The organism is Cupriavidus sp. 05L310 (assembly GCF_056398185.1).
Map to the genome: position 1 here is coordinate 56,864 of NZ_JBFTOX010000032.1, position 46,373 is coordinate 103,236.

Annotated in this window: 57 protein-coding genes; 49 read left to right on the forward strand and 8 right to left on the reverse strand. The window is 61.2% G+C overall.

The annotated features are described in order from the left end of the window. Nucleotides 1-77 precede the first annotated feature (77 nt). Nucleotides 78-698, forward strand: coding sequence for a hypothetical protein (locus AC1DS6_RS22935; protein ID WP_441634891.1), 621 nt, complete (start codon nt 78-80; stop codon nt 696-698). 422 nt (nt 699-1,120) lie between these two features. Then, on the forward strand, nt 1,121-2,284 hold the full coding sequence (dinB, locus tag AC1DS6_RS22940; protein ID WP_441634906.1) for a DNA polymerase IV: 1,164 nt from the start codon (nt 1,121-1,123) through the stop codon (nt 2,282-2,284). A 296-nt stretch (nt 2,285-2,580) separates the two neighbouring features. Here dinB and AC1DS6_RS22945 read toward each other — a convergent pair whose 3' ends face one another. After that, nucleotides 2,581-3,102, reverse strand: a complete 522-nt coding sequence (locus AC1DS6_RS22945) for a hypothetical protein (RefSeq protein ID WP_441634893.1) — start codon at nt 3,100-3,102, stop codon at nt 2,581-2,583. Between the two features lie 402 nt (nt 3,103-3,504). On the opposite strand from AC1DS6_RS22945, the gene AC1DS6_RS22950 reads away from it, so the two are divergent. From AC1DS6_RS22950 to AC1DS6_RS22990, 9 genes are all read left to right on the forward strand, one after another. Continuing rightward, on the forward strand, nt 3,505-4,161 hold the full coding sequence (locus AC1DS6_RS22950) for a hypothetical protein (protein WP_477103196.1): 657 nt from the start codon (nt 3,505-3,507) through the stop codon (nt 4,159-4,161). A 289-nt stretch (nt 4,162-4,450) separates the two neighbouring features. Continuing rightward, nucleotides 4,451-4,831: a helix-turn-helix domain-containing protein gene (locus AC1DS6_RS22955; RefSeq protein ID WP_441634896.1), complete on the forward strand. Its 381-nt coding sequence runs from the start codon at nt 4,451-4,453 to the stop codon at nt 4,829-4,831. A 162-nt stretch (nt 4,832-4,993) separates the two neighbouring features. Beyond that, entirely contained in the window at nt 4,994-5,437 is a 444-nt protein-coding gene (locus AC1DS6_RS22960; RefSeq protein ID WP_035870991.1) for a cupin domain-containing protein, read from the forward strand. Nucleotides 5,438-5,719: 282 nt separating this feature from the next. Continuing rightward, entirely contained in the window at nt 5,720-5,953 is a 234-nt protein-coding gene (locus AC1DS6_RS22965; RefSeq protein WP_441634898.1) for a hypothetical protein, read from the forward strand. A gap of 575 nt (nt 5,954-6,528) precedes the next feature. Continuing rightward, the gene (locus tag AC1DS6_RS22970; protein ID WP_441634900.1) at nt 6,529-6,741 is read left to right on the forward strand and encodes a GDCCVxC domain-containing (seleno)protein; all 213 of its coding nucleotides are present in this window, start codon (nt 6,529-6,531) and stop codon (nt 6,739-6,741) included. Nucleotides 6,742-7,370: 629 nt separating this feature from the next. Continuing rightward, the gene (locus AC1DS6_RS22975) at nt 7,371-7,496 is read left to right on the forward strand and encodes a hypothetical protein (protein WP_441634902.1); all 126 of its coding nucleotides are present in this window, start codon (nt 7,371-7,373) and stop codon (nt 7,494-7,496) included. A 437-nt stretch (nt 7,497-7,933) separates the two neighbouring features. Further along, nucleotides 7,934-8,713, forward strand: a complete 780-nt coding sequence (locus tag AC1DS6_RS22980) for a BRO-N domain-containing protein (protein ID WP_441634904.1) — start codon at nt 7,934-7,936, stop codon at nt 8,711-8,713. 459 nt (nt 8,714-9,172) lie between these two features. Beyond that, complete coding sequence (locus AC1DS6_RS22985) at nt 9,173-10,372, forward strand: GmrSD restriction endonuclease domain-containing protein (protein WP_477103197.1); 1,200 nt, start codon at nt 9,173-9,175, stop codon at nt 10,370-10,372. Beyond that, a complete protein-coding gene (locus AC1DS6_RS22990; RefSeq protein ID WP_477103198.1) occupies nt 10,369-11,385 on the forward strand; it encodes an MAE_28990/MAE_18760 family HEPN-like nuclease in 1,017 nt (338 codons plus the stop codon). The genes AC1DS6_RS22985 and AC1DS6_RS22990 overlap by 4 nt, the downstream gene beginning before the upstream one ends. 201 nt (nt 11,386-11,586) lie before the next feature. Here AC1DS6_RS22990 and AC1DS6_RS22995 read toward each other — a convergent pair whose 3' ends face one another. Continuing rightward, nucleotides 11,587-12,621, reverse strand: a complete 1,035-nt coding sequence (locus AC1DS6_RS22995; RefSeq protein WP_441633699.1) for a phage portal protein — start codon at nt 12,619-12,621, stop codon at nt 11,587-11,589. Then, nucleotides 12,618-14,396, reverse strand: a complete 1,779-nt coding sequence (locus AC1DS6_RS23000) for a terminase ATPase subunit family protein (RefSeq protein ID WP_441633697.1) — start codon at nt 14,394-14,396, stop codon at nt 12,618-12,620. The genes AC1DS6_RS22995 and AC1DS6_RS23000 overlap by 4 nt, the downstream gene beginning before the upstream one ends. A gap of 141 nt (nt 14,397-14,537) precedes the next feature. Here AC1DS6_RS23000 and AC1DS6_RS23005 point away from each other — a divergent pair, with 141 nt between their 5' ends. The 24 genes from AC1DS6_RS23005 (at nt 14,538) to AC1DS6_RS23120 (ending at nt 32,810) form a co-directional block, all read left to right on the forward strand. Then, nucleotides 14,538-15,368 carry a GPO family capsid scaffolding protein gene (locus AC1DS6_RS23005; RefSeq protein ID WP_441633695.1) on the forward strand — a complete coding sequence of 277 codons (831 nt, stop codon included), beginning with the start codon at nt 14,538-14,540 and terminating at the stop codon, nt 15,366-15,368. A 53-nt stretch (nt 15,369-15,421) separates the two neighbouring features. After that, the gene (locus AC1DS6_RS23010) at nt 15,422-16,444 is read left to right on the forward strand and encodes a phage major capsid protein, P2 family (RefSeq protein WP_441633693.1); all 1,023 of its coding nucleotides are present in this window, start codon (nt 15,422-15,424) and stop codon (nt 16,442-16,444) included. Further along, the gene (locus AC1DS6_RS23015; protein WP_441633691.1) at nt 16,441-17,163 is read left to right on the forward strand and encodes a phage terminase small subunit; all 723 of its coding nucleotides are present in this window, start codon (nt 16,441-16,443) and stop codon (nt 17,161-17,163) included. Before AC1DS6_RS23010 ends, AC1DS6_RS23015 begins: the two co-directional genes overlap by 4 nt. A 178-nt stretch (nt 17,164-17,341) precedes the next feature. Beyond that, nucleotides 17,342-17,809, forward strand: coding sequence for a head completion/stabilization protein (locus AC1DS6_RS23020; RefSeq protein ID WP_477103199.1), 468 nt, complete (start codon nt 17,342-17,344; stop codon nt 17,807-17,809). After that, nucleotides 17,809-18,012 (forward strand): tail protein X, encoded by a 204-nt coding sequence (locus AC1DS6_RS23025; RefSeq protein WP_441633688.1) that lies wholly within the window; start codon nt 17,809-17,811, stop codon nt 18,010-18,012. The genes AC1DS6_RS23020 and AC1DS6_RS23025 overlap by 1 nt, the downstream gene beginning before the upstream one ends. Nucleotides 18,013-18,028: 16 nt before the next feature. Beyond that, a complete protein-coding gene (locus tag AC1DS6_RS23030) occupies nt 18,029-18,418 on the forward strand; it encodes a putative holin (RefSeq protein WP_441633686.1) in 390 nt (129 codons plus the stop codon). 2 nt (nt 18,419-18,420) lie between these two features. Further along, entirely contained in the window at nt 18,421-18,747 is a 327-nt protein-coding gene (locus AC1DS6_RS23035) for a phage holin family protein (RefSeq protein WP_441633708.1), read from the forward strand. Beyond that, nucleotides 18,725-19,531: an N-acetylmuramidase domain-containing protein gene (locus tag AC1DS6_RS23040; protein WP_441633684.1), complete on the forward strand. Its 807-nt coding sequence runs from the start codon at nt 18,725-18,727 to the stop codon at nt 19,529-19,531. Before AC1DS6_RS23035 ends, AC1DS6_RS23040 begins: the two co-directional genes overlap by 23 nt. Before the next feature lie 58 nt (nt 19,532-19,589). Further along, entirely contained in the window at nt 19,590-20,027 is a 438-nt protein-coding gene (locus AC1DS6_RS23045) for a phage tail protein (RefSeq protein WP_441633682.1), read from the forward strand. Continuing rightward, entirely contained in the window at nt 20,024-20,470 is a 447-nt protein-coding gene (locus tag AC1DS6_RS23050) for a phage virion morphogenesis protein (RefSeq protein ID WP_441633680.1), read from the forward strand. The genes AC1DS6_RS23045 and AC1DS6_RS23050 overlap by 4 nt, the downstream gene beginning before the upstream one ends. Nucleotides 20,471-20,548: 78 nt before the next feature. Next, nucleotides 20,549-21,166: a phage baseplate assembly protein V gene (locus tag AC1DS6_RS23055; RefSeq protein ID WP_441633678.1), complete on the forward strand. Its 618-nt coding sequence runs from the start codon at nt 20,549-20,551 to the stop codon at nt 21,164-21,166. Beyond that, nucleotides 21,163-21,525 (forward strand): GPW/gp25 family protein, encoded by a 363-nt coding sequence (locus AC1DS6_RS23060; RefSeq protein ID WP_441633676.1) that lies wholly within the window; start codon nt 21,163-21,165, stop codon nt 21,523-21,525. Before AC1DS6_RS23055 ends, AC1DS6_RS23060 begins: the two co-directional genes overlap by 4 nt. Then, on the forward strand, nt 21,522-22,433 hold the full coding sequence (locus AC1DS6_RS23065) for a baseplate assembly protein (protein ID WP_441633674.1): 912 nt from the start codon (nt 21,522-21,524) through the stop codon (nt 22,431-22,433). Before AC1DS6_RS23060 ends, AC1DS6_RS23065 begins: the two co-directional genes overlap by 4 nt. Further along, nucleotides 22,426-23,043, forward strand: coding sequence for a phage tail protein I (locus AC1DS6_RS23070; protein ID WP_441633672.1), 618 nt, complete (start codon nt 22,426-22,428; stop codon nt 23,041-23,043). The genes AC1DS6_RS23065 and AC1DS6_RS23070 overlap by 8 nt, the downstream gene beginning before the upstream one ends. A 7-nt stretch (nt 23,044-23,050) precedes the next feature. Then, nucleotides 23,051-24,841: a phage tail-collar fiber domain-containing protein gene (locus AC1DS6_RS23075; protein ID WP_441633670.1), complete on the forward strand. Its 1,791-nt coding sequence runs from the start codon at nt 23,051-23,053 to the stop codon at nt 24,839-24,841. Between the two features lie 12 nt (nt 24,842-24,853). After that, nucleotides 24,854-25,510, forward strand: a complete 657-nt coding sequence (locus AC1DS6_RS23080) for a tail fiber assembly protein (RefSeq protein ID WP_441633668.1) — start codon at nt 24,854-24,856, stop codon at nt 25,508-25,510. Between the two features lie 128 nt (nt 25,511-25,638). Further along, a complete protein-coding gene (locus AC1DS6_RS23085) occupies nt 25,639-26,811 on the forward strand; it encodes a phage tail sheath protein (RefSeq protein ID WP_441633666.1) in 1,173 nt (390 codons plus the stop codon). A gap of 39 nt (nt 26,812-26,850) precedes the next feature. Beyond that, nucleotides 26,851-27,360, forward strand: coding sequence for a phage major tail tube protein (locus tag AC1DS6_RS23090; protein WP_441633665.1), 510 nt, complete (start codon nt 26,851-26,853; stop codon nt 27,358-27,360). Between the two features lie 55 nt (nt 27,361-27,415). Further along, entirely contained in the window at nt 27,416-27,745 is a 330-nt protein-coding gene (locus AC1DS6_RS23095; RefSeq protein WP_441633663.1) for a phage tail assembly protein, read from the forward strand. 32 nt (nt 27,746-27,777) lie between these two features. Further along, nucleotides 27,778-27,843 carry a GpE family phage tail protein gene (locus tag AC1DS6_RS23100; protein WP_441633706.1) on the forward strand — a complete coding sequence of 22 codons (66 nt, stop codon included), beginning with the start codon at nt 27,778-27,780 and terminating at the stop codon, nt 27,841-27,843. Next, nucleotides 27,840-30,596 carry a phage tail tape measure protein gene (locus tag AC1DS6_RS23105; RefSeq protein WP_441633661.1) on the forward strand — a complete coding sequence of 919 codons (2,757 nt, stop codon included), beginning with the start codon at nt 27,840-27,842 and terminating at the stop codon, nt 30,594-30,596. The genes AC1DS6_RS23100 and AC1DS6_RS23105 overlap by 4 nt, the downstream gene beginning before the upstream one ends. A 2-nt stretch (nt 30,597-30,598) precedes the next feature. Beyond that, the gene (locus AC1DS6_RS23110) at nt 30,599-31,024 is read left to right on the forward strand and encodes a phage tail protein (protein ID WP_441633659.1); all 426 of its coding nucleotides are present in this window, start codon (nt 30,599-30,601) and stop codon (nt 31,022-31,024) included. Beyond that, a complete protein-coding gene (locus AC1DS6_RS23115) occupies nt 31,021-32,166 on the forward strand; it encodes a phage late control D family protein (RefSeq protein ID WP_441633657.1) in 1,146 nt (381 codons plus the stop codon). Before AC1DS6_RS23110 ends, AC1DS6_RS23115 begins: the two co-directional genes overlap by 4 nt. Before the next feature lie 101 nt (nt 32,167-32,267). Further along, entirely contained in the window at nt 32,268-32,810 is a 543-nt protein-coding gene (locus AC1DS6_RS23120; protein WP_441633655.1) for a hypothetical protein, read from the forward strand. 275 nt (nt 32,811-33,085) lie between these two features. Here AC1DS6_RS23120 and AC1DS6_RS23125 read toward each other — a convergent pair whose 3' ends face one another. The 4 genes from AC1DS6_RS23125 to AC1DS6_RS23140 all read right to left on the reverse strand — a co-directional run bounded on the left by AC1DS6_RS23125 (nt 33,086) and on the right by AC1DS6_RS23140 (nt 38,055). Further along, nucleotides 33,086-33,982 (reverse strand): DUF4435 domain-containing protein, encoded by an 897-nt coding sequence (locus AC1DS6_RS23125; RefSeq protein WP_441633653.1) that lies wholly within the window; start codon nt 33,980-33,982, stop codon nt 33,086-33,088. After that, entirely contained in the window at nt 33,979-35,304 is a 1,326-nt protein-coding gene (locus AC1DS6_RS23130) for an AAA family ATPase (protein WP_441633651.1), read from the reverse strand. The genes AC1DS6_RS23125 and AC1DS6_RS23130 overlap by 4 nt, the downstream gene beginning before the upstream one ends. A 132-nt stretch (nt 35,305-35,436) precedes the next feature. Continuing rightward, nucleotides 35,437-37,428 carry a DUF262 domain-containing protein gene (locus AC1DS6_RS23135; protein ID WP_441633649.1) on the reverse strand — a complete coding sequence of 664 codons (1,992 nt, stop codon included), beginning with the start codon at nt 37,426-37,428 and terminating at the stop codon, nt 35,437-35,439. Between the two features lie 105 nt (nt 37,429-37,533). Next, nucleotides 37,534-38,055, reverse strand: a complete 522-nt coding sequence (locus AC1DS6_RS23140) for a helix-turn-helix domain-containing protein (RefSeq protein ID WP_441633647.1) — start codon at nt 38,053-38,055, stop codon at nt 37,534-37,536. 106 nt (nt 38,056-38,161) lie between these two features. Here AC1DS6_RS23140 and AC1DS6_RS23145 point away from each other — a divergent pair, with 106 nt between their 5' ends. From AC1DS6_RS23145 to AC1DS6_RS23195, 11 genes are all read left to right on the forward strand, one after another. Next, entirely contained in the window at nt 38,162-38,401 is a 240-nt protein-coding gene (locus AC1DS6_RS23145; protein WP_441633645.1) for a hypothetical protein, read from the forward strand. A 3-nt stretch (nt 38,402-38,404) separates the two neighbouring features. After that, on the forward strand, nt 38,405-38,686 hold the full coding sequence (locus AC1DS6_RS23150; protein WP_441633643.1) for a DNA-binding protein: 282 nt from the start codon (nt 38,405-38,407) through the stop codon (nt 38,684-38,686). Continuing rightward, nucleotides 38,686-38,937 (forward strand): Ogr/Delta-like zinc finger protein, encoded by a 252-nt coding sequence (locus AC1DS6_RS23155; RefSeq protein ID WP_441633642.1) that lies wholly within the window; start codon nt 38,686-38,688, stop codon nt 38,935-38,937. Before AC1DS6_RS23150 ends, AC1DS6_RS23155 begins: the two co-directional genes overlap by 1 nt. A 107-nt stretch (nt 38,938-39,044) precedes the next feature. After that, the gene (locus tag AC1DS6_RS23160; protein WP_441633640.1) at nt 39,045-39,593 is read left to right on the forward strand and encodes a BRO-N domain-containing protein; all 549 of its coding nucleotides are present in this window, start codon (nt 39,045-39,047) and stop codon (nt 39,591-39,593) included. Nucleotides 39,594-39,614: 21 nt separating this feature from the next. After that, entirely contained in the window at nt 39,615-42,332 is a 2,718-nt protein-coding gene (locus tag AC1DS6_RS23165; RefSeq protein ID WP_441633638.1) for a toprim domain-containing protein, read from the forward strand. A gap of 2 nt (nt 42,333-42,334) precedes the next feature. Then, nucleotides 42,335-42,583, forward strand: a complete 249-nt coding sequence (locus AC1DS6_RS23170; protein WP_441633636.1) for a hypothetical protein — start codon at nt 42,335-42,337, stop codon at nt 42,581-42,583. Further along, entirely contained in the window at nt 42,580-42,738 is a 159-nt protein-coding gene (locus tag AC1DS6_RS23175; RefSeq protein ID WP_441633634.1) for a hypothetical protein, read from the forward strand. Before AC1DS6_RS23170 ends, AC1DS6_RS23175 begins: the two co-directional genes overlap by 4 nt. Then, complete coding sequence (locus AC1DS6_RS23180; RefSeq protein ID WP_441633632.1) at nt 42,738-42,980, forward strand: hypothetical protein; 243 nt, start codon at nt 42,738-42,740, stop codon at nt 42,978-42,980. Before AC1DS6_RS23175 ends, AC1DS6_RS23180 begins: the two co-directional genes overlap by 1 nt. Then, nucleotides 42,973-43,176 carry a hypothetical protein gene (locus AC1DS6_RS23185; RefSeq protein ID WP_441633631.1) on the forward strand — a complete coding sequence of 68 codons (204 nt, stop codon included), beginning with the start codon at nt 42,973-42,975 and terminating at the stop codon, nt 43,174-43,176. Before AC1DS6_RS23180 ends, AC1DS6_RS23185 begins: the two co-directional genes overlap by 8 nt. Nucleotides 43,177-43,196: 20 nt before the next feature. Beyond that, nucleotides 43,197-43,619 carry a hypothetical protein gene (locus AC1DS6_RS23190; RefSeq protein ID WP_441633629.1) on the forward strand — a complete coding sequence of 141 codons (423 nt, stop codon included), beginning with the start codon at nt 43,197-43,199 and terminating at the stop codon, nt 43,617-43,619. Continuing rightward, complete coding sequence (locus tag AC1DS6_RS23195) at nt 43,616-43,915, forward strand: hypothetical protein (protein ID WP_043345680.1); 300 nt, start codon at nt 43,616-43,618, stop codon at nt 43,913-43,915. Before AC1DS6_RS23190 ends, AC1DS6_RS23195 begins: the two co-directional genes overlap by 4 nt. 61 nt (nt 43,916-43,976) lie before the next feature. Here AC1DS6_RS23195 and AC1DS6_RS23200 read toward each other — a convergent pair whose 3' ends face one another. Further along, nucleotides 43,977-44,981: a tyrosine-type recombinase/integrase gene (locus AC1DS6_RS23200; RefSeq protein WP_441633627.1), complete on the reverse strand. Its 1,005-nt coding sequence runs from the start codon at nt 44,979-44,981 to the stop codon at nt 43,977-43,979. Between the two features lie 496 nt (nt 44,982-45,477). Between AC1DS6_RS23200 and AC1DS6_RS23205 the strand changes: the two genes are divergently transcribed. The 3 genes from AC1DS6_RS23205 to AC1DS6_RS23215 form a co-directional block, all read left to right on the forward strand. After that, nucleotides 45,478-45,840: a hypothetical protein gene (locus tag AC1DS6_RS23205; RefSeq protein ID WP_477103200.1), complete on the forward strand. Its 363-nt coding sequence runs from the start codon at nt 45,478-45,480 to the stop codon at nt 45,838-45,840. Beyond that, nucleotides 45,828-46,094, forward strand: a complete 267-nt coding sequence (locus AC1DS6_RS23210) for a hypothetical protein (RefSeq protein ID WP_477103201.1) — start codon at nt 45,828-45,830, stop codon at nt 46,092-46,094. The genes AC1DS6_RS23205 and AC1DS6_RS23210 overlap by 13 nt, the downstream gene beginning before the upstream one ends. Before the next feature lie 21 nt (nt 46,095-46,115). Continuing rightward, a partial coding sequence (locus tag AC1DS6_RS23215) for a hypothetical protein (protein WP_477103202.1) occupies nt 46,116-46,373 on the forward strand: 258 nt, incomplete at its 3' end.

Consider the following 46,373-nt stretch of genomic DNA (forward strand, 5'->3'; position numbering starts at 1 on the left):
CTACTTGGCCCGCGAACGGCGAGACCGTAGCATTCCCAGGTCATCGGCTCATCGGCGCGAGGCATGCCAGCCAGCGCATGCGCCAGTACAACGATGTCGATTCGACACGGCAGGCGCGCCAACGCGGCCCGGCCGCCGTGCACCCGGACAGGACCGGCTACCAAAAAGCCGGCCGCCGGAAATCTGTACAAGGGTCAAGGGGTCATATGAAGATATTTAGCGGAATCAGCAACGGGTGGGCAGCGGAAACCGAGGCGACGGACGGAGGGATCTGGAAAAACACGATTGCCGCCGCCAGCCATGCGCTTGAGACCGTGGCGCTGGTCGAGCATGGCGTAGGCATGACGCTGAAGCTGCAGCGCAAGGTCCGCGCCCTACGCGAACGGCTGCGCACAACGCAAGCCGAACTCGATCGTTACCGCGACATGCACGCCCACGCCATGGAGGCGTTGCGTCAGACCGAAAGCATCGTGCCGCAGGACACGAGCCAGCTACGGGCGGAGGGCGAAGCCCTGCAGATGCGGCATCGTGCCTACAAGCTGCTGGTCGAGCACTATGCTCGCGCCGGCATCCCCATCGACCTGGCTGTCTTTGCCAGGCAACGCCGCCGGGTTCTCCAGCACATCCTGTTCCAGCAACGCCGGGGCGTGGCCGTCGCGCAAATCAGCGTGGACGATATCGCGTTCCTGCTGCGTTGAGCGACCGGCACCGATGAGCGGCGGGCTTTCGCCCGCGCTCCGCGCTGGCATTTTCAGCTTGCCGGCAAGGCGGCGGGAAAACCCGTTGTCATGCGACGTGAACCGTCTTCTCTTCCGGCCGGTTCATGTCGGCATCGACGAACATTACCCACTTAAATGATAATGCGTTGCATTTTCAATCATGCGCCTGCTTGCGCATCGATCGCCAGTTGCTGCGCAATAGCAATAACACTTCGCACTTGCCCGCCGCGGGCATCGTGCTGACGACGACCTACGTGCATCGCTGGCAGGCCCACCGGGGCGCCGCGGGGATTCTTCTTGTAGAATTCGATATACTGTATATGCATACAGTAACCGAGGCGGCCCGCCCCCGAGTCCTTTCTCGCGGCCGGGGCGCGTCGTCAACCCCGTTCGCTGACGCCATGTCATTTGCCCCCCGCCGCATCGCCCACCTGGATATGGACGCTTTCTATGCGTCCGTCGAGCTGTTGCGGTATCCGGAACTGCGTGGCATGCCCGTGGTGATCGGCGGCGGACGGAATGCGGTGCCCGAGACGCTTGAAGACGGAAGCCGGCGCTTTGCGCGCCTGCGCGACTATGCGGGACGGGGCGTCGTCACCACCTCGACTTACGAAGCGCGCGCGCTCGGCGTTTTTTCCGCCATGGGCATGATGAAGGCAGCCCAGCTCGCGCCTGATGCCATTCTGCTGCCCACCGATTTCGATTCGTACCGGCACTACTCCCGGCTCTTCAAGGCGGCCGTCGCCACGTTCACGAGCCAGGTCGAAGACCGGGGCATCGACGAAATCTACATCGACCTGAGCGATGTGCCAGGCGAGCCCGCCGATATCGGCAGCCGCATCAAGCAAGCGGTTCGCGAGGCCACGGGGCTAAGCTGCTCCATCTGCATCGCGCCCAACAAGCTCCTCGCCAAGATCGGATCCGAGCTGGACAAGCCCGATGGGCTTACCCTCCTGACGCCGGAAGACATCCCGCTGCGCATCTGGCCGCTGCCGGTGCGCAAGGTCAACGGCATCGGCCCGAAAGCCACGGAGAAACTCGCCGTGCTCGGCATCGCCACCGTTGGCGACCTCGCCAGCGCGGACCTCGGACTACTGCAGACCCATTTTGGCCGCAGCTATTCCGCGTGGCTCGCCGAGATCGCGCAAGGTCATGACGAACGCCCCGTGGTCATCAGCTCGGAGCCAAAGTCGATGAGCCGCGAAACCACGTTCGAGCGCGACCTGCATCCGCGCCACGATCGCCAGGCTCTCGGCGAAGTTTTTACCGGTCTGTGCCAGCGCCTTGCCGAAGACCTGCGCGGCAAGGGCTACGTCGGCCGCACCATCGGCGTCAAGCTGCGCTATGACGACTTCCACACCGTCACCCGCGACCTCAGCATGCCGGTCCCGACCGCCGACGCCACCTTGTTGCGGCGCGCCGCCACCGAATGCGTCAGACGCGTTCCGCTGAACCGGAAGATACGGCTACTGGGCGTACGGGTGAGCGCGCTGACGCCAGCCGGCGAGTTGGAGTATGCGTCGGCGCCGGTCCAGGGAGAGTTGCCTTTCGGCGAAGACGAATAACGGTCGCAGCCGATAATCAGGCCGTCTGATAGTGCGGGCACGGGTCGCACCGGAAGGCGATGCAGGCCCTCGGCGCCTGTAGGACGGCAGCACGCCATGGCACGGATTTGTCACCAACGTGACTGAGTGCAAGCGCACAGAGGCGGAACTGCGGGAATTCGCGACAATTGAATTGCTGACACTGCCACCCAATCGACGGCATTTTCAACTCTGACCCGGCCGGACACTAACGTGCAGGCACGGCGGCAGCCGGTCCTGCCCAGGCTGCCGATGCCGCGTCGCCGACCCCGGCTGCGTCAGTCTGCCGGCTTCTTCCTGCCTCGCTGCTTCCCGGCGACACGCGTGCCGGACTCGTGTACCGCCCCGCTCGCGGAGCCAGTTGCCGTGCGCTTTCCGGTCGTCAGTACCTGCGCCTGTTTTGTGCCCTTGCCATATTTGCGCACCGAGCGCACGCCCTCGACCTGCATCAGCAACTCAATGGCCGTCAGCAGGCGGTCGATATCCTCGTTGCGCAAGTCCTTGACCAAGCGAGCCACCCGAATGGCCACGCCAGGCGGGAGGATCTCGTCATTCGAGGGAGCGACAGCATCCTCCATGCTGCCGTCCAGCCACAGCCGAGGCAAGCCGAGCTTGGCCTCGATGTCGCGGGCAAGCCGTTCGCCGATGCGCTTCTTTCCGGCCTTGCCTTCCGACGAAAAAACTCGGGAGAAATATGAGGGTTCGCGGTCGACGCGGTCCGCGAGGCGTGCGATCGAGCCTCCGAACTGTTTCTCCAGCACTTGGGCCAGGCGTTGTTCGCGCGTATCTTGGATGTCCATCACTCATTAAACCCGCGCATTACCTCAAGGTAAATTTTCTTCTGGTACTGTAAATTTAGTGACTAAAAGGTAATTTACGGAGCAAGAGGACCTTTCGCTCCCTTCTCGGCGCGATGGTTCGGCGGGGTCGCGCGACACTGACGCGGCAAGCCACGGGCGCGTCGGCACCTTGGCGGCTTCCGTGGATCGAGGACCTGGACTCGCGGCCGGCAAGTCATGATGGTTACCAAGAAGACTTGTCTTTATATTTACCTTTGGGTAAATTATCGGCGTTAACTTGAAGCGGTATCAGAACCCCGGCATTTCCATACCCAACGCCGGGCTGCATCGCGAGCGCCAGGGCTTGTGTCCGCGCCGGTCCGGCCTGGTTGCGCCCATCGGGGCGACCCCGTATGCCCGGCCATGGAAGTCACGGCCTGGCACCGCGCCCGCCCGGTCACGCCGCATTGCGCCACGGCGCCAAATCCGCGCACCGACCTCGTTGACCTCAAGCACCCACAGGCGAACGACCACGACAAAGGAAACCTCATGCTTATCGGACTTTGCGGCCGTCCCGGCTCCGGTCGAGACCTCGTCACCAGCTACCTGACTTCCGCGAACCACGCCTTCCTGACCGTCACGTTCGACGCCCCGCTGCGCCATATGATCCAGGCCTGCGCCGGCATCAACGACGCGCAGTTCGACGCGGCAAGGCGCAATGATGTCGTTCCCACGCTAGGGAAATCGCCGGTACAGTTGCTAAACGCCCTTCGCGAGTCCTGGATCCGTGCCCGCATGGATCCGGAAGTGCTGGTCAATCACTGTGCCGACGCGCTGGACCAGCTCGCCGGCTGCGATGTGGTGGTACCCGACGTCGCCATCCATGCCGAGGCCGAGTTCATTCATGCGCGCGGCGGCCGGCTGATCCGGCTCGTTTCGGAGCACGGGTACGGCGTTGAACCATTGATCCGGCCACAACTGTTCGACTTCCAACTGCGTGTCAGCGACAAACCCTCCGGCTTGTATGAGGAGCTGGATGCGATCGTGGGCAAAGAGGTGTTCGCGGAGGCTGGCGCGTGAAAGCCCAGCCCTGTCCCGCGTTGGCGCCGGAACCGCCAGCCAACTTTATTCGCAATTCGGTTAGCGCCTAGCTAACATGAAAGCGCAAGCAATCGCATTCAACAGGTAAGCGGCGCAGGCTCCCAACCCCGCCCGGGCATGTTGCGATCAGCAATCCACGCCGGGCTCCGGCGCACCGGCAGTCGACACGGCTGCCGCCTCCGTCCTGAGACTGGCGAGTGCGGTATCAGATCCAGCACGGCCCGATCGTGCTCGACGCGCCGGCCGTGCTCCTCTGGAGGTGCCAATCATGGTCAAGATTCAATTCATCGAACGCGACGGCCACCCCGAGTTCGCGGTGGTGCCCATTGAGGTGTGGGAGCGCATCAAGCACCGGACCGGAGAGTGGGACGATGGCACGCTGCCCGGCCACGCCGAGGCGCGGGAAGACGGCTTTCGGATTCCCGCCGCCATACTGGACGCCGAACTCGCCGGCGACAACCCGATCAAGGCCTGGCGCGAATACCGCCGGATGACCCAGGACGCGCTGGCAACCGCCGCGGGACTCAGCAAGCCCTATCTCAGCCAGATTGAGAACCGCAAGCGCGATGGAAGCGTGGAAGTGTTCCAGAGCCTGGCAGAGGCACTGCACGTGCCGCTGGATGTGTTGGTTGGGCGGGAGGGAAAATGAAACGCGCCCTCCAGCCGGCTCCACATTGCCGTTAGCCCGCATAGGAGATTGAGGCAATCGCGCTGGCCGTCACCGACGCCACCGATGGCAACTTCTGGACTCCGTCCAGTCCACTGACTATAACCGGTTCGGGGCTGAATCCGGTCCAAAGGAGGCGCAACCATGAAGCCGCAACCGTTTGTCGTAACACCGAGCGCCTATCCTCGTGCGCTCGATGTGGTGGGCGAGAAGATTACGATACTGGCATCAAATGCCGCCACGCAAGGCTATGAGATTTTCTTGCAGCAAGGCGATGAAGGCACCGGACCGCCACCGCACAGCCATGACTGGGACGAATCCTTCTACGTGGTCAAAGGCAGTGTCGAAATCAGCTACGGCGGCAATACCCTGGCCGCCACGGCTGGCACGCTCGTTCACTTGCCCGCAGGCACGATTCACAGCTTTCACTTTGGCCCGGGCGGCGGCGAAATGATTTCGGTCACCGGCCAAACCGGGCACGCGACGCGTCTCTTCACCGCAATCGACCAGGAAATTCCTCCGGGGCCGCCGGACGTCCCGAAATTGATCGCGATTGCGGAGAAATGCGGTGTGACGGTTGCGGGCTGATGGGCATGGGCGATCCGATGCCGGGGCGGGTCAATCACCTAGAGTCCCCCACCAACCGTTGGTCTCCTTGCCAGCACCACCCCGACCGGCACCTTAATCAGCACAACCGTCAGATTGCTACCGTACCCCGGGCCTTCACGACGAAGATTTTCAGTATTGTTGTGCAATGAGCAACTATGCGTTTCGCAAACTAGGGTTTATAGCCATAGGGCAAACCCCTATCATGCAGCCTGTTGCGGAGTCCCCAAATTTTGGCGGCTCGATGTCCCCTTTCAATTCATCATGAATATCCAACGTTTCGTTCTGATTGCCGCCACTGTCGCTCTGACCGGTGCCCTGTCCGCTGCTTTTGCATTGGCCAAGGCTGGCGAGTTCGATGTGCGCACTGATGGCGCACGGGCCGGCAGCTCCGACACGTACGCCGATGGCACAAGGGCCGACACGTTCGAAACGTTCCCGGATGGCGCAAGGTCCGGCGGGTATATGTCTTCGTCTTCTTACGGCGCTCCGTTGTAACCAGGAGATTTCGCCGGACTCCCCACTTCTGATGAAGGTGACAGCTTGGTTGTCACCTTTTTTCATTGAGCTCGGCGATCGACTGGGCAGGTAGCGCTTCGCCATCAACCGCGCCCGCGGCCCCTAGTTCTCCAGATCCGTCAGCCGCTTCGCCTGCACCACCTGTGAGTGGTAAACACTGAGCCGCAAACTTCCACGACGACGGCCAGCACGGTGCACGGTATCGAGACACGGCACATTGAGAAGATGATGTGGACAGCCGACGCCGCCGCGGCTCTTTATACACGCAACGCACGCAAGTCGGACGATGCCCTATGGCGCTGTCCTCCCGGCGCGCCTACAACGGAAGCACCGCCCCACAGGACCAACCATGGCACCGAGCGCGCCGGCGCCGAAGCTGGCCGACCTCTCCCCCAATGTGCTGTCAGAACGGAAAGCCGTTCCGCGCGCAGATGGCTGGCCTTTCGGGTTCACGTACAAATAAGTACCCCAGTCCGTTTGTTTTCCCCCTCCGCCGCCGCCACGTGGTGGCCGTTGCGTTTGGCGACGAGAGGCGGTGCGATTGTGAGGACCCGATGCGTGCCGTCATTCTTGAATCCGTACTGACCTGCCCGCACTGCGGCTTTGCCAAGCAGGAAACCATGCCAACGGACGCCTGCCAGTTCTTCTACGAGTGCAGCCACTGCAAGGCGCTCCTGCGGCCCAACTCCGGCGACTGCTGCGTATTCTGCTCATTCGGTTCGGTCAAGTGCCCGCCAATTCAGCAACAACGCGGGTGCTGTGGATAGAGATTGGCGGAAGATTCTTGCGGGCCGTGCCGCCGGCCGAACTGCTGTATGTCCAAGACGTCGACGATGGGAATGACCATATGACAATGCGCTGGCTTCTCGATAGCGTAAACGGGAATCTCGAATTGGACCCCACCGACCTCAAAAGCCTCGTGCGTCGGCAGCGCGTACAAGTCGATTGCCTGACACACGGCCGTAGCCAGGTTCGTCTCACCAACCACGGGCGCAGTTTTCTGGACACCATCGCCAAGAGGTGCTGAACGGCGGGCCTTCTGCCTTCACCTTCATCTGTGCGCATCACCCGCATGCGGACTTCGTAAAGTGTGCCATTTCGTGGGACCGAACGTGGGGCCACTATGGGACCGGAGCGCCGACAATAAGTGAAAGGGCAATGTGCAGAGTGCAATGAGGCGATTGCTTCAAATCGCCTGCCAGGCCTTACGTAGCTTAGCTTTGCGTGTTGATACGGTGCGGAAATACGGGAAATAAAGTGAGGCGTACGAGTGATGCAAAAGAGGACTGTGGTGCGAGGGAGGGGACTAGACGTCACTTATGAATCAATGACTTCCAGGAACTGGAGGGAGTTTGACGTAGGGGGGCAAGGGTGCGAGTGTCACTAGGCCTTTCGCATGTCCGAGACCAAGGCCACCAGCCTGGCTGCCAGCGCGGCGTTCGATCTTGTGGGCATCGCTAGTCAATGCCCGCATCGGATTGGCATGATTTTCGACTCGTCCCGCGCATGTGATCGCGATTAAAGTGTATCGAAGAACATGGGCGGGACAGCTGTGATACCCGGTCCGAGACGGGCAATTCTAAAGTTTGGCGGGGGTCCGGAAAAAGGTAACCTCGGTAACTGGATGCTCCGAAAATCGCAGAAAGCCTTACCAGACAAGGGATTCCAGCTTTCTGGCTGAAGGTAATATCGGGGTAATCTTGAGGTAATTGGTTACCCTTTCCAAGAGTAACCTTCCCCTTGAAAAATTATCAATAAAATCAATCACTTATGAAAATATTACCTTTTGGATTACCCCAAATTACCTTTGGGAGATAACCAGACATCGCCTTATAAATCAGATACTTAGCACCGTCTTTCCGAGGCGATTACCAAGATTACCTTTTTCCGGACGTGCCCCCATACCTTGAGTCTGCGTTCCGCGATAAGCTGTGCCCAACACAACACTTCTCGCGACGAATGAGCACTCCGTCGATCTTCGCTTTCGACTCCCATGCAGTCCGGATTCTCACTGGCGCCGATACCCAGCCTTGGTTTGTGGGAGAGGACGTTTGCATTGCTCTCGGCTATGCAGACCCGGTCAACGCCATGAAGCAGCACTGCCGCGGGGTGGTGAAACACCACCCCATCCCCGACAGCCTCGGCCGGATTCAAGCGGCCCGCGTGCTGTCCGAACCTGACATGCTGCGATTGATCGTCAGTAGCAACTTGCCAGCGGCCGAGCGCTTCGAGCGCTGGGTGCTTGACGACGTGCTGCCGGCGGTCCGCAAGGCAGGCACTCTCCATGCGGGCGCGACGGTGCCTCAGCAACTTGCCGCCCACCGGCTGCGGTTAAGGCTACTGGATAAGCTGGAGGTGGAGCGGCACCCAGAAAAACGCCAAGCCATCCATGACCAGTTGCAGCACGCCTCCACCCTACTTCAACTACCCACGCCGGCAATCGATGCGATTGGCAGCGAAGCCCCGCCAGTGCCCGCTGCCGTTCCCGCTCTTCTCGCTGCCCTCGAATCGCTGCGCACTCTACAGATAGCGTTTAATCACGCCCACGACCCACGCCTACTAGCGCTAAACCTCCCACACCTGGTCCGCTTGTGCGACGAGCATCGCGTGTCGCTGCCGTCGCGGTCCGAACTGCACCGCGCCCTGCCCACCAGCATTGCCCCGCGCTACGTTGACCAACGCGTGGTTCGCAGCGCCATCACCGGCCGCTTGGTGAAGTGCTGGGTGCTGTCCGTTTGAGCCTGCATAGCCTTAGCCGCGTAAATTCGCATAGAAATTTCCCCCTTCGGACTGCCCGCCACGCCTGCTGGCGGGCGGCTTCCCCGGGTTCATGCAGTTGCAGAAAAACCACTCGATGAAGCGGGCCGGCGAGGCGGGGTCTCAACCGCGCGCCAAGCGGAATAGTCATCCGCACCCCATGATTTTTCACATTATGGAATTTATTGCAGGCTGCTAGGCGGACCGGCAGATGACTCAGGCCTGGGGCTAGCCGTCAGCCGAGCGAGACAACAAGAGCCGCGCATGAAGACACTGCAGAAGCTCTGTGGCCGTCGATGCACCAGTCCTGTCCTCTAGATCTCACTTGCGAACTCCCTCAATTGGCATGTTCGGACAGCAACCAGTAAAGCGACTCCTCCGCGATACCAGGCTGGCGTAGAATCCCGCTAGTTGGCATATCTCAACCTGTTTGGAAAACACATGGATCCGTTTGCCCCTTCCGAGCGCTCTATTTGGCAAAAGATGAGCGTGGAGCGCGACACCACTCTTACCGACGATCAAATTAGTGAGAAGTATGACCGTAAGGCCGAGCGTATAGTTACGGAGACCAATCGCGAGAAGCTCCCGAATTTTTATGATTCTCTACGTCGCCCTGGATACATGGACGCACGTCCGTTCTATCAACGCCGAGACAGATGGGATCAAATCCGCCAGTCGCGTCTAATCGAGTCATTGCTTATTAATATCCCCATTCCTCCGCTATTCGTATACGAGATTTCCCCAAACAGTTATGAGGTCATGGACGGGCAACAACGACTTACCGCGATAAAATCGTTCTATTCTAATGAGTTAACACTAAAAGGGGTGGAGCGGTGGCCGGAGCTTAATGGAAAGACCTATGCAACCCTACCGGAGAAAATACGTGCTGGCATCGATCGCCGCACGATTTCATGGATAACGGTACTATATGAATCAACCACATCGGAAGAAGAAGCTTTTCTCCTAAAACAACTGGTATTTGAACGCTTGAATACCGGCGGCGTGAAACTTGGGGCTCAAGAGATTCGCAACGCATTATATGCCGGTCCATTTAACAAACTTCTGATCGAACTAGCCAAAAACCCTCTACACAGAGCGGCGTGGAAGTTGCCAGAATATTCCTCGAGCGAGGAAGGCCGCGTGCCAAAGTATCTCGAGAAAAATATGTTTTATCGCGAGATGGAAGATGTTGAGGTGATTCTCAGATTCTTTGCTCTTCGACACGCACAGCACTATCAGAGAGGCATGAAGTCATTCCTAGATCTCTATATGATCAAGGCACGCGAATTTTCGAGCGAGGATCTTAATTTTTTGAATGACCTTTATCTAGGCACCCTTGCCGTCGCTCGAGAAATTTTCGGCGACCATCTCTTTGCGCCATATGACCCAAAGCGAATGAAGTGGGGAGCCAAGCCCCAAAAATCATATGCAGATGCGGTAATGGTCGCGCTGTGCCAGTATATTCCGGATGGAAAATCCCTAATTTTACACGCCGAGGAAATTCTGGAGGAGGTAAAACGGAGTTTTATTGGTGACTCTGAGGGCGTGATGACCGGTCGCGGCAACACAAAATCCGACATTCTAAGAAGAATATCAATTATGTCGGATATTTATAAAAAATATAGCCCCATCACTGAATGAACTCCCTCTTTGTTAGGCTATCTCGCCTGAATAAGGATATAGATGCAATTAAATCCTTCATTCGACTTGGCGAGTGGGCGAGAACACATAATTTATCCTTATTGGACGACCCCAGAACTGGTGAAGAACGGAACCTCTACTCGAGGCAGTTCGACTACTCCGCCACCATTTCTCGCCTGTACTTTACCTATGAAAGCTTTATCTACTTTTGCATACGCGAGTGGGTAGTTTTCGCATTGGATAATGCGAGCATATTGACAGATTTCTCGGCCGAAAAATTCTTCGATGATTATGCGAATGGGTGTGGGCAACTGCTTCAACGAACTGACGAGCAGCGCTTTTCAAACCTAACAAAAAAAAGCATCACTGAAAGCCTTTACGGAGTCCAAAAGAAGGACAAATCTGTTACGTTGATCATTGAGGCACTGACCGTCGACTTGCCAAACTTGAGGGCTAATACACTTCAATCGCTTAGTCAGCGAGCACAGTTAATTGATTTAAATAAGTGGTGCGCAAGTTGCCGCGAGCTTGGCGACGCATGCTCTTACTTTATTGGAAACTCCTTGATAGAAAATGCGCTGACGGACTTTGTGGAGCGACGAAATGCTATCTCCCATGGGCGCTTCGAGGATGATGAAATCTATGCCACCAATATACTTCTGCGACTTTGTGAATTTATAGAAATGCTCTGCCGTACTTTCGCAGAATTTGTTTCGTACAATATCATCATGAGGGGACGCCAAGCCGTTGTACTTGGATCAATTGTACAAAAATATAATGCCAACTCCTCCTATCTAGTAAAAGCGAATGCAGAGATGTTTGACATCGGCCGAGAAGTATTTCTATGCCGAAAGAGCGTTGGTCGCTGTTACCCATCGAAAATCACAGATCTTCGACTGGAAGATGCACCAATGCTTGGTATAACCACAAACGCTGGTGATCTCGTGGGGATGCAACTGTCCACACCGGCAACGAAAGGTACAGAGATTGTGCGGATTTTGGAAGTTGCGTAACTAGAGGTGGGCGCCGGGTAGTTAGATGGATCGAGGCACCGACAGGTGGCGGCAAGTATACGACCCATAATCAAGACAACCGGACTTCCAGAGTATTCCCATCCTTGATGCCCGGTTAATCCCCTAATGGGAAGAAGGCCCACGCATTCCTCGAGAGGTTCCTAATGCTCATTGCCTCGCGCTTACGCGGTATCACTTGCACTAACTAGTTAGCGTATAGGAACCGAACCGCACCACCTCGGCCCCGAGCCAGTCGTTCAATTCCGTTAGCCGATCCTGCAATGGCTTCACCTCGTTACGAGCGAAGACGTCCGCCGCCTTCGCGGCATCTCCGAAGCCGCCGGTGTTGTGCGGAATGATCCCCATGAGTTGCGGCGGCACACGATGCGCTGACAACTGATCATCCCGCGTGATGTTCTTCACATTCCAGAATTCATCCTTGGCCGCCACCTCCGACACCGGCAACAGCTGGATACCGTCCTTCTTCCCATTGGGCGCGTACATAAACAGATTCCGGAAATTGCCCGGCCCCTTGCTGTCCTTGAGCGCCTGGCGCAGCGCATCGACGTCTTCCTGTTTCTGCGCAGCATCCGTCATGTACAGGATGAAGCCAGCGTGGCTCCCGTTCTTGTAATAGCGGCGCCGGAACAGCGTGGCCGATTCGTTGAGCCAGGTCGCATTGAGCGCAGAGAGATATTCGGGCAGGCCATACACCTCCTGGTTGATGTCCGGCTCGAGCAAGTGGAAGACGCTGCCCGGCTTGAACTCGTGCGGCTGTTGCCAGTTTTGCACCCACCAGTAGCTGGCCAGATCAATGCCGCGGCGCATGTACTTCGCCAGCGCGGGCTCCAGGCTGACCGGGCGACCAAGCACGTTGTCGCGCCGCTCGAGGTACGCGTTGCCGAAGATGAGGAAGTCCAGCACCCAGCGCGCGAACGCCGAGCGTGACAGCAGCTTGTGTGGCACGAAGGTGGACACCAGGATGTTGCGCTTCACATAGATCGGCGAGCTGTGATGCACGGCCGCGCGGAAGGACCGCGCGAGACCGTCCCACGACATGGGTGGCTCGTACCATTGCCCCATGCGCTGGCACTCCACGTAATCCAGCAGCTCGCGCCGGTCGAGCACAGCGATGGGATCGCCAAAGCTGAACGCCTCCGCGGAGGCGGCGGGCGCAGCATGCGCCTCGGCGGTGTTCGTTGCGCGTGCGCCGCGCGGCGGCTTTCTTCGACTCATGACAGCTCCATAATGCTGGAATTGGTGGTGGTGACGCCTTCGATGGGTTCGTGCGAAAGCGCATGCATGCAGGCCCACGCGAGATCCGCGTGGCTGGTTTCCTCCGAGCGGCCGGCCTGGTAGGTGACCCGGCCGCCGGCGGCAGTGGTGGTCTTCTTGATGGACATGAAGGACGCCGCGAAGTCGGTCCAGCCGGCGTCGTATTCGAGCCGGCCTTTGCTGATGACGTCGTGCGCCTTGAGCACCAGTCCGGTCTTCACGTCGACGGAATAGGTGAAGCCCTTGGCGGCGGGGTGGAACTTCGTCACCAATTGGAAGACGGCGTCGCCAATGCCCGTCCGATCAACGCCGATGAACTCCACGTTGTAGCGCTCCGTCACGCGCTTGATGGCGCCGGCCTGCTCTTCGTAGTCGATGCCGCGGAACTGGTGCTTCTCCAAGACGCGGAACTTGCCACCGGGTACTAGCGGCGGTGCCACCACCACCAGCGCGGCACTATCGCCGCCGCCCCCGTTGGGGTCATAGCCGACCCACACCCGGCGGTTGCCAAATGGCCGCGGCGACCAGTGGCGGAAGTCCTCCCAGACCACCCAGCTGTCCACCATGCCGCGCATCATCATCGAGAGCGGGAACACCGATTCGTGGTCATCCACGAACATGCACATCAGCAGGTTCTCGAACTCCAAGGCGCTGTATTCGAGCCGCAGCTGGTCGATGTTGAACAGGTTGCAACCGCCTCGCGCTGCGTCTTCCACGTTCACAATCTGGCGCCACTGGCCGTCGGCGCAGCGCTTGCCTTCCCGCAGGTTGGCGTGGCTGATGTCGATCTTGACCTGCTCTGCCTTCGGGCGCCCACGATTGAAGAGCGCACCGGACCAGAAGGCGTGGCCCTCGTGCGCCAGGCTGGATGGCACCGAGAAATAGGTCTGCCGCCAATTCGCATGGATGGCCATGCCGGACGCCACTTTTCGCAACTCCTGGAAGCGTGGAATCCAGAAGTACTCGTCCAGGTACAGGTTGCCGTGGTAGCTCTGTGCAGTGCGCGAGTTGGTGCCGAGGAAATAGAGCGTCGCGCCGTTGGGCAGCACGATGGGATCGCCCTTCAGCTCCACGCCGGCGGCGTCCTTGGCGAACTGGATGATGTAGTGCTTGAAGACGTGGGCCTGCGCCTTGCTGGCCGACAGGAAGATCTGATTGCGCCCGGTCGTGAGCGCATCCATGAACGCCTCGCGTGCGAAGTACCAGGTGGCGCCGATCTGCCGGCTCTTCAGGATGTTGCGGATGCGCTCGGTCAGCCCCGCTTCATACCAGACCTTCTGGTAGTCGAACAGCGAGTCCATGAACGCGTCGGCCAGTTGCTCCTGCTGCTCTTCGCTGACGGCATTGCGCTCAGGGGCCTTACGCGGCCCCTTGTTGCGGTTCGCCACCTTCGGATTCAGGTCCACTTCGTTGCCGGTCGATTCATACCGACGCACGCGCGCCATGCGCTCCATCTGCCGTGTGAGAAGGTCAATCTCTTTGAAGTCCTTCCCTTCCTTCTTGTCCTTGCCCACCAGCATTGCCAGCCGCGCCTCAATGCAGGTGCTCACGCGCTCCACCGGGTCCGCAGCGTCCCAGGCATCGCGGCGCTTCCAGCTATAGACCGTCGCTGCAGTCACACCCATCAGCTCCGCGATACGCACGACGCGGTAGCCCTGCCAGTAGAGCGCCCGCGCACGCCGGCGCGGATCGATGTTGGGATCAACGAGGGGTTGTTCGGCAGCTTTTGTATCCATGCCGCCACGCTACCTGCCGCGCGCGCGCGTGCCACGCCGCGCTTGTTGTGGCATCCGCGCGCACAACACCAATGCGTTGCCCGCGCGTGGCGGTGCGCTGAAGATGCCCACATACGCCTAACGACAACCACCGAGGACATCATGGCCGGCAAGACAAAATTTTTCCGCATCGCCACCGAAGGCGCCACCAGCGATGGCCGCACCATTGATCGCGACATGCTGGTGCAGATGGCCGCCAGCTACGACCCAAAGACCTATGGCGCGCGCGTGAATCTCGAGCACATCCGCGGCTATGACCCGAGCGGCCCGTTCAAGGCATACGGAGACGTGCTGGCGCTGAAGACCGAGGAAGAGAACGGCAAACTCGGCCTGTATGCGCAGATCGACCCGACCTCGGAACTGGTGGCCTTCAACAAGGCCCGCCAGAAGATCTATTGCTCCATGGAGGTCCGGCCCGACTTCGCCGACACCGGCGAAGCCTACCTGGTCGGCCTGGCCGTCACCGACAACCCCGCGAGCCTCGGCTGCGAAATGCTGCAATTCAGCGCGAAGGCGAAACAGAATCCGCTCGCCGAGCGCAAGCAGGATCCGGACAACCTGTTCTCGGAAGCGGTGGAAGTCTCCATTGAAATCGAGCCGGAACAGAGCGGCACCGTGAAGCCGGGCTTCGCCGCCAACATCAAAAAGCTGTTTGCCAGGCAGAAGGAAACGGACGCCGGGAACGACGCACGCTTCGCCGAGGTGGAGGGTGCCATCCAGACCGTCGCCGAGCAGCTCCAAAGCGTTGGCGACCAATTCGCCAAGTCCCTGGACGGCATCAGTCAGCAGCTCGCCGACCTCAAATCCACGCAGGACAAGGGCAAGGAGGAGTTCTCCGCCCTGAAGGGCTCGCTGGAAAAAACCGAGAACTTCTCGCGCCGCTCTGCCGCCACCGGCGGTGGTGGCACCGACATCATCAAGACCGACTGCTGACCCGGCTGCCGGACAGCGAACACCCAACCCGTACATCCCCCGGAGCCAACAGAATGCGCAACAATACCCGCCGTCTCTATACGGCCTATGAAGCAGCCATTGCCGAACTGAACAGCGTCGACCGTGTCGACCGCAAGTTCAACGTGATCCCCAGCGTTCAGCAGAAGCTGGAGACCAAGGTGCAGGAATCGAGCGAATTCCTCTCGAAGATCAACTTCTACGGCGTCACCGAGCAGGAAGGCGAAAAAATCGGCCTGGGCGTTTCAGGTCCGGTGGCCAGCACCACGGACACCACCAAGAAGGAACGCCAGACAGCCGATATTTCCACGCTGGACGATCGCGGGTACCGCTGCGAGCAGACGAACTCGGACACGCATATCACGTACCAGAAGCTGGATGCCTGGGCCAAGTTTGCCGACTTCCAGACCCGCATCCGCGACGCCATCATCCGGCGCCAGGCGTTGGACCGGATGGTAATCGGCTTCCACGGTGTTGCGCGCGCGGCCACCTCGGATCGCGTGGCCAACCCGATGTTGCAGGACGTCAACAAGGGCTGGCTGCAGAACCTGCGAGAACAGGCCCCCGAGCGGGTCATGAAAGAAGACGAGAAGAACGCTGACAGGATTGTCATCGGGGGTAAAGATCCCCAATACGTGAACCTCGACGCGCTGGTCTTCGACCTTGTCAACAACCTGATGGCGCCCTGGTACGCCGAAGACCCGGAACTGGTCGTGATCTGCGGCCGGCAGCTTCTTGCGGACAAGTACTTCCCGCTGGTGAACAAGGACCGCGACCCGACCCAGACACTGGCCGCCGACATCATCATCAGCCAGAAGCGCATCGGCAACCTGCCCGCTGTGCGCGTGCCCTATTTCCCATCCAATGGCTTGCTGGTCACCCGCCTGGACAACCTGTCCATCTACTACCAGGAGGGCGCTCGCCGACGCACCATTCTGGACAATGCAAAGCGCGACCGCATCGAGAACTATGAGTCGAGCAACGACGCGTATGTGATCGAAGATCTGGCCTGCGCGGCCATGGCCGAGAACATCGAGCTTGCAAAGGAGCAGGAATGACCAGCCCAGCTCGCCGGCATTTTCTGCGCGTGACGGCTGCGCAGATGAACGCTGCGACCGAAGCCGCCAACCCGCTGCGCCACGCCACCGGCCACGAACTCATGCTTGCGCAGCTGGCGGACCACAAGCGCCGGCTCAAGCTGGTGCAGTCCATCGAGCGCAAGGCCGACCTCAAGCGCGAGCTGCTGCCCGACTACGCGGCCTGGGTGGAGGGCGTGCTTGAAGCTGACAACGGCGTTCAGGACGAGGTATTCATGACCGTCATGGTGTGGCACATCGACGTCGGCGACTTCGCCGGCGCCCTGCCCCTGGCGCAGTACGCCATCCGCCACGCGCTGGCCATGCCCGACCAGTACCAGCGCACCACCGCGTGCCTGATCGCTGAGGAATACGCCACGATGGGCCTGAAGGCGGCGGAAGCCGGCCAGCCGGTCGACGTCGACACACTGGTGGCCGTGATCAATCTCACCGACGACCAGGACATGCCGGACGAGGTGCGCGCCAAGCTGTACAAGGCCGTCGCCTACGCCCAACTGGGCCTGATCGAAACGACGCCGGCGCACCAGGTGCAGTCGCAGCGCACCTTCGCCCTGATCGCCCTGAAGCGCGCCCTGGGGCTGCACGACAAGGTGGGCGTGAAGAAGGACATCGAAAAGCTCGAGCGCGAGCTGAAGAACGCGGCCCCGGCCGGCTCCCAGGAGGGAGACGGCAAGGGCTGACCCCGAGCGTGACCCCGCGCACCAGGCGGCACGGGGCGCGCCTTCCGGCACGCCGCAATGCGTACCCAACCCGGTCGCCCCGTCCACCGCCTCCTAACCGCTACGGAACCATGCCACGACCAGCTCCCCACACGCCACCGCCACTTGGACACGGCCGCCAACCGCCGAGAAAGGAACCATGTCTTCATTCATCGCCACAGCGCCCGCCAAGACCGGCCAGAACCTGATTCGCAACGACGGCTTCTTTCCGGACATCGACATTGACCAGGTCATCGCAGCCACGCGCCTGGACGGCACCGTAACCGCCGAGCGCCTGCGCGGCGCGCTGGTGGAGTCCGCGCTATCGGTCAATGAAGAGCTGGCCACCTGGAAGGCGGCGCAGCTGGCCGCCGGCCACGACAGCCTCGATGCGGTGCCAGCACCACGGATCGACAACACCTCGGCCAACGTGCACCGCTACCAGCGCGCCGTCTTCTGTGGTGCCCGGGCGGCGCTGATCGAGCGATACCGCGACTACGACGCCACCGCGGCCGGCGACAAAGCCGCGGAAGCGCTGATGCAGGCCGTTGAGGATCTGCGCAGGGATAAGCGCTGGGCCATCTGCGACGTGCTGGGCATCTCGCGCAGCACCATTGAGCTGATCTGATGCGCACGCGGGCCATGCAAGGCGAAACCCTCGATGCGATCTGCCAGCGCATCTACGGGCGCACGGCCGGCGTGACTGAGGCCGTGATGGAAGCCAACCCGGGCTTGGCAGACCTCGGCGCGGTGCTACCGCACGGCACCGAGATTGAAATGCCCGACACCCCGCCACAGCCCGCCGTTCAGCGCGTGCAGCTGTGGGACTGACCTTGAGGACAACGCCATGGCTGAACCAATCGCCACCAGTAGTGCCGCCGCCGTTGCGGTGACCGCTGCCGGTGCCATCACCCTCCTACCCGGTGTCGACGCTGCCACCGTGCTGGGGGCCTTCGCGGGCGCCGCTGTGTTCGCCCTCAACTCCGACGAGCTATCCATGCGCAAGAAGCTGGCCTTTCTGGTGCTGTCGGTCGTGGCCGGGTGCCTGTCGGCGCCGTTGACCGCCGCCCTCATTGCCAAGGTGCTACCGACCGAGGCCGGGGTGGGCCATGGCGTGGGCGCCCTGGTCGCCTCCGCAGTGATGGTCAAGCTGCTGCTCGCGCTGATCCGCTTCGCCGACAACTCGGACAAGGTGATTGGCCTGCTCCGAGGCAACAAGCAGGAGGAAACCAAATGAAGCTGCTCTTCTTCGCCCAGGCGCTCCTGTGCGCCCTGATCGCACTCCGGCTGCTCTTCTTCCGGCGCGACGGTGCCTCGCACCGCCCCTGGGCCGCCCGGCTGGCCTACCTCCTGATCGTGCTGGCCGGTACCGCCGTCATCGGGGTGCTGTTCGCGCGCTACGAATGGGCATTGCTCGCGCAAGTCGGGCTCACCCTCGTCCTTTGCGTGGCCGTCTTTGCGGTGCGCGGCAACGTGGTGGAGCTGTTTCGCATGGGGGCCAACGAAGGCTCCTGGCTCCTTCGCTTCCTTCGGAGATCTGGACATGACAATCCTGCGGCGCGGTGACCACGGCGCCGATGTGCGCGAACTGCAGCGGCTCTTGCGCGTGCGCGGAGCCAGCCTGCCATTGACGGCACATTTCGGCGTGGAAACGGATGCTGCGGTGCGCGACGCGCAGCGCCGCTATGGACTGGTGGTAGATGGCCTGGCCGGTCCAAAGACGATCCTTGCCCTGCAGGTGAACGGGCGCCAGCCTGGGCACCTGACCGCGGCAGACCTGGCGCAGGCGGCACGTACGCTCGCGGTGCCGCTCGCCGCGGTGCGAGCCGTCAACGAGGTGGAGAGCCGTGGTTCCGGCTTTCTCGCGGACGGCCGGCCGGTTATCCTGTTCGAGCGGCACATCATGTATCGCCAACTGCGCGCTGCCGGACATAATGCGGACGCCCTCGCCCGCCAGTACCCGAACCTGGTCAACCCCACGCGCGGCGGCTACGTCGGTGGTGCCGGCGAGCATATGCGCCTTGCGCGCGCCATGGAGATTGAACCGGCTTGCGCGCTTGCATCGGCCAGCTGGGGCCTATTCCAGATCATGGGCTTCCACTGGAAGCTCCTGGGCTACGCCAGCGCGCAGGACTTTGTGGATGCGATGCGCACTGGCGAAGCGGCGCAGCTCGATGCCTTCGTGCGCTTTATCCTTGCCGACCCGGCCCTGCACAAAGCCCTCAAGGCGCAGAAGTGGTCCGTCTTCGCCAGCCTGTATAACGGCCCCGCCTACAAAGACAACCTGTACGACGTGAAGCTGGCCCGCGCCTTTGCGCGCTACGAGGCAGAAGCGGAGGTGACCGCATGACCGAGCTGCAGGCGCTGCTGCGCTGGCAAGGCGTGACCATCCTGGGGGATGCCGCGCCATGATGAAGCCCAACAGCCTGCGTCAGGCGCTGACCGAGGCGGTGGCAGACCTGGCCCGCAACCCGGAGAAGCTGCACATCTTCGTGGACGAAGGGCGGATCGTGGCCACCGGCACGAAGACGCTGTCTTTCGAGTACCAGTACACGCTGACCCTGATCGTGACCGACTATGGCGACAGCGCCGACAGCCTGATGGTGCCCATCTTGGCTTGGCTTCGCGTCAATCAGTCAGAGCTGTTCTTCAATCCGGACCGGCGCGCAGACGGCTTCAAGTTCGAGGCCGACATCCTGAACCACAACACCGTCGACATTTCCGTCAAGCTCGCGCTGACCGAGCGTGTCACAGTGCGCGTGGCCGGCGGCGGCTACCAGGTCGATCACCAGCCCGAGCCTGTCAACGAGCACGACGATCCGTCGACCTGGCGGCCGGCGCCGTGAGCGACTTCCGCGAACTGGAGGCTTGGGCCGGTGCTTTCCTGGCCAAGCTGGAGGCCCCGGCCCGCCGCGCGCTGACTCGCGCCGTGGCGGGCGAGATGCGCCGGCGCCAGGCCCGCCGCATCGCCGAGCAACGCAACCCCGATGGCTCGGCCTTTGAGCCGCGCAAGCCCCAACTGCGCTTGCGCCCTGGGCGCGTGCGCCGCGCCATGTTCGCGCGGTTACGCACCACAAGCTTCCTCAAGACCGAGTCCAACCTCAACGCCGCGGTGGTGACTTTCGCCAGTCGGGCCCAGCGCATCGCGGCCGTCCACCAGTTCGGCCTTCGTGATCGCGTCAACAACGCCGGGCTCGAGGCGCAGTACCCCGCGCGTCAACTACTCGGCTTTGACGACGCCGACGTCTCCAGAATCACGGACCTGGTCATCACGCACCTGGCAGGCTGACCTGCGCGCTTGTTGTCGCGCGCGCCGGCACAACAGCCAGCGCGTGACCGCTCCGCGCGCGCACGGCAACCTGTTGGCATGGATACCGCCGAACTCGCCCGCCTGATCGAAAACCTGCTGCGCCTGGGCGTTGTCACCGACGTGCAGCCCGGCAAGCCGCCGCGTGTGCGCGTGCAGACTGGCGGCATTACCACGACCTGGCTGCCGTGGGCCGAGCGGCGCGCCGGCAGAACCCGCACCTGGAACCCACCGACCAAAGGCGAGCAGGTGCTGCTGCTCTGTCCAAGTGGCGACATTGCCAACGGCATCGTGCTGACCGGCATTCCCTCCGACACCATCGACGTGCCAAGCCACAGCTCCGACGAGACCGTCACGCTGTACCCGGACGGCGCGCAGACCATCTATGACCACGCGTCGGGCAAGCTGTCCGTGACCGGCGTCAAGACCGTGCTGGTGGAGGCTGCGGAGGAAGTTCTGTTCAAGTGCCCCCACTCCATTTTCGAGGGCAAGCTCACGGTGAAGCAGCTGCTCACCTATGGCAACGGCATTTCCGGTACCGCCGGCGACAACGGCAACAGCATCTCCGGCGACTTCACGCACAAGGACGGCAAGCTGTCTTCCAACGGCGTCGTGCTGGATGACCACGACCACGGCGCGGTAAAGCGCGGTGACGATTGGACGGAGGGCACGAGGTGAGCTACACCGGCATGAACAACACGACTGGACAGGCGCTATCGGATCTTGCGCACATCTGGCAATCGTTTCGAGACATCGTTACCACACCCATCGGGTCGCGGCTTATGCGACGCGACTACGGCTCGCTGGTGCCGATGCTGATCGACCAACCCTTGAACGGCGTCACACGCTTGCGCGTTATGTCGGCCGCCGTCACCGCGTTGGTGCGCTGGGAGCCGCGGGTGCGCGTGTCCGCCGTGGCCCTCGACGTGGGTACAGATGGCTCGTTGGCGGCCATCATTGATGCTGACCGCGTCGACGGCCCGCGCCGCGAGTCCCTGGGCACATTGACGGTGCCGTTGCGCGAGGGCAGCGCATGAGCGGCATCATCGACCTGTCTCAACTCCCTGCGCCTGAGATTGTCGAAACGGTCGACTTCGAGGCGATATTTTCCGAACGGAAGGCGTACTACCTGTCACTCTTCCCTGCGGATGAACGGCCTGCCGTGGCCGCTACCCTTGCCCTGGAATCCGAGCCTGTCGTCAAGCTGCTGCAGGAGAACGCGTACCGGGAAATGGTATGGCGCCAGCGAGTGAACGATGCCGCGCGCGCCGTGATGCTGGCATTCGCAAAGGGCACCGACCTGGAGCAGATCGCCGCGAACTACAACGTAAAGCGGCTCACCATCAAGAAGGCGGACAACACCACGGTGCCGCCGACAGCGGCGGTGATGGAGAGTGATGAGGCCTTGCTGGAGCGCACACAGATGGCCTTCGAAGGGCTGTCCGTTGCTGGCCCGCGCGAGGCCTACAAGTTCCACGCCCGCTCGGCAGACGGCCGTGTGGCCGACGCGAGCGCCATCAGCCCGGTGCCATGCGAGGCGGTGGTAACGATCCTGACCACGTCCGAAGACGGCTCCGCAGAGGACGACCTGCTGCCCATAGTCGAAGCCGCACTAAGTGACGAAGACATCCGTCCAGTAGGCGACCGCCTGACAGTGCAGCTCGCAAGAATGGTGCCGTATCGCATCCGTGCCACGCTCTATCTGTATCCCGGGCCGGAAGCCGAGCCGATCCTGGCGGAAGCGGCCAAACGAGCCGCCGCCTACAGCAAGGCCAGGCGCCGCCTCGGCCGCGACATCAATCGGTCCGCCATCACCGCCGCCCTGCACGTCGTCGGCGTGGAGAAGGTGGCCCTACATGAGCCGGCCGAGGATATCCCCTTGGACGAAACCCAAGCGGGCCGCTGCCTGGGCACTGAGATCGTCAACGGAGGCACGCGTGAGTAGCGCCCCCTTGCTGCCCCCGAACGCAACGCCACTTGAGCGCAGCGCGGCGCAGGCCAGCGCACGCATCGAGCGGGTGCCGGTTCCTTTACGCGCGCTGTGGAGCCCTGCGAACTGCCCGCCGGCGTTGCTGCCCTTCCTCGCCTGGGCATTCTCTGTTGACCGCTGGGATCCGGGCTGGCCGCTGGCCACCAAACGTGCTGTGACTGCATCGGCCTATTACCTGCATCGCAAGAAGGGGACCATTGGCGCGTTGCGCCGCGTGGTGGAGCCGCTGGGCTTCCTGATTCGCGTGATCGAATGGTGGCAGACCGTGCCGGCCGGGCCTCGCGGCACATTCCAGCTGGATGTCGGCGTGTTGGACGCCGGCATCACCGAAGAGATGTATCTCGAGCTGGAGCGCCTGATTGATGACGCCAAGCCGCTGACGCGGCATCTGCGTGGTCTCGCCATCAGCCTGGAGACGAGCGGCCGCGTCGTCATTGGCAGCGCCACGTACCTGGGCGACGAAATGACCATCTACCCCTACACCCCTACCGAAATCGTCGTGGGCGGTGCCACCCGCGCCGGCGGGGCCGTCCACACCATCGACACCATGACTGTGCACCCCTGATAACGCTATGTCACAGACCTACTTTTCCATCCTGACGGAGGCCGGCGAGGCAATGTTTGCCAACGCTACCGCGCTCGGCATCCCCGTCAAGCTCACCCACATTTCCGTGGGCGACGGCGGTGGCAATCTGCCCACGCCGGACCGTAAGCAATCTAGCCTGGTCAATGAGCAACGTCGTGCACCGCTTAACAGCCTGGCGCAGGACATGACGAACCCTGGCCAGTTCATCGCCGAGCAGGTCATTCCCGAAGACGTCGGCGGTTGGTGGATACGCGAGATTGGTCTCCACGATGAAAGCGGCACCCTATGCGCCATAGCGAACTGCCCGCCATCCTACAAGCCAAAGCTCGCAGAAGGATCGGGGCGCACGCAGGTGGTGCGAATGGTGTTCCTGGTCGGGAGCGCCGACGCCGTTGAACTGAAGATTGATCCTTCCGTGGTACTGGCAACACGTCAGTATTGCGACAGCGCTATAGCCACCGAGCTGGATAAGCGCGACGGCAAGCAATCGGTGCGCGCAGCCACCAACGCTAAGCTTGCCGCGCTCCATGGCTTGCTGACAGTCGACGGTGTTAGGCTAAAGGCGGCAGACCGCGTGCTGGTGAAGGACCAGGCGGCCGGGAAGGACAATGGTATCTATGTCGCCACAGCTAGCGCCTGGGCACGCGCATCAGATGCAGACGCTGCGCTCGAAGTGACACCTGGCATGCTGGTTCCCGTTGAGGAAGGCACCGCCAACGGCGATTCGGTGTGGCAACTGGTGACGGATGGGCCTATCGTGATCGGCAACACCGCCTTGGCCTTTGAAATGGCTGCGGGGCGGACCGGCGTGACCGCAGGGACTTACCGCAGCGTCACCGTGGACCCGCGCGGGCGCGTCACCGGCGGCTCCAACCCGACCACCCTTGCCGGATATGGCATCACCGATGCTGAACCTGCCCTGGGCTTCACGCCGGTTCAGCAGGGCGGCGGTGTGTTCCAGGGCACCAACAAAGTAAAGCTCGGCTGGGCGCAAGACGGAAGCGGCCTGAAGGTTACGGTGGACACCAGCGACCAGGGCTATCTCGTCTTCCGCGATAGCCCCGCATTCATCGGCACTCCGTCAGCCCCGACGCCGCCAGCGGGTGACAACAGCACGCGCATCGCAACGACCGCTTTTTTCGTTGCCGCGATGGCGGCAGCTCGGAAGGATGAGATCGGGCGGATCGTGTTCGAGGCTCGCGCAGGGGCTCGCGCGGGTTATATGAAATTGAACGGCACGCTGCTCTTTCGTGCAGATTACCCGCTCCTATGGGCATATGCGCAGAGTTCCGGCGCACTTGTCACCGAAGCGGAGTGGCAAGCCGGCTTCCATGGCTGCTTCTCCAGCGGGGATGGCGCGACAACGTTCCGTATCCCTGACTTCCGCGGCGAATCCATGCGTTTCTGGGATGACGGACGGGGCGTCGACTCGGGCCGTCGTCTTGGCAGTTGGCAGGACAGTCAGAACCGCGCCCATGCGCACGGCGCGGCAGCCAGCGCTGTCGAAGACCACGTCCATAGCGGATGGACTGACGCACAGGGCAACCACTTCCACGAGTGGGGTGCAAATAACCTGAACGGTGTCAGTAGTGGCGGCGGCGCTCCAGGCAATGGCGGCAGTCCGCCGAACCATACAAGTTGGGCCGGGAATCACGGCCATAACGTGGGCATCGGCGGTGCTGGCAAACATTCACACCACATCACCATCTACAGCGACGGCGGCGCGGAAGTACGCGTGCGCAACGTTGCCGTCTGCGCCCTGATTCGGGCTTATTAAGGAGTCAACATCATGCTAATTCACTGCTACGACAACCAGACCGGTCAGTACATCAGCAGCCGCCTTGCCGATCCGGATCCGCTTCACGAGGGCCGTTGGCTCGAGCCGGCATTCACCACCCCGATGCCGCTACCGGACCGCGCGCCAAGCACCTGGCCATTCTTCGTTGACGGTAGCTGGGTCATGGCGCCGGACTTTCGCGGGAAGATGCTCTATCGGCAAGACACCGGCGACGCCGCGGAGATCCTCGTTCCCGGCGTCACCCCCGACGAGGCCGGCCTGACCACACTGCCGCGGCCATCCAGCGAGCATCGCTGGAGCGATGGGCAATGGGCGCCCGATCCCGAAGCCGTGGCCCAACGCGAACGCGAAGCAGCGATGACTGAGTTCGAAGCTCTCTTGGCCGGGGCTCGCGAGGTCAATGCCGGTAAGGCCGATGCCTATGCAGCCGGCTTGCTCACGGCCTTTGAAGTGGCCATGTTCAAGGCCTGGGCGAATTATCAGATGGACCTGGTTCGCGTACTGTCCATGCCGGGCTTCCCGGCAGAGCGCGCCTGGCCTGCCGAACCTGACCCGGTAGAAATCGCTGCAGCGGTCGAACAGGCCGCAATGGCTGCGGCAGAGAAGGAAGCCGCGGCGAGCGTGGCCGCCGACCCAACAGCCACGTAAGCCTCTTAGCCGCCGTAGTTTCTGTTGTCTCGCACGCCCCCACAACAGCGCGTGCGCGACAGCCTCGCGCGTGCGCAGCATCCTACCGGGACGATCCCTTCTTCGTCTGACCATTCCCGGAGGACTGCATGCCAACCGAATACCACCACGGCGTCCGCGTCATCGAGATCAACGATGGTACGCGGCCCATCCGTACCATCGCTACCGCCGTCGGCGGCATTGTCTGCACTGGCGATGACGCCGACGCCACAGCCTTTCCCCTCAACACCCCGGTCCTGCTGACCAACCCGCAGGTTGCCATCGGCAAGGCTGGCGACAAGGGCACCCTAGCTCCATCGCTGGACGCCATAACCGACCAGGCCAACCCGCTCACGGTGGTGGTTCGCGTCGCAAAGGGCGCCACCGAGGCCGAGACCACGAGCAACCTGATCGGCACCACCAATGCGCAAGGCCGCTTCACCGGCATGAAGGCGCTCCTGGCCGCGAAGAACCGTCTTGGCGTGACGCCGCGCATTCTCGCTGTGCCCGGCCTGGACAGTCTGCCGGTGGCGAGTGAACTGGCCACCATCGCGCAGAAGCTACGCGCCTTTGGCTATGTCTCTGCGCACGGTTGCGAAACCAAGGAAGAGGCCGTTGCCTACCGCGACAACTTCGGGCAGCGAGAACTGATGACCATCTGGCCCGACTTTATCGGCTGGGACACAGTAGCCAATGCCGAGCCGACCCTGTGGGCCACCGCGCGTGCAGTTGGCTTGCGGGCGAAGCTGGACGAGGAAGTGGGTTGGCACAAGACGATTTCCAACGTGGCCGTGAACGGCGTCAGCGGCCTGTCCAGGGATGTCTTTTGGGATCTGCAGGATCCCGCCACCGATGCCGGATACCTGAACAGCAATGAGGTGACCACCCTCATCAACTTCCAGGGGTTCCGTTTCTGGGGTTCGCGCACCTGTTCGTCCGATCCGCTCTTCGCGTTCGAGAACTACACACGCACGGCACAGGTGCTGGCCGACACCATGGCCGAAGCGCACGCCTGGGCCATGGATCTGCCCATGACGCCCTCCCTGGTACGCGACCTGCTCGAAGGCATCAACGCCAAGATGCGCGCCCTGGTTCGCCGGGGCTATCTGCTGGGTGGTGCCGCCTGGTATGACGCGGGTGTCAACACGAAGGAAACGCTGAAGGCCGGGCAACTGTCCATCGACTACGACTACACACCCGTCCCGCCGCTCGAAAATCTGATGCTACGCCAGCGCATCACGGACCGCTACCTGATGCAATTCGCGCAGGCCGTGAACGCCTGATAGGCGCGCCAGCATCGCCCAACCCAACAAGGAAATGCCATGGCACTGCCACGCACACTCAAGAACTTCAACGTCTTCGCAGACGGCGTGAGCCACGCCGGCGAGTGCGAAGAAATCACCCTGCCGAAGCTGACGCGCAAGCTGGAAGAATACCGAGCCGGCGGCATGAACGGGCCTGTCGACCTGGACATGGGCTCGGAGAAACTGGAGCTGGAGACCACCTACGGCGGCCTGATGCGAGAAATCCTGAAGCAATACGGCGTGACTGGTGTCGACCGCGCAATGATCCGGTTCGCTGGCGCCTACCAGCGCGACGACACGGACGATACCGATGCCGTGGAGATCGTCGTGCGCGGCCGACATACCGAGATCGACTTCGGCAGCGGCAAGGCCGGCGACAAGAGCCAATTCAAGGTCAAGTCCTCGCTTGCGTATTTCAAGCTGACCGTGAACGGCGAAGTCTGGATCGAGGTCGATCACGTCAACTTTATTGAGATCGTGTTTGGCGTGGATCGCCTGGCGGCACAGCGCCGCGCGATGGGCCTGTAAGTCAGCCTGCCGGCCTGGCCACCGGCCCCCTTCTGCAACTCACTGAGACACCATCATGACCGAACAAGCCGTTGAAGTAGTCGACCTGGACACCCCCATCAAGCGCGGCAACGAGACCATCACCAAGATCACCGTGCGCAAGCCTGGCGCCGGCGAGCTGCGCGGTTGCAGCCTGATCGACCTGATGCGCATGGAAGTCACCGCGCTGCATGCCGTGCTGCCGCGTATCACCTCCCCCACGCTCACTCAGCAGGACGTCAGCAAGATGGATCCCGCGGACCTGATGCAGCTCGGCACGGCGGTGAGCAATTTTTTGCTGCCGAAGGCCGCGAAGGCCGAGGCATACCCGCCCGAGTCGAAGACGCCGCCGCAGACGTTGCAGTGATCTTTGGTTTCGGCCTGGCGGAGCTGTTCGCCATGGGTGTGGGCGAATTGATGGCATGGCGCGAGCGCGCTCGGGAACGTAGCGGAGTGGATGAATGAGCGCGAATCGCAACCTGAGGTTGGAGGTCATCCTCCAGGCGGTGGACCGCGTGACGCGCCCGTTCCGCACCATCATGGGCAGCAGCTCGGACCTGGCGCGCACGGTCAAGGCGACGCGTGACCAGCTCCGCGAGCTGAACCGCACCCAGGTGAACATCGACAGCCTCCGCAAGTTGACCAAGGATGCCGCCATCACAGAGAATCAGTTGCGCGGCGCGCAGGCACGCGTCAAGGCACTCGCGCAGGAGATGGCCGGTGCCGACCGGCCCACGGCGGCCATGACGCGCAACTTCCAGGCTGCAGTGCGTGAAGCGCAAGCATTCAAGCAGCGCGGTGCCGACCTGCAGCAGAGCCTCCAGGGCGTGCGCGGCCGTCTTGAGGCTGCCGGCGTCAGCACCCGCAGCCTGAATCAGGCACAACGCGATCTGCGCGGGCAGATTGGCACAGTCAGCCAGGCGCTGGCGCAGCAGGAGGCGCGCCTACGGGCGGTGGGCGAGCGCCAGCGGCAGATGGCCAGCGCACAGGCGCAATACGCCAAGGGGATGGGCGCGCGCAACGCCATGCTCGGTGCTGGGGCGACAACCATGGCGGCCGGTGGCGCCGTGTTGACGCCGATTGCCAAGGCGGTGAAGGACTTTGTGAGCTACGAAGACGCCATGCTGGGCATCGCCCGGCAGATCCCCGGTGCGCGAGACGATGCCGGAAAGCTGACGCAGCTCTACTACGACATCGGTGCGGCAGCCAAGAAATTGGGCGAGGACATTCCCATCGCCACCAACCAGATCATCGAGATGACCACGGCCGCCGCGCGCATGGAAGTCGGCACCAACATGCTGCAGCAGGCCGAGGACGCGGAGGCGGCGGGCAACCGCATTGAAGCGGCCCGCAAGCGCGCGCTTGGCATCTCCGAACTGATGGAGTTCAACAAGACGGTGGCGATGATGGCCACCGCCTTTGATGCCGTGCCCGACGAGATCGCGGAGAGCATGGGCAAGGTGGCCAAGAATTTCAAGATTCCCGTGACACAGATCCGAGGGCTTGCGGATTCGATCAACTACCTGGACGACAATGCCATCAGCAAGGGCGCGGACATCATCAACGTGCTGAACCGCATCTCCGGGGTGGTCTCCACCGTGAAGATGTCCTCCACCGATGCCGCGGCGCTCGCGTCGACACTGCTCACCCTGGGCGAGCGCACCGAGACCGCCGGCACGGCCATCAACGCCATCACGCAGAAGTTCGCAGCAGCCGAGAAAGGCACGAAGAAGTTTCACGCCGCGGTGGCGGAAATCGGCCTGACCTCCGAGGGCATCCAGAAGGGGATGGCCGAAGACGCCACCGGCACGATGTTCAAGGTCATCGAGGCCATTCAGAAGCTGCCAAAGGACAAGCGCATCGGCGTCATGGTGGAGCTGGTCGGCATGGAGCACTCCGACACCCTTGCCAAGCTGGTCGACAAGCCGGAAGAGCTGAAGCGCCAGCTGGCGCTGTCCCGCGGCACCAAGGCGCAAGGCTCGATGGAGAAGGAGTTCTCGGCTCGCCAACAAACCGTCTCCGCGGCGTGGGCGCGCCTGCAGAACAAGCTGTTCAACGCCAGCGCCGCAGGCGGCGAAGTGCTGCGCCCGGTGCTGGTGGACCTGATGGACAGCATCAGTGGCCTGATCGATCGCTTCAACGCCTTTGCACAGGCGAACCCCGGGGTTGTAGCCTGGCTCATCAAGGGTGCCGCCGCCGTTGGCGTGCTGCTGGCCGTCATGGGTGCCCTGACCCTCGCGCTGGCTGCCGTGCTCGGCCCGCTGGTGATTGCGAAGTACGGCCTGGCCATGCTCGGGGTCCACATGGGTGCCGGCGCGGGCATCGCCGCACGCCTCGCAGGCGCATTCAATGTCGTCAAGAATGCGGTGGGCCTGCTCGGCCGCGCCCTCCTGATGAATCCCATCGGGCTGGCCGTCACCGCCATCGCTGTGGCCGCCTACCTGATCTACAAGTATTGGGAGCCGATCAAGGATTTCTTCACCGGGCTGTGGGTCAAGGTGACCAGCGCCTTCCAGGGCGGCCTGGGCGGCGTGCTGGCGCTGATCCTCGATTGGTCCCTGCTGGGCGCGCTTTATCGCATCGTCGCGCCGGTGCTCGAATATTTCGGGATCAAGCTGCCAGCCAAGTTCAGCGAGTTCGGCGCCAACCTGCTGCAGGGCCTGGTCGACGGCATCACCAGCAAGCTCGGCGCTGTGCGGGACGCCGTGGTGGGCGCTGGCGCGAGCGTCGCGGCATGGTTCAAGGAAAAGCTGGGCATCCACTCCCCTAGCCGCGTCTTTGCCCAGCTGGGCGGCTTCACCATGGCCGGGCTCGAGCAGGGCCTGGCGCAGGGCCAGGGCGGCCCACTGCAGGCCATGGCACGCCTCGCCGCGGCCGTGACGGCTGCCGGTGCTGCGGGACTTGCCGGGGGCGCCGGCGCAGCCTCGCGCACCGCGGCGAATGTCGCGCGCACCGTAGCTGGCATAGGCGCAGGCGTTGCCTTCGGTGCCGGCGCGCCAGCCGTGGCGGCGGTACCTATCGACAACCGTCCACCGCTCGCCACGCATGTGACAAGCATGGGCGGTGCCGCCGCCGCGCCAGCGCCGATCATTATCAACATCCATCCACCAGCGGGCGCGGACGAGCAGCTGATCGCGCGCCTGGTGGAAGAGAAGCTCCGTGACCTGGAGCGCCAGCGCGGCGCTCGGGAGCGCTCGCGGTTCACCGACAGGGACTGACCATGATGATGGCACTCGGGCAGTTCGTCTTCAGCCTGGAGACGGCGCCCTACCAGGACTTCCAGCAGCAAATCGGCTGGCAGCACCCCTCCAACAATCGGATCGGCCGCCGGCCCGCCCGGCAGTTCCTTGGCCCCGACGACGAAACCATCACGCTGGCGGGCCTGCTCGTTCCCGAGCTGACCGGCGGCGACGTAACGGTCGATAAGCTGCGCAAGATGGGCGATGCCGGCGCGGCGTATGTGCTGGTCGAGGGCACTGGCCGCTACTACGGGCTCTTCGTGATCGAGGGGCTAAGCCTCACCCGTACCCTCTTCTTCCAGGACGGCAAGGCGCGGCGGATCGAGTTTTCCCTGAAGCTGACCCGCGTGGATGATGAAGCGGAGGCGCTGATTGGCCCCGGGCTGGTGGAGGATGGGCTCGCATGATCCGCTCCAATGCGAAGGTCGAGCCGCGGGAGATCACCGGGCGCGAGCCCAAGCCAATCTACCGGCTCGCGCACGACGGCAAGAACATTACCGCTCGCTTCCAGGGGCGGCTCATGAGCCTCACGCTGACGGACAATCGGGGGTTCGAGGCCGACCAGCTGGATATCGAACTGGACGACCATGACGGCATGCTGGATCTGCCGGAGAAGGGTACCCGGTTGTCCCTCGGACTCGGCTGGGCAGATACCGGCGTGGTAGACAAGGGCACCTACAAGGTGGATGAGATCGAGCACAGCGGCCCGCCTGACAGGCTGACGATCCGCGCGCGCAGTGCAGACCTGGGGAGCGACCTGACCACCAGGAAGGAACGCTCTTTCCGCGACCGGACCGTGGGCGCGGTAGTGCGCGCTATTGCCAGCAGGAACGAACTGGCGGCAGTGATCGCGCAGCAACTCGCCGACCTGGTCATCGATCACCTGGACCAGACCGGCGAGTCCGACGCCAACCTGCTCACACGGCTGGCAAAGGACTACGACGCTATTGCCACCGTCAAGCAGGGCAAGCTGCTGTTCATCAAGGCAGGCGAGGCGTTGAGCGCATCCGGGATACCGTTGCCCGTTGTCACCATCACCCGCGCCTCAGGCGATAAGCACACCTTCAACATCGCCGACCGGGACAACTACAACGGGGTCAAGGCCAGCTACCAGGACACGCGCGCTGCGAAGAAGGGCGAGGTGGTCATCGACGCGTCGAACGCCGTGACGGTCAGGGAGAAGCCCAACTCGAACAAGGGCAAGAAGACGAAAGAGACCGTCACCACCTACCCCAACCCGGCCAACGTGAAGGTATTGCGGCACACCTACGCCAGCAAGGCCAATGCCGAACGTGCCGCGCGTGCTGAGTGGCAGCGCCTTCAGCGCGGCGTGGCCACCTTCAGCATCATGCTCGCGCGCGGAAGGCCCGAGCTATTTCCCGAGTTGCCCGCCATTGTGCAGGGGTGGAAGCCGCAGGTCGATGGCATCAACTGGACTATTTCGAAGGTCACGCACGCGCTAAGTCACCACGGATATACGACGGAGCTCGAACTGGAGATCAAACTGGACCGGCCAGGCGAACCCCCGGAAGTCTCCGGCCCGTTATGAGATTTCTCTCATTCGCTTCCTCAACGATCCGCGGTACGGTCTCGCGCATGAACGAACGTTGTGCTCGTTGCAAGTCGGGAGCTGCGGTGGCCAGGAAAGTAATGAAGACCCAGCGCGTCTGTGCCGGTTACGGAAATCTGCAGATCGATCGCCTCGTGGTGCTCGGCGATGCGCACATCAATACCATGCAGACACGTGCGCAAGTACTGGAAGATGGTCGCGAGCCCTATGGACACTCAATAGGTCTCGGCGAAATTGTCCTCGCAATCGAAAAGGCGGAGGAAACCCTTGTCGATGGGGCGAGGGTCTGGCGTGCGTTGACGCGGCACCTAAGCGCCTCAGAACTAGACGAGACCCAGCCCGACAACGACGCGACCGTGGCGCGGCACTGGGCCGCCAGGTCATATCTGGTCAACTGGCTTACCTGCAGACGCGGCGATGCGCTAACACGAGCTGAAACCATCGGGCAGATCGTCCGGATGTGGGACATCTGCCCCGACATCAGGACTGGGACGCAAGAGTTTTCTTGGAGTCGCTACAGGACGCGCGATTTAGCTGCACTCAATGATGTGCAACTGCGCGCTGCACTGTGGGTAACGCTTGCCGACTGGCGCGCTTTTTGGCTTGATAAGACGCCTCGATAGCTTGGGCTGCATCTTCGTTGGTTCATCACCGATTTCCGGGATGAAATAAGGGCAGCCGGGAAGCAATCAGATTGCCTGGCGGTAACGTGGGGCCGTCAGCTGATGGGTACTGTCAGGCAGCTCCATTCATTGGAATCTTTCCCTCTGAACCGAAGCGACGGACGACGCGCGGACATTGGTACGTGGCGCCCTGAATCGTGCGCCATTGCCACCAACTTGGACAATCGCTGCTGACGCCCCATCCGCAACAATGTGTGAGCTATGCTTTCCTAATATTACGCCGCTCCGAATGCCTTATACGCAGAAGGCAAACCAATTACGTCGCTAATCGCCCTACCTAATGGATGTAACATTTCGAGATCACAACTCTTCGCTAGCCTTATTTTCAAAGCCAAATGTGGAGATGTTATTTTTGTAATTGCTCGCATTCTCTGAAATATAATTGGCAGTGTGTAGTTCTTTGCCGAAACGTATGTACCAATAAAGCAACGACTGTGGTCTATGCGCGCATTTATGGCGTCAATGGTAGACTGCACACACTCACTCCCAAATTGCAATATCAATGCATTTCGAATTTCATCCACCACCGCACATATTTTTCTCTGATCCAGATCTCCGGAACCGTTAGCCACAAAATCCTCCTTTTTGCGTGAAGTTGTGGGGATTCCGCTCCTTAGCGCGTGGGCCGCCGCATAAATTATAAATAAGGATCGCAGAGCATCAAGAGATGCCTCTTTCCATTTTTCATAGGCAAGCTTTTCACGCAACACATCATACGATTGCTCAGGATCTTCATCATCCATACAATTTACGATGCTGTGGCTATCAACAAGAAAATTCTCAATGCAGTATACGTGAAGGGGAACAACATTCTTTGGCAAGACTTCAAACTCTCCGGTCATAAGATACAGGTCTCCATCGACCAAATAGACCTCTCTTCGCCCACGAGACTCCGATTCATGCGCTCTCTTTATAACCTCCTGCCTAGAACCAAGAGGAAATATCTTTGTAATGGTTACCTGATCAGCAAGAAGCCGCGTAAGGAGAATATTGAATATCTTCTCATATCCCAGGGCCGTATCTTCGATATAGATATCGACGTCGTTAAAATCTTCGTAAAGCACCGAAGTGGCAATTTTTGCCGCCGACGAACGCTCCGGAATATCGATCATCTCGTCACCCCGAGCGCCTTATATTTTCGCACTCCAATAATTTCTGGCGAGTGAGTTGCAAATATATATTGCTTTTTGTCATTCAACTCAACGAGCTTGTCCACTAGCGCCTCTTGCCACTTCAAGTGAAGCGAAAGCTCTGGCTCGTCAATAATAATCACATCGGCGCCGCGCGGAATAAAGATAGCATGCGCTATCAGTATAAGAAGTTGGCGCTCCCCGGAAGAGAGAGCCTGCATGGGCACCTGTGATTGGCTGTGGTGAACCAGTAACCCGCCCACCTCATCCACTGATGCAACCTTCTTTGAATCTGAGAAGAAGAAATTGACCGTTTCCAAAAATTTCTTGATTGGCCGATACGCCGCATCAGCACTCTGCTTATTTCGATCCATCTCACGCAGAATGTCCTCGATGATTGTAACTCTAGCTTTATTTAGCAGCCATTCAATATTAAGTCCTTCGCGCTCCCTAGCCATATTATTAAAAGAAGATTCCAAGCGTGTAAAAAAGCTTCCAATCTGATCCGATGTATCATCGGCATCGCCGAGAATTTTCGCGATATCGCGCTGAATTTCCGAGCGCCTTTTAATAATTTGTTGAAAATCAGCGTAGCCGGCCTGTTGCAACCAGTTTACATCTAGCTCACTATATTTGAATGTTGATCGAAATATAGCATTTGTAATCTTCTCATTCTGTCTATCGCTGACCTGCCGGAAGCGGCGATAAGCGCCCTGAAGAAGAGATCGTGTTACTTCCAGACCGTCTACGGCCGCTGACGCTCGAAATGGGCGTGGACCGGCCCGCAGAACCTTTCGACGCATTTCGACAGAATATTCGTCTGCGTCTAAGTCCTCCTCCGTCCAACCGGGGCGCCTATCAAGACCAAGGAAAATTGGTTTATTAATTTCACGCAGAAAAGCCGACACATTATTCTTATTCAGGTGCAGGCTTTTGAAACGAAGTTCCTGCAAATGATCGCGCATTCGATCACTCTTTGAATAATCTTCCCCCTCCATAACCAAGATGGGAAATTCCAGCTCTCCAACCTCATCTTCCAACCGTACGCGAAGCCTCTCACGCGACTTATCAAGTGATAAAAGCCTAACTCTCCTTGCCTCGTCCTGGACGCCTATTGTCATCCCCCTGAAACCGATTGCAAGAAGATCTGGAAGATTTAGCGTCAGGGCAGCCTGAATTAGCTTCAAAGCAGTAGTTTTCCCCGATCCATTAATTCCGACAACGAAATTTATGTCGGAATTAAAAACCATTTCAAAATTGTACGTTCCGTGAACGTGATCAGCATAAAATGATATTAGTTTCACTAAATTCACCGATATAGATAATGTCTTTCTGCAACCTTTTTTGGGGGGGAATGACCTTCCAAATTACGCCCATCCCGGTTCCAATCCACCCCGCCCCACCAACAGCCGCCCCCTACAACGAGCTATGTTGTACTAAGGACGCGACCAAATCTTCATCGCCTTCCCGAGAAGATGTTGCCCACGCTTGCTAATTTCCTCGTCATCCCACTTTGCAACGGTTTTGTGCTGAAAATAGGCGTTTAGCAGCAGCAGGCTTTCGAGGAACTTCGTGCGTTTCCCCGCGATAGTCTTCTCACCGTCGGCCTGATCCTCAAATGGGCCATTGCTAACAGAACTATTCAGCGGCTGAGTTAGCAGCGTAAGGTTCCCGAACGTCTGAACGGCAACCTTTCGCGCTGCGATCATCGCTTGATCGTCGTCAGGCAGCGTGTAGGAAGCGGTCTTTTGCCACGACTGCGGCAAAACATGCTCAACCGTCAGCAACTCAATTTGAGGAGCCCACGTCGTCTCCTGCTTTGAGGTCCGTGACGCGAGTTCTACAGCCCGCAAGACTGCACTTACCTTCCCCGGCCGAAGCAGTTCATAGACTGGGCGGCTCAACCATGCCTCACTAAACTCGGCGTCAGTCGGCCAGCATTGGCTATGCCCCGATAGTTTGAGCAAGTAGCCGCGGAGCGATTCCGCAGGAGAGGCGGACGCCACAACCTCAGTGAGCAAGCGCAGGAAAATCCTGTTGTAGCCTTTGGTAGTAAATCCGCAGACGGCTCGCCGCGTAATGTACGACGCTAGGTCACTCAGCGCCTGCTGCAGTTCCGGACTCGCCTTCGAATAACGTTCGCGCAGCGCTAAGTACACCGGTGTCAGCGTGCTGACGTCCAGTACTCTTACTAGTCGTGCGAACTCAGCCAAATAGTCATCGCCAGCAGGCGAGATCAGCTCGCGGAAGTGTTGGCTACTCTCGACCACTCGCGCCAATTCCCTATCGATATCACGCGATTCGTCCTGCCACCACTCCTTGAAGCCTTGGAACACATGGCTGACCTTGGTTCCCTGACCGCGACGCAAAACCGTGTAATGGAAGAAGAACAAATCAATACGCGGATATGTGATGCGACCCTGACGAACCTTCTCGCGCCAATATCGATTGGCAGATACGATTTGATCCTGGTCGCGCTGTTCGTCGAAATCTCGCCACCGTGTTTCATAAAGACTCCCTACGTCCAGCCCGCGCCGGGCAGCATCAAGGAAGACAAAATTTCGCACCAGGTCGGAAGCAAGCAGGGGCTCGCCTCGCGCGTTCAGTGTCTCGAAAATGACTTGGGGGTCGTCTTCCGTCTCCAACGTCAACGTCATGATCTGAACCAAGTCCGTCAATGCCATGTAGAGCACCTCGGCACGCTCAGGCTGCAAAGCAGCCGCCTCGCTGACCGCAGGGATGGCATTTTTGTTACGGATATCGTGAATGAGAGCATCCGAATGCGTCTGATCGCTTTCTTCACTAGCGGCATCACCTAGCTCAACGCCCCGCAAAAATGCCAAGCAGGCGTGGTAGAGATACAGATAGCTCTGGATCATCAACGGCCTTTCCAGCTTGGACCTCCCCTCTTTGGCCGGATACTGTTGGCATACCGTCACACAATCGGGCGCGGCATCCAGCGCGCGCATCTCAGAGCGCCCGGCTTGCGTGGGCCAAACCTTGAAGTGATCAGTGCTCTCTTTGTATGGCCCGGGATTGCGCACTAAGCCATCCAGCATGGCAGGCACGGCAGAGGCGTCTAACTGCTTCGCAGCATGACGAAATGCTAGTAGCAATAGATGCAAGGTGGTCGTACGTTGCTGCCCGTCAATCACTTCGAAGGCGGGAACGCGCCCGAATGTGCCTGTGACAGGGGTCAATACCACCGAACCGAGAAAATGCTTCTGGAGGGGCTTAAGAGCATGCGCTGATACCTTGCTGCTCTCCTCACTCCGCTCGATCAACTTAAGCGCCCGGTCTTCGAGGTCTGCCCAGAGTGGGGCCACCTGCTTTTCGAGGGTCCATACATAGCCTCGCTGAAAAACCGGAACCAAATATTGAGCCTGCGCGTTGAACAATTGAGTTACTGAAGTCTTGCCGGGCTGCACAGATGATTTCCTTGATTATTATTCTTCCTAGGCCTCGTGCTGCGGAACCTAGCCCCCAACTAATACGTCTTTGCCCAACCCTTCGGATCTCTTCGGATAAGGAATCTAGTCGGTCTTGGCTTTTCTCTTAACACTACTTGAAGCCTTCCGTGAGACAGAATGAGCAGGCACCTGAGCGGAACCGCTGCCGATCTGCAGATTGTGCGATCCGCCAGCAATCACCTGCGCGTGAGCATGAACACCACTCACAGTTGGAGCATCCTTCTCCGCTCGTTGCACCTCTTCCCTGGCTGCGGTTGTATCGCATAGGGTGACGAACAGTTTTTCGAATTTCTCTACTGACAGATCGCCACCGAGGGCCTGCGCGGCTCTGTATGCCTGACCGGCGGCCTGGCGTGCGGCGTCCAGCGAGACTGCGCCTTCCATAGTTCGATGGCCGGTCAGTATGTACGCGATATCAACGCCTGCATCTGCAATGGCAAGTAGGTATCCGGTGTCGGGCGCACGTTCACCCTTTTCATAGTTGAGCTGCGCCTGTTTGCGCACGCCTCCCCGGGCGCCCAGTTCTTCCTGGCTGAGATCAAGGCGCTGCCGCTCTTCGCGGAGACGCTCGCCGACAGTGCTCACAAATCCCTCTTGTAATTCAAACGCAGACCAAATACCGTTGACAGGTACGCAAACGAGTACTATGATTCCGCTTTATGATAGATAGCCTTGCACAAAGTATATCGCCATGTCGATAACCAAGCACCTTGTCTCCCGGTCGCCCCGCGGCGTGCTTACAAGCAAGCCGATTTACACACGCTTGCTCCCCTCCGAGCAGGCCGAGTTCGAGGCGCGCGCCATGAGTGAAGGTCGATCACTATCCAACATGGCCCGGCTCTTCATCCTCATGGGCATGCGGGTTGCTGATGAAGGCAAGCATATGCAGGGGAGGACGCAACAGCAAACAACGCTCGTTGAGGGAGATTGAGCCATGCGCCAACCAGTCCGAATTGAACAAGCTCTGCGTGCGGCGCTCAGCGGCCCAGGCCGCCTGGATATGCAGCGCTCCATTGGCTGGGACAACTCGCAGGTGAGCCGCTTTCTCAACGGCGACCAGGGCGTGGTGATCGACAAGCTAGACACGATGGTGGCGTCGGTTGGCTATGTTCTGGTCACCCGCAAGTATCTAGACGCCGTCGCCACCCTTGGCGAGGTCGGCATGCATTGCGAGTGCGCGCGGCAAGGCATGGGCGAATGCGGGAGGGTTGCCTGATGAAGATGTCCTGCCCCCACTGCAACACACGGCTGCAAATCCGGACCAGCCGGCCCGTTTCGCTGCTATCCCGCGAGCTATACGTGCAGTGCCCGAACGTGGAGTGCGCGTACACCTGCAAGATGCTGCTCTCCCCCGTCCACACCATCGCGCCGAGTATGCAGCCGAACCCGAAGGCCTACCTGCCGCTAGGCCGGGCGCAGCCAGCCGCCAGCGACGAACGCCAACTCGATTTGCTGCTGCCTAGCTGATCTCTTAGCTCCACTCCGTTGAGTACCCACTTCACGCCCTTCCTGGGCGTGGGGGGCTCCTTTTGCCCAAATTCCGCCGCCGATGCGGCTTTGCCCGGGAGAACGCCATGACAGACCACGCCGAATCAGCCGTCCTCGTGTTTGAAGACATCGAGTTCGATATTGTCGATATCCGCAACGTGCCGTGGCTAAGGGGGTTGCAGGTTGCAACGGCCTTGGGCTACCAGAACCCCGGCCAGGACATCAAGAACCTACACTCGCGCAATGCCGACGAGTTCACCTCAGAGATGACCCAACTGGTGGATCTCGACACCGCCGGCGGCCGCCAACAGGTACGCATCTTCAGCCCACGCGGCTGCTACCTGCTCGGCATGCTGGCCCGCACCGAACGCGCCAAGGACTTCCGCCGCTGGGTGCTGGACGTCCTGGAGGGTCGCCAGATACCACGCAAAGTTGGCGCCCTGACGGTGCCCCAACAGCTAGCCGCCCTCCGCTACCGAGGCGCGCTGGTGAAGGAGCTGCCCGGCATCAGGACGCGTGCCGTAGCTGTGGACCTGTACGCCAACCTGCGCCACGTCTCCCGCCTGCTCGGCTTGCCGGTATCGGATCTCGATTCCCTACTGCCGCGCCAGCACCGGCTCGATGGCGTCGCCTGACCCACGCATCGGCAGCCATCCATGAACCCATCCCTCCGCACCGAAGTCACCAGCCGCTTGCTGCGCGACTACGGCTTCAAGCAGAAGAGCACGCCCACCGGCGAGAAGCTGGACGCCGGCGCCTGCCCATCGTGCGGCAAGAAGATGCTGTGGGCATTCGGCGACGCGCCCTGGGTAGTCCGCTGCAACCGGCTGAACCACTGCGGCGCCGAGTTCCATATCAAGGATCTGTACCCGGACCTGTTTGACAACTGGAGCTCGCTGCACAAGCCCACGCCGGAGAGCCCAAAGGCCACGGCAGACGCGTACATGCGCGACGGCCGCGGCTTCGACCTGGACCAGGTGCGCGACTGGTACACGCTGGAGAGCTACTTCAACCACGAGCTGCAGATCGGCAGCGCCACCGTGCGCTTCCCGTTGCCGGCCGGCGGCTACTGGGAGCGGATCATCGACCAGCCGCACCGCTTCGGTAAGCGCAAGGCGAACTTTCACGGCAGCTACGCGGGCACCTGGTGGCAGCCGCCTACGCTGAACACGGCGGCGGTGGACGAGATCTGGATCGTGGAGGGCATCTTCGACGCGATAGCCCTGCTCCACCATGGCATTGCCGCCGTGGCAGTCATGTCCTGCAACAACTACCCGGCCAAGGCGCTGGCCGCCTTGCTCGAGCAGCTGGCGGCGCTAGAACGGCCACGGCCCACGCTGGTGTGGGCGCTGGACAGTGACAAGGCGGGCCGCACATTCGCCAGACAGTGGGTCGCGCGCAGCCTGGAGGAAGACTGGACGGCCACCGCCGCCCAGGTGAAGGCCAGCGGCGCCAAGAAGCTGGACTGGAACGACATGCACCAGCGCGGGCTGCTGCGTGAGCAGGACCTGGACGAGTACCGCTACCTGGGCGCCCTGCTCGCCGCCAACTCGCCGGCGGAGAAGGCAAGGCTGATCTATGGCAGGGGCAGCGCCAGCCAGTTTTCCTTTGACTTCGAGAACCGGCTCTACTGGTTCAAGCTGGACATCGAGGCGCTGAACCGCGAGGCCTATGCCATCCGCGAGACGCACGGCGACATGCCGGAGGCCGAGGTCCGCGAGCAGGCCATGCTGAAGGCAGGCGTGGTCGTGAACATCGCTACGTGCTTACCCGCCGCCTTGTACTACCAGGCCAACGCGCTGACGGACGAGAGCTGGTACTACTTCCGCGTCGCGTTTCCTCATGACGGAGCGCCGGTCAAAAACACCTTCACCAGCGCGCAGATCGCCTCCGCCGGCGAGTTCAAGAAGCGGCTGCTGGCCGTTGCACCTGGTGCGTTCTACACCGGCTCAAACGGGCAACTGGACGAGTACCTGAAGGCGCAGATGCAGCGCATCAGGAGCGTGCAGACCATCGACTATGTGGGGTACAGCAAGGAACACGGGTGCTATGTGTTTCCCGAGGTGGCCGTCAAAGACGGGAAGCTGCACACGCTGAACGACGAGGACTTTTTCGACGTGGGCCGGTTGTCGATCAAGACGATCAGCGGCTCGGCTGGCCTGTCACTCAATGCCAACTCTAAAGAGTTCCGGCGGGACTGGTTGGAACTGCTGTGGCTGGCGTTCGGCGCCAAGGCCATCGTGGCCCTGGCCTTCTGGCTTGGCAGCCTGTTCGCCGAGCAGATCCGCGAGGGCGAGGGCATCAAGCACAAGAGCTTTCCCTTCCTGGAAGTGGTGGGCGAGCCAGGCGCGGGCAAGACAACCCTGATCGAGTTTCTGTGGAAGCTGTGCGGCCGACGGGACTATGAAGGCTTTGATCCGTCGAAGTCTTCTCTCGCCGCCCGGGCGCGCAACTTCGCCCAGGTATCCAACCTGCCGGTGGTTCTGATCGAAGGCGACCGTGGCGACGACGGGGCTAAGGCCAAGGGCTTCGACTGGAACGAGCTCAAAACGGCCTACAACGGCCGCAGCACGCGTGCACGCGGCGTGAAGAACGGCGGCAACGAAACCTATGAGCCGCCCTTCCGCGGCGCCGTGGTCATCAGCCAGAACGCCGAAGTCAATGCCAGCGAGGCGGTGCTGCAGCGGATCGTGCATCTGTATTTCGACCGCGCCGGCCAGAGCGCCAGTACCGGGACGGCGGCCAAGGCCCTGGAGCAATTACCGGTCGAAGAGGTATCCGGCTTTCTGCTGGCCGCCGTCCAGAAAGAGCGCGACATCCTGGCGTCATTCGTTGAGCGTGTGCCGGTGTACCAGGAGCACCTGGCCAAACACCCGGACGTGAAGCACCCGCGCCTGGTGAAGAACCACGCGCAAATTATGGCGCTGGTGGACTGCCTGGGGCATGTGCTGCCCCTGCCCAAGGAATACCGCGACGCCGCACTGCGCCAGCTCACCACCATGACGGTGGAGCGCCAGCAGGCCATCGGCGCCGACCATCCGCTGGTGGCGGAATTCTGGGAGGTCTACGACCACGTCGAATCCGCCGAAGACGACCGCCCGGTACTGAACCATGCCCGCGGCGATGGCCTGATCGCCATCAGCCTGCGGCACTTCGAACAGGTGGCGAACGACCGCCGCCTCAACATTCCCCCGCTTGCCGACTTGAAGCGCGTGCTCAAGACATCGCGGCATCGCAAGTTTGTCGACCTGCGGGTGGTCAACAGCGCTATCAACGCGCACCACAACGCCGAGTATCCGATGTCTCCGAAGCGGCCAGCCACTGTGAAGTGCTGGGTGTTTGAGGGGGAGCGGTCGGCATTTAAAGGAATTTGAGTATGTCATCCATTCACACCTCGCTTTGCAGTGCCGTGCGAATCGACGTCAAGGCGGTCCGATTCCAGCAGTTCACGGCGCGTACCGGTGAGCCCGATTGCATGATCGCTACACAGAGCATCGAAGTCACGCTTTACGACGGCAAGACCTTTGAACTCTTGATTCACCTGGAGGACGGTTGCCCCACGTTGGCCTTGGGCGAGCCACTGGTTATGCCACCTGTGCCGGTGACGGAGGGAGAGACGGCATGAGCGCCTACCTCGTCTATGTCGTCTCGCACGCCGGCATCCGCATGCGGTTCGCCGCCATAGCGCGAACCCGCCTGGATGCTCAGATCAACACGCTGAACCGCCTGACCGAGCCACCCCGCTTCTGCCGCGCCCGCGCGATCGGGAGGGCTGCCTGATGCTCGCCCTGCTCAACCTGTGGATGGTCGCCACCGCGCTGGTATCCGTGTTCCTCTTCAACGTCGGTCCGAAACGGGCGCGCTGGGCCGCCCTGGTCGGCCTGCTGGGACAGCCGGCCTGGCTGTACCTGACCCATGCCACTGGCGAGGCCGGCATGTTCGCGGTGAGCCTGTTCTTCACGCTCTGCTATGGCCGAGGCGTATGGAGCGGCTTCCTCCGGCCTGGAGACCACGATGGCTAAGCCCGAGCTCACCGAAGCCGATCTGCGCCGCGCGCACAGCGCTATGCGCATCGCTACCCCGTTCGAAGCCATGTCCGACCTGGTGCGCCGGGCGCTGGCTGCTGCGGCTGGCGCTATGGCAGTCCGAGACCGTCAGCGCTCAGCGCGGCGGCCGGTGGATATGAAGCGCCGCGCCGGCGGCGATTTTGAAGATTGATATTGCAGGAGGGTCAACCCATGAAGCACGAGATCACCATCGCTATCGATGAACACCAGCTCGCTCAGCATAGCGACGAGAGCCTCGCCACGCTGTGGTACGTCGCCCAGGCCAACCCGGCGCCGTTCGGCGATCCGGCTGCGTGCCACCTGGCCGAACAAATCGGCAGGGAGATCATCTGCCGCTGGTTGCGGATGACGCCGGCGCCGCTGTGGAACTGGCAGGGTAGCCATGTACAGCACGCCTCATTCCATGCAGCGAGGGAGAATGCCGCACGATATCTGAAGCTGCGCGACGTGCCGGTGGAGCAACTCGGCACCCCCGGTGTGCCGTGCATCGCCGTGCCATCCGGACTGCAGAGCGGGGACTATGTGAGTGGCAAGGAAGCAGACGCGGCTGTGGACTCCATCACGAGGCCTGCCGAGCACGGGAGACAGCAATGAGCGACGCGGAGCTGATTGATCGCCTCGCTGCCGCCGTCGCCGAGCGCGTCTTGCCGGCGGTTCCGTTTAACGTGCAGTTGTGGAGCACGGAGGCGATTGCCACCTACCTGCAACGGCCCGCGCAGGTGGTGCGCGAGCGAGTCGTCTGCTTACCCGGCTTCCCCCGGCCCATTCGCCTCCCCGCGGCTGCGGGAAGCAAGGCCACTGCCCATCCCCGCTGGAAGGCTGCCGAAGTGATCGCCTGGACAGAGTCACATCGAGAGAAATTGCCCCGAGGGCAGCGCCGGACAGGCTAGGGCCGATGTGCTTGTTGCTGTAGCGCTGATCTGGGAAGATCGGCGCTACAGTTCGTTACCGCTACACCAACAGCCGCGCAATCTCCGCCGCACTAGCGTTGTAGTAGGTCATCAACTCATTCAGATTGGTATGCCCAGTCATCCGCGCCAGGTCGAGCACCGGGATCTTCTTCGCCAGCCTGGTGATCGCCTCATGCCGCGTATCGTGGAAAGTCACGTCCCCCACCGCCGCCCTATCCCGCCCCACCCGATAAAGCGCGTCCCGACTGCTGTTCGTCAGGTTGAAGAGCGGTTCGCCCTCCTCGACCGCCGGCAACAGCTGCAGCAACTCGACAGCACGGCTCGATAGCGGCACGTCGCGCGCACCGCCGTTCTTGGTTAGGGGAAGATGGGCCACGCGGGCAGTCAGGTCGACCGCCTGGCTTGTCAGCCCCAGGATCTCGCCTGAGCGCATAGCCGTCTCGATGGCGAACAGGAAGGCCACGGCAACGCGTTGCTTGGGTAGGGCGACGGGGAGGCCCTCCTGATAGCCCAGGGCCGCCGTGATCGCGGCAACCTCAGCCTCGGAGATGCGCCGCGCCCTGGGCCGGCTGTCTGGTGGCCGGCGGACCGGCTTCATGGGGTCGGTGATCAGCCAGCCCCATTCGTCCCGGGCCACCTTGAGCGCATGAGACAGCAGGCACATCTCGCGGGACACGGAAGCCCCTGACACCTCGCGTAAGCGGGCGTCGCGCCAGGCGGTGATGTGTTGGACTTTCAGGTCGGCGAGCCGGATCGCGCGGAACGGCTTGCCGTCGATCTCCTTGTTACCAATGAGCTCGAGCCGGTAGATCTCCCAACGCTTGCCCCGTTTCTGGGGGCTGACTTCTCGCTGGTAGCGGTCGAGCACGTCGCCGACCGTATGCGTCTTGCTGCCTTGGCCATCGGCCAGGGAGCGCAACTCTGCTTCCCGCTGTACGGCCCAGGCCTGGGCCGCTGCCTTGGTAGCGAAAGACCGGCTTTCGCGCTGACCGTGGACGAATACCGACGCCTGCCATCCTGCTGCCTTTTTCCTCAGACTTGCCATTGCCCAAATTCCTCAGGGGCCCCCGGAACCAGAGCAAACGCGCTCATCCCGATATTGTGGTGTTCTTATCACCTGGCATTGTACCGAGCAGGCAGCGCCTGACGTAGTGCGGGCGTAATTTGGGCGTAATGAGGCGTAGTTTCGTGGGTTTTTGTGCGGCATTCCAGTCATGGATGCCGAGACGCGCAAAAGCCTAGAAACCCTTGTGGGGCTTAGGTTTGCGGCATGATTTGGTGTGGATTTGGGTAGTGCGGAAAGAGGACTTTGGTGCGAGGAAGGGGCAAGCACACCCTATATAAATCAGTATCTTACAAGAATTATGGGGGCTGAATGGGGGCCAACAGAAGTGCTGAAGAAGGCCGTTTCTGCACCCACATAGTGCCTCTCAGTACACTTTATTGGTAGCACTGTATATCCATACAGTTAACTCGACTATCGGCCATCCCTTTCAGACGACTCTTATACTGGATATCCATACAGTATAAGTGAGAGAGACATGTTCGCCTGCACCCCCGGTATCGTCTACCTCTACAGCCAATCCCACGGGGCCGCGCGTTTGGCCCTCCGCTGCCCCCATCTGACCGTCGACGATCCGCTGCTCACCGCCGACACCTGGAACCCTGAGGTCGAAGCCGCCGCGCAGGCCGCCAGCGCGACCCTCACCCTGACGGAGGTCGATACCGCGGCGATCATGGCGCTGCCGTGGACAATTGACCGCCTAGCGTTCGATTACCAAGGAACGTCGCTAAGCTTCCAGCTCACCAACAGCATCGAGTTCGCAGGTCCTCGCTCGATTCGCCTGCGCACCCGCGGCGAGCGCCACTATGCCACCCGTCAGGAGATGGCATGTTCCCTGTGACCTACCAGGCTGCATCAATCTTCCTGGAAACCCAGTTCCTGCCCGGCGACACTGCCGAGCTGCGTCTGGACTGCGAACACGTCACGGTCACGGCCAGCGCCGTCACCGTGCACGGCATCGAGACACGGCACATTGAGAAGATGATGTGGACGGCCGACTACCTGTCTTTCGAGCAGGACGGCCAGCAACACCGGATCAAGGTTTCCCGACCGGCGGTCAAGCCGCCGCTGCGCGCGCGGTTCCCCCGACGCTGAATAGCCGTACCGCGCACCGCCATGCCCCCCGACACCCCAGAGAATTGGGTTCGCGCGCTACGCCACGCCGTGCGTGGCGGCACGCCGGATGCCTATGGCGATCCGTTCAGCATGCGGCTGTACGTCCTGGACCCTTACGGCCAGCCGGCCCATACGCTGGACGGGAACGCCCATCATGAATTTCTGAGGGGCTGGTTCAAACGTTTCGTGCTGCGCACTGACCTTCCCGAGCAGGATGCCCGCGTCTGGACATGCTTCTGCCCATGGTCGGACACGATG

Coding starts and splice junctions, on each gene's coding strand:
- AC1DS6_RS22935 (WP_441634891.1), top strand. CDS start 78: ATGCGCCAGTACAACGATGTCGATTCGACACGGCAGGCGCGCCAACGC.
- dinB (WP_441634906.1), top strand. CDS start 1,121: ATGTCATTTGCCCCCCGCCGCATCGCCCACCTGGATATGGACGCTTTC.
- AC1DS6_RS22945 (WP_441634893.1), bottom strand. CDS start 3,102: ATGGACATCCAAGATACGCGCGAACAACGCCTGGCCCAAGTGCTGGAG.
- AC1DS6_RS22950 (WP_477103196.1), top strand. CDS start 3,505: ATGGAAGTCACGGCCTGGCACCGCGCCCGCCCGGTCACGCCGCATTGC.
- AC1DS6_RS22955 (WP_441634896.1), top strand. CDS start 4,451: ATGGTCAAGATTCAATTCATCGAACGCGACGGCCACCCCGAGTTCGCG.
- AC1DS6_RS22960 (WP_035870991.1), top strand. CDS start 4,994: ATGAAGCCGCAACCGTTTGTCGTAACACCGAGCGCCTATCCTCGTGCG.
- AC1DS6_RS22965 (WP_441634898.1), top strand. CDS start 5,720: ATGAATATCCAACGTTTCGTTCTGATTGCCGCCACTGTCGCTCTGACC.
- AC1DS6_RS22970 (WP_441634900.1), top strand. CDS start 6,529: ATGCGTGCCGTCATTCTTGAATCCGTACTGACCTGCCCGCACTGCGGC.
- AC1DS6_RS22975 (WP_441634902.1), top strand. CDS start 7,371: ATGTCCGAGACCAAGGCCACCAGCCTGGCTGCCAGCGCGGCGTTCGAT.
- AC1DS6_RS22980 (WP_441634904.1), top strand. CDS start 7,934: ATGAGCACTCCGTCGATCTTCGCTTTCGACTCCCATGCAGTCCGGATT.
- AC1DS6_RS22985 (WP_477103197.1), top strand. CDS start 9,173: ATGGATCCGTTTGCCCCTTCCGAGCGCTCTATTTGGCAAAAGATGAGC.
- AC1DS6_RS22990 (WP_477103198.1), top strand. CDS start 10,369: ATGAACTCCCTCTTTGTTAGGCTATCTCGCCTGAATAAGGATATAGAT.
- AC1DS6_RS22995 (WP_441633699.1), bottom strand. CDS start 12,621: ATGAGTCGAAGAAAGCCGCCGCGCGGCGCACGCGCAACGAACACCGCC.
- AC1DS6_RS23000 (WP_441633697.1), bottom strand. CDS start 14,396: ATGGATACAAAAGCTGCCGAACAACCCCTCGTTGATCCCAACATCGAT.
- AC1DS6_RS23005 (WP_441633695.1), top strand. CDS start 14,538: ATGGCCGGCAAGACAAAATTTTTCCGCATCGCCACCGAAGGCGCCACC.
- AC1DS6_RS23010 (WP_441633693.1), top strand. CDS start 15,422: ATGCGCAACAATACCCGCCGTCTCTATACGGCCTATGAAGCAGCCATT.
- AC1DS6_RS23015 (WP_441633691.1), top strand. CDS start 16,441: ATGACCAGCCCAGCTCGCCGGCATTTTCTGCGCGTGACGGCTGCGCAG.
- AC1DS6_RS23020 (WP_477103199.1), top strand. CDS start 17,342: ATGTCTTCATTCATCGCCACAGCGCCCGCCAAGACCGGCCAGAACCTG.
- AC1DS6_RS23025 (WP_441633688.1), top strand. CDS start 17,809: ATGCGCACGCGGGCCATGCAAGGCGAAACCCTCGATGCGATCTGCCAG.
- AC1DS6_RS23030 (WP_441633686.1), top strand. CDS start 18,029: ATGGCTGAACCAATCGCCACCAGTAGTGCCGCCGCCGTTGCGGTGACC.
- AC1DS6_RS23040 (WP_441633684.1), top strand. CDS start 18,725: ATGACAATCCTGCGGCGCGGTGACCACGGCGCCGATGTGCGCGAACTG.
- AC1DS6_RS23045 (WP_441633682.1), top strand. CDS start 19,590: ATGATGAAGCCCAACAGCCTGCGTCAGGCGCTGACCGAGGCGGTGGCA.
- AC1DS6_RS23055 (WP_441633678.1), top strand. CDS start 20,549: ATGGATACCGCCGAACTCGCCCGCCTGATCGAAAACCTGCTGCGCCTG.
- AC1DS6_RS23065 (WP_441633674.1), top strand. CDS start 21,522: ATGAGCGGCATCATCGACCTGTCTCAACTCCCTGCGCCTGAGATTGTC.
- AC1DS6_RS23075 (WP_441633670.1), top strand. CDS start 23,051: ATGTCACAGACCTACTTTTCCATCCTGACGGAGGCCGGCGAGGCAATG.
- AC1DS6_RS23080 (WP_441633668.1), top strand. CDS start 24,854: ATGCTAATTCACTGCTACGACAACCAGACCGGTCAGTACATCAGCAGC.
- AC1DS6_RS23085 (WP_441633666.1), top strand. CDS start 25,639: ATGCCAACCGAATACCACCACGGCGTCCGCGTCATCGAGATCAACGAT.
- AC1DS6_RS23090 (WP_441633665.1), top strand. CDS start 26,851: ATGGCACTGCCACGCACACTCAAGAACTTCAACGTCTTCGCAGACGGC.
- AC1DS6_RS23095 (WP_441633663.1), top strand. CDS start 27,416: ATGACCGAACAAGCCGTTGAAGTAGTCGACCTGGACACCCCCATCAAG.
- AC1DS6_RS23105 (WP_441633661.1), top strand. CDS start 27,840: ATGAGCGCGAATCGCAACCTGAGGTTGGAGGTCATCCTCCAGGCGGTG.
- AC1DS6_RS23110 (WP_441633659.1), top strand. CDS start 30,599: ATGATGATGGCACTCGGGCAGTTCGTCTTCAGCCTGGAGACGGCGCCC.
- AC1DS6_RS23115 (WP_441633657.1), top strand. CDS start 31,021: ATGATCCGCTCCAATGCGAAGGTCGAGCCGCGGGAGATCACCGGGCGC.
- AC1DS6_RS23120 (WP_441633655.1), top strand. CDS start 32,268: ATGAAGACCCAGCGCGTCTGTGCCGGTTACGGAAATCTGCAGATCGAT.
- AC1DS6_RS23125 (WP_441633653.1), bottom strand. CDS start 33,982: ATGATCGATATTCCGGAGCGTTCGTCGGCGGCAAAAATTGCCACTTCG.
- AC1DS6_RS23145 (WP_441633645.1), top strand. CDS start 38,162: ATGTCGATAACCAAGCACCTTGTCTCCCGGTCGCCCCGCGGCGTGCTT.
- AC1DS6_RS23150 (WP_441633643.1), top strand. CDS start 38,405: ATGCGCCAACCAGTCCGAATTGAACAAGCTCTGCGTGCGGCGCTCAGC.
- AC1DS6_RS23155 (WP_441633642.1), top strand. CDS start 38,686: ATGAAGATGTCCTGCCCCCACTGCAACACACGGCTGCAAATCCGGACC.
- AC1DS6_RS23160 (WP_441633640.1), top strand. CDS start 39,045: ATGACAGACCACGCCGAATCAGCCGTCCTCGTGTTTGAAGACATCGAG.
- AC1DS6_RS23165 (WP_441633638.1), top strand. CDS start 39,615: ATGAACCCATCCCTCCGCACCGAAGTCACCAGCCGCTTGCTGCGCGAC.
- AC1DS6_RS23170 (WP_441633636.1), top strand. CDS start 42,335: ATGTCATCCATTCACACCTCGCTTTGCAGTGCCGTGCGAATCGACGTC.
- AC1DS6_RS23175 (WP_441633634.1), top strand. CDS start 42,580: ATGAGCGCCTACCTCGTCTATGTCGTCTCGCACGCCGGCATCCGCATG.
- AC1DS6_RS23180 (WP_441633632.1), top strand. CDS start 42,738: ATGCTCGCCCTGCTCAACCTGTGGATGGTCGCCACCGCGCTGGTATCC.
- AC1DS6_RS23185 (WP_441633631.1), top strand. CDS start 42,973: ATGGCTAAGCCCGAGCTCACCGAAGCCGATCTGCGCCGCGCGCACAGC.
- AC1DS6_RS23190 (WP_441633629.1), top strand. CDS start 43,197: ATGAAGCACGAGATCACCATCGCTATCGATGAACACCAGCTCGCTCAG.
- AC1DS6_RS23195 (WP_043345680.1), top strand. CDS start 43,616: ATGAGCGACGCGGAGCTGATTGATCGCCTCGCTGCCGCCGTCGCCGAG.
- AC1DS6_RS23200 (WP_441633627.1), bottom strand. CDS start 44,981: ATGGCAAGTCTGAGGAAAAAGGCAGCAGGATGGCAGGCGTCGGTATTC.
- AC1DS6_RS23205 (WP_477103200.1), top strand. CDS start 45,478: ATGTTCGCCTGCACCCCCGGTATCGTCTACCTCTACAGCCAATCCCAC.
- AC1DS6_RS23210 (WP_477103201.1), top strand. CDS start 45,828: ATGTTCCCTGTGACCTACCAGGCTGCATCAATCTTCCTGGAAACCCAG.